The following is a 57,671-nucleotide window of genomic DNA, read 5'->3' on the forward strand; positions in this document are numbered from 1 at the left end:
CTTATTCAGTTTTTCGACATTTCGAATCCTTCATTAAGGAAAAACGTAACCAATTTGAAAGTTATAGGCGAAGGAGGTCAGGCTGAAGGAGTGGTTTTTAATCCGTCTGGAGTTGATGAAGCTAAGTATCTGACTAGTACGGACAGTATATTGCTCCCATTAAATACAGATGCCGATATCGTAAAATACAAATTTATTCTAAATTCTGGCAACAAAAATCCGCTCTTGGTAAATACAGACAACCTAGAATTTAAATATACTAGGGAAAGCATTTATGTATCCAGAGCTTGTGGTTTTAAAACCATCTTTAATTTAGACCCAACAAACCCTTTCACGCTATCGGATGCAACACCTGCCGACGAAATGTGGATTCAATATGTAATAGTCGCAAAAAATAACATAACATCCGAAAATGAAACAATTATTAAAATATTCTTTTAGTATTTGCTTTTTGTTGTCACTGTTATTTGTACAGGCACAAGAAAAAACGACTACCACAACAAGTACGGAGCAAGATCTAAAAATAACGGAAACTAAAAATACTCCACCAACAAAAAAAAATCCTGAAAAAAAACTGGGAGCTGCAGCAACAGACACCATAAAACCCAAAACAGATCGATATGGTTTGATTGTTGGTGCTGATATAAACAAAATTGCACGGTCCATTTATGATTCTAATTACAATGGAATTGCATTTACCGCAGATTATCGATTGACCAAAAAATACTATTTGTACGGAGAAATTGGTAGTGAAGAAGTCACCGTCGAAGATCCATTGTTGAGCACCACAACCAAAGGCTCTTATCTTAAAGTAGGTTTTGATTATAATGCTTACAATAATTGGCTGGATATGGAAAACCTTATCACGCTAGGCGTTCGTTATGGTTTTAGTACTTTTAGTGAACAATTAAACAACTATCTTATCTATAATCCACATCCTTATTTTGGACAATCGGGATTGATAGATTCCGGAAAAAAATACGATGGATTAACAGCTAGTTGGGCAGAAGTCGCTGCTGGAGTAAACGTAAAAGTCTTTAATAATATTTATGTTGGCTTTAGTTTACAATTGAAAGTATTGGTAACAAAATCTGAACCCACTAACTTTGAAAGTCTTTATATTCCAGGATTCAACAGAACTTATGATGGAAATTTTGGAGCAGGATTTAACTATACTGTTTCCTATTTTATCCCTATTTACAAAAAGAAAGTTATACCCGTAAAAACAGCACCTAAGAAGAAATAAAACTGAGATTTAATTTAATAAAAAAAGGAGTAAAACTGAGTTTATAGATTCGGTTTTACTCCTTTTTTTTAGTCTAAGCTGATCATCCTATTTCTTTAATTCCTTTTACAAACAACCAAGACATGAATAGTTTTTCACCGTCTTTGGTTTTGGCGGCCTGAAATTTTGGAGACAAAAGTGTTCCCGCAATAAAGGCAGTCATTGGAATCCAAAATCCAGAAAGATTGGTATACTGTTCTACCAAATAGCGAAATGATATAAACAATATGGCAAAGCAACCTAAATTGTATAGAAATGCTCTTACTTGTAATTTTGTCATTTTATTGTATTTAAATATATTTTTTCAAAATTAGATCAAAATCTAGATAATTCTAAGTAATCACCACTATTTATTTTGTGCCTTGGTTTTATCTCAAAAAAAACCGTTCAACAAATAAAACTTTAACAATAATTGACTTAGATCTTTTTCCTATTGTTTTTTTGTACTAAATTTATAGTCCAAAAAAATAAAAATCATAAACATCTAATTTACAAATACATACATGTTAATTTTCTTAAATTTCTAATTGCATTCCATTTTAATCATCAGTACATTAAAATTAGTTGTTTTTTAAAAAAAATTCATTAATAATTTTTAAAAAAATAATACTATGGCGATTGATTTTTCTATTACTAGCGCAGTAACATCAACTGGAAGAACAGCTTTCAATGCACAACGCATTAATTCAACTGAAACAAAATTCAATATTGGCAATAAAACCAGATATGAAGGGAATGTTGGATTATTTAATACTTCAATTACTACAGGACTGGCCTATAAACCGGAAGATTATAGTACAGAATATGGTTTTTGGGCTTATTTTATCTATCCAACAGCTATGGCGGAAAGTTCTGGTTCATTCAAATGTTTGAATACATATGATAGAGCGCAATTTACTTTTAGCTTTATGCAGTATGCCGCACATGTCCCCAATGGAGATTTTATAAAATTTTTCAGAAAGCTATTGCAATTACCTAATGCAACCGATTATTTCCCAAAATTAGTTTTATCCAACAACAGAATTCTTTATAAATCTTCGAGCGGAGTACTTTCCCCTTTAGAAAGCGATTCCAGCTCACAAGCTTTGATGGATTATCTAAATCCAACACTAAATGAAATAGAAAATCAAGAATTAATATGCGCTGCACGATTTGTCCATTGGGCCACAAACGACGCCAATCATCGAAAAATTCAAGTTGAAACAGCAATTGATATGTATAAAGAAAATATGAAATCGTACCATAATCGTTACGGATTAAATAATGTACCAGCAAATGTCTGTCAAATGATTTGCGATATTCGACATCAGGGGAGAGCAAAAAGTGATCGTATTGCACTAGCTATTAACACCAATGGTAACTACGACAAAGCCTTTTCTAACTTATGCACGATAGGCAACACCAACTATCAAACCAGAATAAATACAGTACGAAATACAATAAAAAAACTAACAGATATAGGCAAGTTCTCAATGAAATATGATGGAAATAGCAATGAATTTGTAACTATTTAGGAATAGATAAAACTTCGTAAGTCAAGAAGAGAATTATGCATTAGACAAAAAAAACAGATATAATCTTGTAGACAGTCCAATAAGAAATCGCAAATTAACGCTATTATAGTTGAAAGAAATTTTGATAAAATTCAAATGTATTATGACCAACTGTGTTCTGTTTTTCCCAATAGTGCTAATTTATCGGCATACATAAATCACGCATTATAAAGGAACATCTTCACTCAAAAATAAATTCAATTTAATATTAAAGCTACAGAGTTCCGGAGAATCTTTAACTTCGATTAATATAAAACATTTGGGATATCTCCTAAAAACAACCTTTTAACTAAAAAAAATGAAAAAAACTTTAGTATTTATACATGGCTGGAGTGTCACAAATCTAAACACCTATGGTGAATTGCCTGAAAGATTACAACTGGAAGCAGCTGCCAACGGTGTAGAAATTGATATACAACATATTTTTTTAAGTCGATACATTAGCTTTCACGATGAGGTAGGACTGGATGACATTGCCAAGGGACTCGATTCAGCAATTAAGGAACAACTCAGAGAAATTCAAAATTTTGTCTGTATAACTCATTCTACTGGCGGACCAGTAGTGCGTCATTGGTGGAATTATTTTTACGATAATAGTCCAACTAAAATAAGTCATTTAATTATGCTTGCTCCTGCCAATTTTGGATCAGCGCTAGCCCAACTGGGCAAAGCAAGACTGAGCCGAATTAAATCATTCTTTGAAGGAGTTGAACCAGGACAGAGAGTATTGAACTGGCTTGAATTAGGCAGCAAATCATCTTGGGAATTAAATAAAAAATGGATTCTATCAGATGCAAATCAAATTGAAGAACAGGGACTTTTTCCCTTCGTATTGACCGGACAATCTATTGACAGAAAGCTGTACGACCACTTAAACTCCTATACAGGCGAAATAGGATCGGACGGAGTTGTAAGAACTGCGGCAGCAAATTTGAATTCGAGATACATACAGTTAAAACAAAACGCAATAAAAACCAAAAATAATGAAGTCAAAATTTCCTCAACACTTGATATCGTAGAATATAAGGAATCTCCTGAAGTGCCTTTAAGAATTATAACCGGAAAATCACATTCCGGATTAGAAAAAGGAATCATGAATAGCGTACGCAAATCAAGGGATCAAAAAAGTAAAGAAACCATAACTTCTATTCTCAAATGCATAAACGTTGACTCTATTGAAAAATATAATGAGTTAAAAGAACAATTTAAACTAGAAACTAGTATAGTTCAAAAAAATGAATTAATAGAAACAGCACCAGAATTTATATTTTTTCATACCCATTTTATTCACGATAGATTTTCGCAAGTAATTTTTAGAATTACCGATTCTGAGGGTTACCCCATTACTGATTTTGACCTACTGCTTACAGCGGGTCAAAACAACAATCCCAACAATTTCCCTCCTGGCTTTGTCGCCGATCGCCAACAAAACTCAATAAACAAGGAAATAATTACTTATTATTTTAACTATGATTTAATTGTTGGTGCACCCAAAAATGAATTTAGAAAAAAGACAGAGGGAATTACTCAAATTGGGTTAAAAATTATTCCTAGACCACAAGAAGGTTTTGTCAGATTTGTAACATGTGAAATTAAAGCCAACGAAGATTTGCTGCAAAAAACAATTCAACCCAACAGTACAACCCTAATTGATATTGTTCTTCAAAGAGTCGTTAGTAAAGGAGTTTTTCAAATAAACAACATCACTCAATTCCCCAAAGATTTCGATTTTAGTAAAACTAAATGGGAAGACAAAGGAATAATTGAGTAGTTTCCTTTTTATACCAAATAATGTCAATAAAAATAGCATCAATCGGTAAACAAAACAAATACAAAATCAAAAATCCCGATAATGACTAAATTTATATAGCAATTATCGGGATTAAATTTTTAGATATTTAGAACTAATTATTCAGCACCACCGTCAGGAACAGTCTGAAACTTCGTTCTCTTACTTCCTTCATACATCTCGTATTTCACCAAACGCGCTTCAAGACTGGCATTAAAAAGTTTAATTTTACGAGAAGGTTTCAATCCTACATATTTCAAAGCTTCAAGATTTGCCGTAATGAACCAAGCATTTGTTCCTGGATAATTCTTTTTCAATGTGTCTCCAATATTTTTATAAAATTCTTCCATATGAATATCCAATCGCTCATCATAAGGAGGATTGAAAACGATATGCAATTTCCCTTCAGAAGTTTTCTCGGTATCAAAAAAGTTCTTTTCTTCTATCTTAATATATTCATCCAGATTGGCATTCTTCACATTATCCTTTGCTTTTTGAACTGCAGATGGTGCTTTATCATACCCTTTTATAGTGTAATGAAATTCGCGAACACGTTTCAATAAACTATCTTGAATGCTGTCAAACAAGTTATTATCCCAATCGTTCCATTTTTCAAAAGCAAATTCTTTTCGGTTGATATTCGCAGGAATATTACAAGCAATCATTGCTGCTTCTGCCAAAAATGTTCCAGAACCACACATCGGATCCAAGAAATCAGTTTGTCCGTCCCAACCCGAAAGCAACAAAATACCAGCTGCCAAAACTTCATTTATAGGAGCAATGTTTGTAGCGGTTCTGTACCCACGTTGGTGCAAAGAATTCCCAGAGGTATCTAATGCCACCGAAACTTGGTCTTTATCAATATGAATATTTATCCTTAAATCAGGGAAAGCTTTATCAATACTAGGACGTTGTCCCGTTCTTTCACGAAACTGATCCACAATTGCATCCTTACATTTTTGAGAAACAAACTCTGAGTGATTGAAATACTCCGAATGTACCGTTGCATCAATCACAAAAGTCTGATTGGCGTTGATGTATTTAGACCAATTTGTTCCTCTTATTCCTTTATATAAAGATTGCTCGTCTCTCGCTTTAAAAAAATAAATAGGTTTCAAAATCTTCAAGGCCGTACGCAAAGACAAATTTGCTTTGTACATAAATCCTTTATCACCCTTAAAACTTACCATTCTTACGCCTTGCTCCACATCCTGTGCACCCAGCATTGTTAATTCTTTTGCAAGTATTTCTTCAAAACCAAAAAAGGTTTTGGCAATCATCTTAAAATTCTCCATCTCTCTTTATAAATTCCAATATTAAAATTGCGTATCCCAAACATCCTAAACGGTTTGAAATAGTATATTTTCTGCAAAAATACACTAAATTTGCGGGACTTAAATTAATTGAAAAAGAATAAATGTCCGATTCTACAAATAACAAAACACAAATTAGCAATTCCAATCCAGAAAATTGGTTTGCCTCTTGGTTCGACAGTCCTTATTATCACATACTTTACAAAGAAAGAAACTACAGAGAAGCCCAACTGTTTATGGACAATCTGACCCATTATCTCAATCTTCCTGAGAGAGCCAAAGTGCTTGACTTAGCTTGTGGTAAAGGCCGTCACGCTATCTATTTAAACCAATTAGGCTTTGATGTTATAGGTGCCGATTTATCCGAAAACAGCATATTAGAAGCACAAAAAAACAGCAACGAAACCTTGCATTTTCAAGTACACGATATGCGAGAAACATTTGAAGATAAATTTGACGCTATCTTCAATCTGTTCACCAGTTTTGGCTATTTCGAGAACGACGAGGATAACCTCACCACCCTAAAAGCTATCAAAGAAAGTTTAACCGAATATGGTTTTGCAGTAATCGATTTCATGAATGTCACCAATGTGCTCAACAATCTGGTTCCAGATGAAGTAAAACACGTTGACGGAATTAATTTCCACATCAAACGCTACCTGAAAGACGGACATATTTTCAAAGAAATTGATTTTGAAGACCAAGGTCACAACTATCATTTTACCGAAAAAGTAAAAGCACTTACGCTCAAAGATTTTGAAGAAATGATGGAAGAAGCCGGCATTTTTTTATTGGATATTTTTGGCGATTACAAACTAAAAAAATTCCACAAAACAGAAAGCGAAAGATTAATTATGATTTTTAAGTAATTGTGAAATTGTGAAATTGTTTAAACGATTAAACGATTTCACAATTAAACGGTTAAACCTCTAAACAAACGATTAAACAGAAAACATGAATTACCTATTACCATTACTGTCCGTACTTCTTGGTTATTTCATAGCTTTATTTCTAAAGCCAAAAAGCAAAACCAACCTCAAATTATTGTTGGCGTTTAGTGGTTCGTTCTTACTTTCGCTTACCGTAATGCATCTACTGCCAGAAGTGTATGAAAGTAAAAACCATAACATCGGAATTTTTATAATGATAGGTATTTTGTTCCAAATCATATTGGAATTTTTCTCGAAAGGAGCCGAACACGGTCACGTACATGGCCATGCCAAAATGTACCAAATCCCTTGGTTATTGTTCATCAGCCTTTGCATTCACGCGTTTTTGGAAGGATTTCCAGTGAGTCATCATAATGATTTAGCACTAGGGATAGCTATTCACCATTTACCTATTGCCATTATATTGACTTCCTTTTTCGTCAGTTCCAGTCTTAATAGAAAAGCCATCTTTTTATTCATGGTCACTTTTGCAATCATGACACCATTAGGTACCATTTTTTCTGACTTTGTACCCCAATTGAACAGCTATTACAATGAGATTACAGCCATCGTCATAGGGATCCTATTTCATATTTCATCGACTATTATTTTTGAAAGCAGCGAAGGACATAAATTCAATATTGCCAAAGTATCCATGATTGTAATTGGAATTTTACTGGCATATTTGATATAGAAAAAAAACAATTCCCTAAAAAACAATTTTTAATTATTTTTCAGTTGTCTGCGTTTATAAAAAAGCGATTAGACTATCTCCTTTTATTGCTTAAACTTTTATTTAGAGCAATGCTGTTCTCGAGGATATATTTTATGAATAATCAAGCATTTAGGCTATATCACTTAAATTAACTTCTATATAATTCAAATAATTTGCATTATTGAAAATATTACCATTAATTTGTCAAAAATACATTCTTGCGAAGTTTCTGTCTTTATAAGATTGATACCCAATTATTAATAAATTTATAGAAGAAACAATGAGAAAAAATTATCTAAAAACCTTAATATACATTTGTTTACATGTTTAATTTTTTTAGAAGAAGGCCTAAAGAATATACCAAAATTGAAAATCATATTTTTGGTATAATTACTGAGTTATTAAAAATAAGTGCAACCGATATCAATTGTGATGAATTAGGTGGAAAATATTATTTGAGTAACGAAGAGCAACATTTTAGAGTTACAATATTCAGTAATGATTCTGTGATAAGAATGACTAACACACGTGATTCTGTTGCCGAAAAATATGATAAAGTTTTTGTTGAAAATGTTTTAAGGGCTGTCAAAGAAGAAAAACATCGCAGAATGGAATTGGTTTGCGATTCGATTACAAATAGTATAGAAAAAATGGCAGAACGCTTACATCACACCCTTATTGAATCAAATGAGGAGGAGGAAGAAGCAAAAGAAGGAGAAGATGACACTTTTCTTAAAAGCGTCTAAAAATACAAATTAGGGTTTAACTTTTTAATTAAAGTTGAAGCTTTCTTTCAAATATAACCAACCATTATACAATATTCCACATATAACATTAACTCCTTTACTAAAAGGTTACCTCAAGTAAAATGAACATTTCTATTACGATTTTTTTCATTTTACAGAGAATAGTAAGTTTTAAAATTCCCTAACTTTACCAAGTATAAAAGTTGTCAATTTTAAAACAAAATAATGAACTTCACAAAAACCACTGAGCAATCTTCAAAATACGAGCATTTAGAAAAAATGTCCGTTCAAGAATTACTTACCAACATCAATAACGAAGATAAAACTGTGCCTCTAGCAGTAGAAAAAGCCTTGCCACAAATAGAAACATTGGTAACCGAGATTGTTGCCAAAATGAAATTGGGTGGACGGTTATTCTACATTGGAGCCGGAACTTCCGGACGTTTGGGAATCTTGGATGCCTCAGAATGTCCTCCAACTTTTGGAGTTCCTTTTGACTTGGTTGTTGGTATTATTGCCGGTGGAGATACCGCCATTCGCAAAGCGGTAGAAAATGCCGAAGACAATGCTACTCAAGCCTGGATTGACTTAGAAACTTTTAACGTAAACGAAAATGATGTTGTAGTAGGAATCGCCGCTTCTGGAACAACGCCTTATGTGATTGGAGGTTTACAAGCCTGCAATGACAAAAACATAAGTACTGGAAGTATTTCCTGCAATGCAGGAAGTCCGCTTTCGCAAACGGCAAAATTCCCAATTGAAGTTATTGTGGGACCTGAATTTGTAACCGGAAGCTCAAGAATGAAAGCTGGAACTGCACAAAAATTGGTTCTGAATATGATTACCACAGCCACCATGATTCAGCTTGGAAAAGTAAAAGGAAACAAAATGGTAGATATGCAATTAAGCAATAGCAAACTGGTAGATCGCGGTATAAAAATGATTATGGGAGAAATTCCGGTAACTTACGAAGAAGGTGCTGAATTATTAAAAACTCACGGAAATGTTAGAAAAGCAGTTGATTTTTATAACGGCCAGTAAAAGAAATACAGATTGCAGATTGCACATGTAAAGATTCAAAAAATAACAGATTAAACTAGCAAAAATGGCTAACAAAGAATTATTGGCAAAAGGAATTAAATATCTGACAGGTGCTTTACCGCTTATGTTTATTGGGCCAACCGTTATATATAATGCATTTATGAACCAGCATACCGATTGGCATTACTTAGTTTTGGCAATTGGAATCATTTCCTGTCTCGCATCAATGTATTTAATGTTTGTGGGTTTAAAAATAATAATGAAAGGCATATTTAACGACTAATGGAAGATCTGATACACATTCAAAAAACATTTGAAAAAATCACCTATATCGGCAAGAAGATTAATAATCGCGAATTTGAAGATTGCATTTTTAAAAACTGCGATTTTTCTAATAGTGATTTTTCGAGCAATAGTTTTATGGATTGTGAATTCATAGAATGCAATTTATCGATGACGCAACTGGGAGGTTCCAGCCTAAAGACAGTTAGCTTTAAGAACTGTAAACTAATGGGAATTCAATTTCAATCGTGTCAAGATTTTTTATTCAATGTGCAATTTCAAGATTGCATTTTGGACTATAGTTCTTTTGCGAACAAAAAAATGCCAAAAACCAAATTCAATTCGTGCTCGATGAAGGAAGTCACTTTTATCGGTACCAATTTAACTCAATCGGTTTTTGGGAATTGTAATTTGGACAACGCCATTTTTAACGACACTATTTTAGCTGGTTCTGATTTTACCACAGCTTATAATTATAAAATAGATCCAGAATTCAATCCGATGAAAAAAGCTAAATTTTCCAGCCAGGGAATCGCCGGTCTTTTGGATAAGTATGACATAAAAATTGAATAATCATGAATGCAACAACTTCCTATCTTGAAAGCGTAAAAAAGCAATTTCTCTACTATAAAATGTTGGGGGAAAAAGCAATGGAACAACTGGAACCGGAACAGCTTTTTGTGTCCGTAAACGAAGATACGAACAGTATTGCCGTGATTGTAAAACACCTTTCTGGAAATATGCTGTCTCGATGGACCGATTTCCTGACCTCCGATGGAGAAAAGGAAACTAGAAATCGGGATGGCGAATTTGAAAATGACTTGGAGACAAAAGACCAGGTAATGGCTATGTGGAATGCCGGTTGGGACTGCTTTTTGGAAACATTGGACAGTTTACAGACTGAACAGCTTTCTGAGATAATTTATATTCGAAACGAAGGACACACGGTAATTGAAGCCATCAATCGACAATTGGCGCATTATCCATATCATGTTGGACAAATTGTTTTTTATGCCAAACAACTAAAAAAAAGTGACTGGAATAGTTTATCGATCCCTAAGAATAAATCGAATAGCTACAACGCAGATAAATTTGCACAGGAGAAAATGATCAAAAATTTTACGGAAGAAGAATTCAGACGATTGAAATAAAGGCAAAATTCAATGGCAATTACAATGACAAAATCCAACATCAATATTAATGACTAACACTTGCCCCAGATGGAAGTAAAAACCCCGCAGTCTCGTTGACTTAAATTTTTCATGTTTGCAAAGCGACTGAAAGAAGCTCTTGCAAACACTTAAAAATTTTGTCAACGAGACGAGGAGTTGTAACGGACAGCTGGATTAGGCCTAAATAAAAAAATAAACACGAAGAAATGAAAAAAACAATACTACTTTCCCCTCTCTTAATATTAATGTCCTGCTACAATGTTGATCGTAACTGTGCTGATTTTAAAACCGGGAAATTTAAATTTGAATACGAAATTGACGGCGTTAAAAAAACAACGGTTTTTGAACGTAATGACAGTATTGAAATTGAGACTTTTGAGGGAAAAACGGATACTTCTACAATTCGCTGGGTAAATGAATGTGAATATGTATTACAGAAAAAACACCCAAAAAACAAGGCCGAAGAGAAAGCGATAGATATGAAAATTTTGACAACTTCAAAAAATTCCTATACCTTTGAATTTGGAATGGTTGGTGTCGATTCTAAACAAAGAGGAACGGTTATTAAGATTTCAGAATAGAGAATTCAGATTACAAAAGACTCATAATTTAAACCCATAAATTAAAAAATGGAAGTATTTTTAAACCCAGATGCTTGGATTGCCTTGCTAACATTGACTTTTCTTGAAATAGTTCTAGGTATTGACAACATTATTTTTATCTCTATCGCTACCGGAAAATTAGCAGTAAATGACCGTAAGAAAGCGACCAAAATAGGAATGTTTCTTGCCATGTTTATGCGAATCGCGCTTTTGTTTGGAATTAATTTCCTAACTCAAATGAAAAAACCTTGGTTTACGATTGACTGGAGTTGGTTACACGCTGGGATTACGGGACAAAGCATCATTTTATTGTTGGGAGGTTTATTCTTGATTTATAAAAGTACCAATGAAATTCGTGAGAAAGTAGATGAAAAAGGTCATGAAGAAAAAGAATTGGGACGAGCTGCAGCAAAATCTTTTCAGAGTGTTATTCTTCAAATTATAATGATAGACTTGGTTTTCTCCTTTGACAGTATTCTAACCGCTGTCGGAATGACAAACGGGGTTGAAGGAGCTTTGGTTATTATGATTACGGCTGTTGTTATTTCAGTTTTAATTATGATGCAATTTGCAGTTCCTGTTGGGAATTTTGTCAACAAACACCCATCGATACAAATTTTAGGATTATCCTTTTTGATTTTAATTGGGTTTATGCTGTTGACTGAAAGCGCTCATTTGGCCAATGCCCTTGTTTTTGGAAGCCATGTGACTCCTGTGCCAAAAGGTTATTTGTACTTTGCTATTTCGTTCTCTTTATTTGTTGAAATATTAAATATGAAAATGACCAAAACAAAAAAATAAATCAACAACACAGCTACCCAAAAGTAGCTGTGTTTTTTTTTATATAAATATAGTTTCAAAATAATTCCAATGAAAAATACTATTTCGCATAGAGTTGCCGATTTCTTAAAAAACTTCCCTCCCTTTACCTTTTTAAATCAAAAAGACATTGAAATTTTATCGGAGCAAATATCAATTATATATAAGGAAAAAGACAGTGTCATCTTCGCCGAAAATGAAGAAACTCATAGCTGTTTTTATGTGGTCCACAAAGGAGCAGTCGCCCTAAGAAAAGGTCAAAAAAATGATATTTTGGATATGTGTGACGAAGGAGATATTTTTGGATTAAGACCTCTTATCGCCAATGAAAACTACAAAATGGAAGCCAGAACGTATGAAGAAAGCATTCTTTATGCCATTCCGATTGCTATTTTTAGACCTTATGCACTAGAGAACAAAGATGTTGGCAATTTTTTAATTCAAAGTTTTGCTTCAAATACCCGGAATCCGTATTCTAAAAGTCATAGAGGCAAACTGTATGGAGAAACTTTGGCAGGAGAAATTCTGGATACTGACACCAAATTATTAGACATTCAGCCCGTAAAATATTCTAAAAAAATAGTCACTTGTTCGTCTATAACCACTGCAAAAGCCATAGCTGAAATTATGACCAAAAAAAATGTAGGAGCTGTACTTGTTGTAGAAGATAAACTGCCTATTGGTATTATCACCGATAAAGATTTAAGAAACAAAATTGTAACTGGTGAATATCCTATCACAACATCGGCATCTTTGATAATGACAAGTCCGGTCATCACCTATCCTAAAAAGCTGACTACCACTCAAGCACAGATGGCTATGATGAAAAGCAACATCAGCCATATATGTCTAACTAAAGATGGTACGCCAAATACAAAAGCAGTAGGTATCTTATCTAAACACGACGTAATGGTCTCTTTGGGGAATAATCCAGCAGTTCTAATAAAGGCAGTCAAAAGAGCTAAAAAATATAAGGAAATCAAACCCATACGCGCCAGTATCATGCAATTGCTACAAGGCTATTTGGACCAAAATATTCCTATTTCACTGACATCAAAGATTATTACCGAATTGAATGATGTGTGCATCCAACAGGTTATTGAAATAGCATTAAAAAAAATGAGTACCCCACCACCCGCTAAATTTGCTTGGCTGGCAATGGGAAGTCAAGGGCGTAGTGAACAGTTATTGCAAACCGACCAAGATAATGCTTTAGTCTATGAAGATGTATCGGAAGAATTGAAAGAGAAAACAAAAAAGTATTTCTTGGAATTGGCCACTCATGTCAACAAAGGATTATTTGAAATTGGATATGATTATTGTCCCGCCGAAATGATGGCTTCCAATCCAAAATGGTGTTTAAGTCTTGACGAATGGAAAAAACTAGTTCATCATTGGATTACAAATACCGGAAAAGACGAAGTATTATTATCGTTTATATTTTTTGACTACAGCCTCACTTATGGCGACAACGAAATCGTAAATAACTTATCAGACTATATTTTGGAAGATATAAAAGCAAACCCTGTGTTTTATCTTCATTTAGTGAGTGGTGCTTTACAAAGCCCCTCTCCGACAGGATTCTTCAGAGAATTTTTACTAGAACAGGACGGTGCCAATAAAGATTTCTTTGACATAAAAAGAAGGGCATTGATGCCTTTGAGCGATGCAGCGAGAGTTTTGATACTTTCACATGCCGTAAAATCCATCAGTAACACCCCAGAACGTTTTGAAAAATTAGCAGAATTGGAACCACAAAATAAAGAATTGTATCTGGCTTGTTCCTACTCCTATAGAGCCTTACTGAAATTCAGAACCAAACAAGGGCTTTTGCATAATGATTCCGGTCAATATATCGCCCTGGGAGACCTAACAAAATTAGAAAAAATAAAGCTCAAGAGTACCTTTAAAACTATTAAAGAGATACAGGAAATCATATCAATCCGTTTTAATCCATCAAATATATTGTAATGAAAGACTTTTTAAAAAAAAGCAAAGCAAGTCTATTTGATTTTTTAAAGATTAAAGAAAAAACAATTGACGAAACACTTTCCCATTCAGTAGATAGTACTCGATTTGTAGTTCTAGATACTGAAACAACGGGTTTTGATTATGACAATGACCGAATACTTTGCATTGGTGCTATTACATTGCAGAACGGCGTAATAGCTATTCCTGACAGCTTTGAGATTTACATACATCAGGATCATTACGACAAAAGCAGTGCCCAAATTCACGGAATTTTAAAAGATTGGATTATGAATAAACCTTCCGAATTAGAAGCGCTGCAAAAATTTTTGGCTTTTTTGGGAGATACTATAATCATTGCTCATCATACAATCTTTGATGTTACAATGATCAATAAAGCGCTAGAGCGAAATGGCCTTCCTCAATTAACAAATAAAGCATTGGATACTGCATATCTTTATAAAAAATCGCTCATTATGTCTAATTTATTGGAACGCAAAGAACACTATGCCTTGGATGATCTCGCCGATAAATTTGACATTTCAAAAAAAGACCGCCATACCGCAATGGGTGATGCTTATATAACTGCTATTGCTTTCTTAAAAATTGTAAAAAAACTTAAAGATTTAAAAGGCAAAACAGAATTCACCTTAAGAGATTTGTTTAAATAAAAAAGCTCCTTTTGGAGCTTTTTTTATTCTAGAACAAGACAACCTGTCCGTCATCATCCAATTGGATATCCGCATCATCCGCATTGGTTTCGCCTTGTATTTCTATTTCTTCAGGAACAATTTCCTCAGGAGCTTCATACGGCAAAGGCTCCAAGAGGTTTACTTGTTTTAATTTATCTGTTGTCAATTGATTACCGAGTGCTTTAAATCCTTTTACGGCAATAAAAGACTCTATATCCACGGTCATATTCTCTTTTTGAACACCTTTTACCTTTGTAAAAACTAATTCAGCTACAGGACGATAATCAGTTGCAACAATTTCCAATCTAGAATTGGGATGTTCTGTAATAAATGATTCTTCTTTATTTTCGGTTTCTACTAAGAAACGTTTGATGTAATAACGCTCTTTTTCACCATCATAATAAATTGCCGAAATTGGTTTTTTAGGGATCCATTTTTCCAAAACTATCATATCCTCATCAAAGTGGGTGGATAACTCTGGTGTAATCACTTTTATTTTTCCAGCTTGCGAAATCACCAAAATTTTATCGTTCGGTCTAAATTCGCCCAACAGTTCTCCTCTCGCATCAACATTCAATCGCTGAACAGTATCATCAAACCAAATTTTTCTTGGCAATAAAGTTGAAATACCTTTCTCCTTCAATTCAATTTTTTTGATAGGATATTTGGTTACCAAATTCCCTTTGGAAGCACGTCCTTTGATGGCCAAAGAAGCAAAGTCGATATCGAATTTCAACTTCTTAATACTCCCCACCTGACGCAGTAAAATTGTAATCACCTCAGCTTCCCCATTCGGATTACAAGAGAAATACAAAGTTTGCGAACCAGCGGTTTCATTTGTCAAATCATATGGTTTATCGCGGGTGACTCCAGAAACATTGAATCGTTTTATGTATGATGGTCCTGATTTTCCGTCACGATAAATCATATTATAAATGGTACGTTTATCACTTTTGTCAAAAATGGCCACGTGGATGATATCTTTACCAACGAATGTTTTGGCATCGACTTTGGTTATCATCATTTTTCCATTTCGTAAAAACACAATTACATCATCAATATCCGAACAATCGGTAACATATTCGTCTTTTTTTAAACTTGTTCCAACGAAACCTTCTTCCCTGTTTACGTACAATTTGGTATTTCTTAAAACTACTTTTGTAGCTTCAATATCATCAAAAATACGCAACTCGGTTTGGCGTTCTCTGCCTTTTCCGTATTTCTCTTTTAATCTTGTAAAATAAGCAATCGCAAAATCGATGATGTGCTCCAAATCGTATTTTACCTGCTCAATATTTCCTTCAAGAGCCTCAATTTTATCTTGTGCTTTATTGCTGTCGAATTTCGAGATACGCATGATTCGGATATCCAATAATCTCAAAATATCTTCTTCAGTCACCGCACGTTTCAGATGTTGAATAAAAGGTTTTAAACCATCATCAACCGCTTGTATTACATCTTCCCGAGTTGTTTTATCCTCAATATCTCGATAGATTTTATTTTCGATAAAAATACGTTCCAAAGACAAGAAATGCCATTGCTCTTCGAGCTCGCTCAATTGAATTTCCAACTCTCTTCTCAAGAGATCAACCGTTCGATTAGTCGAAATTTTCAGCATGTCCGAAACCCCGATAAACAATGGTTTGTTATCCTCAATTACACAGCCCAATGGCGCTACCGAGGTTTCGCAAGCGGTGAATGCAAACAAGGCATCAATGGTTTTATCTGGAGAAACCCCTGGAAAAAGATGAATTAATATCTCTACCTCAGCGGCTGTATTATCTTCAATTTTCTTGATTTTGATTTTGCCTTTATCATTGGCTTTCAAAATACTGTCTATTAAAGTCGTTGTATTGGTCGAAAATGGAATTTGGGTAATTACCAAGGTGTTTTTGTCGAGCTGACCGATTTTGGCACGAACCCGAACACGTCCACCACGCATTCCGTCATTATAATTGGACACATCAGCTATACCTTGTGTCAAAAAATCGGGATATAATGTAAATGGTTTTCCTTTCAGAATTTTAATCGAAGCATCTATCAACTCATTAAAGTTATGAGGCAATACTTTGGTCGAAAGACCTACAGCAATTCCCTCAGCACCTGAAGCCAGTAATAAAGGGAATTTTACCGGTAAGTTATTTGGTTCCGCACGACGTCCGTCATAGGAAACCCCCCAATCGGTAATTTTTGGAGAATACAAAACTTCCAAAGCGAATTTTGACAAACGCGCCTCAATATAACGTGAAGCTGCAGCTCCATCTCCAGTTAGAATATTACCCCAGTTTCCTTGGCAATCAATCAATAATTCTTTCTGGCCAATTTGCACCATCGCATCACCAATACTCTGATCCCCGTGTGGGTGGTACTGCATCGTGTGACCTACGACATTGGCAACTTTATTGTAACGACCATCATCCAACTCTTTCAAAGAGTGCATAATTCTTCGTTGTACCGGTTTGAAACCGTCCTCAATAGCAGGAACAGCACGCTCTAAAATTACATAGGAAGCATAATCCAAAAACCAATCTTTGTACATTCCTGTAACTTTGGTGATGGTATCATTTTCATCCTCTGTATTTTCATAAAAATGCTGCCCCTCAAAATGTTTGGCTTCTACTTCGAGAATATCATCCGAATCATTATCATCTTGATTGTCATCAATAGAATGATTTTCCGAATTATTTTCTTCGCTATCTGGAATTATGTTATCGTCTTCTTCGTCTTTCATTTATTTATTATAAAAATATAGGAATAACTACTTTTCCTTTTAAACTTACTTCACTTCTTCCAAAACATCCAACTCCACCTTCAAATTCTTGATGATAAAATCTTGTCGGTCTGGAGTATTTTTACCCATATAAAAAGACAACAATTGTTCAATAGAAGTGTTCTTATCCATCATAATAGGATCCAAACGAATCGTTTCTCCGATGAAATTCTTGAACTCATCTGGCGAAATCTCTCCCAATCCCTTAAATCGGGTAATTTCCGGTTTTGGCTTTAATTTTTCTATAGCGTCTTTTCGTTCTTCTTCCGAATAGCAATAAATGGTTTCTTTCTTGTTTCGAACTCTAAAAAGTGGTGTTTGCAAAATATACAAATGCCCTTCTTTTATTAATTCCGGAAAAAACTGTAGGAAAAAAGTAATCAGCAACAAACGAATGTGCATTCCATCGACATCGGCATCGGTTGCAATTACAATGTTGTTGTAACGCAATTTTTCCAATCCATCTTCAATATCCAAAGCTGCCTGCAATAAATTGAATTCCTCATTTTCATACACAATCTTTTTACTCATTCCATACGAATTCAAAGGCTTACCTCGTAAACTAAACACCGCCTGAGTATTTACATCACGAGATTTGGTAATCGACCCGGAAGCCGAATCTCCCTCGGTAATAAACAAAGTACTTTCTAAACTCTTTGGGTTTTTTGTGTCTGGAAGATGCGCACGACAATCTCTTAATTTCTTATTGTGCAGATTCGCTTTCTTGGCACGATCTGTAGCTAATTTTCGAATTCCTGATAATTCTTTACGCTCGCGTTCGGCCTGAAGAATTTTTCGCAACAGGGCATCTGCAGTGGCTGGATTCTTGTGCAAATAATTATCTAATTTTGTTTTCACAAAATCATTTACAAACGTACGAACCGAAGGCATACCTGGTTCGGAACCAATATCTGTCGAACCTAATTTGGTTTTGGTTTGTGACTCAAAAACAGGTTCCATCACTTTGATGCTAATGGCACTCACCACCGATTTACGTACATCCGATGCTTCGAAGCTTTTATTGTAAAACTCTCTTATAGTTTTGACAATCGCTTCACGATAGGCTGCGAGATGCGTTCCTCCCTGTGTAGTGTTTTGCCCGTTTACAAACGAGTGGTATTCTTCGCTATATTGGGTTTTACTATGCGTCAGAGCCATCTCAATATCATCTCCTTTGAGATGAATGATAGGATATTCTAAATCATCAGCGTGAATGGTTTCTTCTAATAAATCTTTTAATCCGTTTTCGGAATAATATTTTTCTCCATTAAAAATTATCGTCAATCCATTGTTCAAATAACAATAGTTTTTGAGCATTTTGATTACATACTCAAATCTGAATTTATAATTTTTAAAAATGGTTTCATCAGGCGTAAAAGTAACTTTAGTCCCTTTTCTCTTGGTAGTTTCAACGACATCTTCTTCAAGAACCAAATTACCGCCTGAAAACTCGGCAGCTTTTTGTTTGTCCTCACGAACGGACTCCACACGGAAATAATTGGACAAGGCATTTACGGCTTTTGTCCCGACTCCATTCAAACCAACGGATTTTTTGAAGGCCAAGGAATCGTATTTACCACCGGTATTCATTTTGGAAACAACATCAATTACCTTCCCTAATGGAATTCCGCGTCCATAATCACGAACGCTGACTGTCTTATCCTTAATGGTTACTTCAATGGTCTTACCAGCACCCATTACAAATTCATCGATACAATTATCGAGAACCTCTTTTAATAAAATATAAATACCATCATCTGGCGAAGATCCGTCACCTAGTTTCCCAATGTACATCCCGGGACGCATACGGATATGTTCTTTCCAGTCGAGAGAACGGATATTATCTTCGGTGTATTGATTTTGATCTGACATTTTGGAATTTTATCGAATTTAACTGCGTTCTGTTCGGTCTTTTGCTTTTCGCAAAAACAGCGAGTGTGCTAATGTAGTGTAATTCGATAAAATTTAAAAGAGGAATACCGCAAAGTTATCAAGAATGATATTGACAGGAGATTTTAGGTTCTAGCCCCAGTTCTATATAAAAAATTACTCTTTAAACAAAAATCCCAAACCCATTCCTTTGAGCATTTTTTTTTCGAAAGCCCAAAAGAATCTAAATTGGCCAAAAAGAAAACCTATTACTACCAATAAAACTTGATAAATAGGAAAAATTAACAGTAAGCGGATTGGAGTAAACCAATGCCCCAATTCATCTTTGGCAATTCCCAACCACACACAAAAGGGTTTGGATAAATAAGCCGAAGCTGATCCTGTAATGGCAAAAACAACAAATACAACGGCCAATTGCCAATTGGAAGTGAGTCCCCAACGTTGTTTCAATCCTTTCATTTTTAGTTTATTCCTTTTTGCAAATATAACAGGTTTTAATGGTTGAATTAATTCTTATTTTCTTTTTTGTTTCTATATTTTAACTATTAAATATTATAATCTAGCACTAAGAAACTTTCTTTTTTAGACTTGCATCTATTATTTCAAACAATCGTTCTCTATTAATTGGTTTTGTTATGTAATCAGTAAATCCCGCCTTGAAAATTCGATCTTTATCTTCGTTGGATGAAAATGCGGTTTGTGCAATTATGGGGAGATTGGGTCTTATTGGCGCAATTTTTTCAAGAGCTTCGAATCCATCCATAATAGGCATTTTGATATCCATTAACACCAAATCTATGTTTGGGTTATTAAAGCAGATATCAACTGCTTGTTGACCATTTTCGGCACGAACTATCCTGAAATTTTTTCCTTTCATTAGTTTCTGAAACAACAAGAAATTAATATTATCATCCTCAGCAATTAATATAGTTCCTATCTCTTCACCTTTAGAAATAGTAAGTTCATTAACAGATTGAACCGTTATTTTTTGTGATTTTACATACTCCAAAGGAATGATGAAATAAAATTCGGTGCCCTTTCCCAGTTTCGATTCTAATGTAATGGTCCCTCCCAGCATTTCGGCATAGGCTTTTGAAATCGCAAGTCCTAAACCAAGTCCGCCAATTTTGCTTGTATGGTCTCCTCCCACTCTTCTAAAACGATCAAAGATGTATTGCTGATTATTTTCATCAATTCCAAAACCAGTATCTTTTACCTTGAATACAATTCTATTATTTGCTTCGTCAATCTCATAACCAAATTCAACAGAACCCTGTTCTGTAAACTTTAGCGCATTAGTAACTAAATTTGTAATAATTTGTTTCAGTTTAACCTCATCCGTTTTTATTGGATATGGGGCTGGTTTTTTGCTTTCAATTAGTTTGAAATCAATTTTCTGAGCTTTTTTATTTGTTATTTTAATACTGTCATACAAATCTTTTATACAAGATTCCATATTTACAGCGGTATAATTAGGTTTTGCTTGATGGGATTCAATTTTTGACATTTCGATAAGATCATCAATAATAGCAATCAAGTTCTTTCCACTTTTGTCAATAACTGATAAATATTCCAGCTTCTCTTCGTCTTCTAGATTTGTATTCATCAGTAATTCCGTAAAACCGACTATGGCATTAAGGGGAGTTCTTATCTCATGTGACAAATTGGATAAAAAAGAAGATTTTAGTTTATCACTTTCTTCAGCTTTTAATTTTGCTTTTACCAATTTACTTTTTTGCTTGGCGTTTTCTTCAAAAAGAGTTCCGATGTTTTTAAAATCTCCTTCCGTATTTTTTAAAATTTCGATGGATTCTTTATTCCCTGTTTCCAATGCTTTGGTGATAGCATTTAAAGGGATAGAAATCCATTTTTCGGTATAAATAAAGCTCACCAATAGCAATAATAAAGAGATAAATAATATAAAATAAAGACTTTTTAAAATGGTAGCAATAAATTTTTCAAAAGGTCTTTCAAAATAAACACGTGCCACAAATTCATTTTTGTAATCTTTCAAATCAACTTTATATTGAAGAATGTAATTTTTTGCTGCTCTGTTTTTTTGATTGCCAATTACCGATATTGTAGAATTGGTTATTTTTTCAATTCTTTGTTTAAAAGGCAAATCAATTTTTCTGGCTAATATAAAATAACCTTCGGCTTTTGGATTTATTGTGTCATTTGATTTTTTGATGATGATACCAAATACTTGAATTATTCCATCGGATGTTTTTAAATAAAAACGGGATTTACCAGACTTATTTAAAGCCAGTAAAGCTTCTTTTGGAACAAAATCAACTTCTTTTATTTTAGCTGAATTAGTATGATTTATAATTTTATTGTCCAAACCATAAACACCTATATAATCAGATTTAAAGAGACTAGAGTCAGCATACATTTCGTTATTTAAACCCGAATTTTTAGTTTTAAGATAATCTATCAAATCATTCCTCTCCATTGAAGCAACAGTTTGGTTAAAGCCAAGTTGTGTTATTCTAGTGATTTCATCCTGAAATTGATTATTGTAATTATCTAAAATACTTTTCTTTATATTGGTTATATACAACAGTATGGTCAAAACCAATAGTATTGAAAAAACATTCATGCCTACAACAAGTAAAATTATTTTGGGTTTCGATTTTTTAACTTCTATTTTTTTCATAGGAAGAAAGTATATATGCTTTTTTGAAAAAAAACGTCTAGACAAATAGTTTTAAATAAAATAGCATATTTTTTTAGCTCTTTAAATCAATTATCATGCCGCAATTTTTACAGCAATGCATAAGATTATTAAGTTGCTTTGAAATTCAAAAAAAGAAGTTTCAATAGGATTTGGGATGTACTTTAATGTTATCTTATCCAAAATATTTTTTTAAGTATTTAAGCAAAGGAAAACCAAGAAATAAATTTATCCAAAACAAACGCTCACTAATAAGACATTTACTAAAAAAAGGCATTCACAAACTTGTAAACACCTCTCTAAAGATTTAAATTAAATTCATTTATCAATACTATTTTGCAGATTGCATTTCCTATCTCGGTGGGACTCGTCCATACAATCTTTGATTATATTTATTTTGAAAATAAATCATATAATTATAGATAAGATAGTTTACTTCATAACCATAATTAATAGTTGGATTGTAATCGATAGTCATTTCATATAAATTAGGAGAATAGATTTGTGGCTGACGAACACGGTTATTCCATTCCATTACATAAAATTTATTTTTGTTTTCTAAATAGGATTGTGAATAATATCCCCTTGGAAGGGCCGTTGATTGTAACCAAAAATCAAAACCCGGTTCAATGATGATAACTTCGTATTCGAGTTCTTTATTTTCAATTTTTATGGTGTCATTGCTTCCAGTTTTTGTTTTTTCTGCACTTGCAACATTAGATTTAGAAGCACTACATCCTATAATCGTTAAAAGAACAATCAATGTGCAAATTAAATTTTTCATAATAATAGTTGTTTATCGATGTCATATAAAAAACAATTCTAAGAATAAATTATTAATTGATTTATCAATTAAAAACCAAACTATAAAACAACTCAAAGTTAAGGATTTTTATGCTGATTTTCTGCATTTTACAACTTAATCTAACAGAAATAGATTGTATTTATAATGAACTTTTACATAAGTTCGTTTCTAATATCATCTATTCTGATGCAAAAAAAAACATTTACAAGTTTGTAAATGTCTTTATTAGTATTAATCAAGATTTTATTTATTTCCCAAAAAGCTTTCCTAAAAAGCCACCAATACCGCCACTGCTTTTGGTCACCGCAATAGCATCATCCATATCCAGTTTTCCATCGGCATTTTGGTCTAAACCAAATTGAGTTCCATATTTTGAAATGGTATCCATTATTCCGGATGTTTGGGTGCCATCTCCTGAAATGGCCCCAATTAAATCCGTTATTTGAAAACTGTCATTCGGGTCATTGGCTTTTTTAACTAATCCGCCTAGTATTTGAGGAATCATACTACCGGCAACTCCAGCTGCATCACTATTATTTAAACCAAATTTTTCTCCCAAGCTTCCAGTAAGTTGTTGCGTAATTTGTTGTACAGTTGGATTTGATGGATCTTGAGCATTATTCCCTTGCAGTAACCCGGCAAGTTTTTCGATTCCTCCTTCGGAAGCCATTTTTTGCAAGCTTGAAAATATTGAATTTCCCGCCTCACTCAGTACCGCTTCATTATGTTCATTTGGAACGGCATTATTATTGACAACTGCTTCCTGTCCAAATTGTTGCACTAATTGTGTTAATTGCTCAAACATAGGTTTTTGATTAAAATTAGATATCAAATTTAATCAAAAAAAAGTGGTAATTTATTAATTGAAGTTAACAAATTACCACTATATAATTCAGCACCAATTGATTGTTTTAGATAACTAACGATTTGCTTAACAAACTAATAATTTGATGTGCGAGTTCTGTACCAATTCTATCCTGTGCTTCTTCGGTAGCCGCTCCTATATGAGGTGTTAAAGAAATTTTTGGATTCATTAAAATAGTAATTTCGGGATTTGGTTCACTTTCATAAACATCCAATCCTGCGAATAACACTTTACCGCTATCCAATGCTTTTACGAGTGCCACCTCATCAATAGCACCACCTCTTGCACAGTTTACAATTCCAACACCGTCTTTCATCATTTCCAATTCTTTTTCACCAATAACATGTGTATCCTGAGCAGGTACATGCAATGAAATAAAATCAGATTCTTGAAATAAAGATTCCTGAGTTTGTGAAACAAGTGATATAGAAATAGACTGCCCATCAAAAAAAGACACTTTTATATCTTTTTTTGGAATATGTGTATCGCTATAAATTACTTTCATTCCAAGTCCAATAGCCATTTTTGCTGTAGCTTGACCGATACGTCCCATACCTATGAGTCCAAGTGTTTTTCCTCTTAACTCAAGACCATTTGCATAAGCTTTTTTCAGACCATCAAAATTGGTATCTCCTTCCAAAGGCATATTTCTATTCGAGTCGTGTAAAAATCGCACACCGGTAAATAAATGGGCAAAAACCAATTCAGCAACAGACTCTGATGAAGAAGCTGGGGTATTTATAACATGAATTCCTTTGCTTTTGGCATATTCAACGTCAATATTATCCATCCCTACACCACCACGACCAACGATTTTAAGACCCGGACAAGCGTCGATAATATCCTTGCGAACCTTTGTGGCACTGCGAACCAATATGACGCTTATATTGTTTTTGTTCACAAAATTAGCCACTTGCTCCTGAGCTACTTTTGTAGTGATAACTTCAAATCCAGCCTTTTCTAAAGCGACAATACCGCTTTTTGAAATTCCGTCGTTTGCTAATATTTTCATTTGTCTTTTTTCTATTTTCCGCTATTTCTTTTTCTTTTTTGTCTGAAAACTGCAATCTGTTTACTAAATACTTTTTTCAAGCTCTTTCATCACATCAACAAGAACTTGTACACTTTCCAAAGGTAGTGCATTGTACATTGATGCTCTGTAACCTCCAACTGAACGGTGACCAGGCAATCCAGAAATTCCAGCTGCTTTCCACATCTCATCAAATTTGGCAGCATGTGATTCATCGTTCAACAAAAAGGTGGCGTTCATATTAGAACGGTCTTCAACAGCTGCCGTTCCTCTGAACAATGGATTTCTGTCAATTTCTGCATAAAGTAATGCTGCTTTAGCATCATTTATTTTTTCGATAGCTTCAATTCCACCTAAATTTTTCAACCATTGTAATGTCAACAAAGATGCGTATACTGGAAAAACAGGTGGCGTATTGTACATACTGTCTGCTTTTATATGTTTAGCATAATCAAGCATACTTGGGATTTCGCGTCCAGTTTTACCAAGAACTTCTTCTTTGATAACAACCAAAGTTGTTCCTGCTGGTCCCATATTTTTTTGTGCACCAGCATAAATGATATCAAATTTTGAAAAATCTAATTTTCTTGAAAAAATATCAGAACTCATGTCACATACAACAGGTATGTTTGTTGATGGAAATTCCTTCATTTGAGTTCCAAAAATAGTGTTGTTACTCGTGCAGTGAAAATAATCTGCATCAGCAGGTATAGTGTATCCTTTTGGAATATGATTGTAATTTTGTTCTTTTGAAGATCCCACAACGATTGTTTCTCCAAAAAAATTAGCTTCTTTTATAGCAGCCGAAGCCCAAGTTCCAGTGTCCAAATAAGCGGCTTTCCCATTTATTTTCATTAAATTATAAGGAACCATAAGGAATTCAAGACTTGCTCCTCCTCCAAGGAAAATAGCCTGATATCCCTTCCCTTTTAAATCCAAAAGTTCCAAAACTAAAGCTCTTGCCTCTTCCATTACGGAAACAAAATCTTTACTACGATGTGAAATTTCCAAAAGTGACAAACCAGAATTATTAAAATTTAAGATTGCCTGAGCTGATTTTTCAAAAACTTCTTGTGGTAAAATACAAGGTCCTGCGCTGTAGTTGTGTTTTTTCATGATATAGTTTGTAGTTACTGTTTGTTTTTATTTCTTCCTATCAGCTATTGTAAAAATCGTCAATATCAATACCATTTCTTGATTGACGATCATAAGAATTTCAAGCTGTAGTTTGTGTTTGAATTTTCAAAACGCAAATTTCGGAAATATGGGCTGAAAAATCGTTAAATTATTTGCAATAATATAAAAACAATCATCTATATTGTTGACAAAAACGATATAGTATCAACATTGTCGGCATAATCCCAAAGATTTGGTTTTTGTGTGTATCCAAACTGAACACTGTTTTTTACAAGATTATTGCTTACAATACATTGAATTTGATCGCTTTCTTTCTCCAAACGTTTTCCCAAATCATCCAGATTTTCATAGTTCTCATAAAAGATGCTCGAAATGGGCGAACCATAACTCGAATCTTCTTTTAAGGTTAGGAATCCATTGTCCAACAATTTAAAATTACTCATCAGGAAAACCGCTTTATTGTAGTCGTAGTTATTGGCATATTTCTCGTAATGGATCACATCTTGGTATTCGAAAATAGCTTCAAAAAAGGAATCAAAAGAATAACCTTTTGGAACAAAAAGTTTAGAAACATTTCGACATCCTAAACCAAAATATCTAAAAATATCCTCACCAAGTGCTGTTAATTCCTCTTTGGTTTCTTTGCCATTCAAAACCGCAATTGAGTTTCTATTTTTTCTTATGATGGAAGGCTTATCTTTAAAATAATATTCAAAATAACGAGCTGTATTATTACTTCCTGTAGCAATTACTGCATCAAAACCTTCAAGTTTTCCTTCTACAAATGTGATTTTGTTTTTAAATCCAGATTCAAAAGCAATAAGATAATTAGCCAGAAAAGGCAAAAGGTGCTGATCATTCGAAGAAGTTTTTACCAAAACATCATGCCCAGTAATCAAAACTGATAAGAAATCATGAAATCCAACCAAGGGAATATTACCTGCCAATATCAAGGCTACTTTTTTTGGCGCTACCTTGCTAAAATCGTAGGTAGAAAGCCATTTATCCAAATTATCTTCGGTTAATGCCTCTGCCCAAGATTGTATTGAAAAATATACTTGTTCTGGGGTGTACCAACCATTATGAGATTGTGAAAGTTGAATTAAATCGATGAATTTTTCAAAAAATAAAACATTACCAAATACAGTTTTGTCTTTTGTGCAATTGCCTTCTTTGAATTGTGCCAAAAATTCACCTAATTTAACAAATGCGTTTTTTTTTGTATCTAATGTCATAATGTTTGTTTATGAAAAGTTTTGATTGTAATTTTGCACAAAAATAAGCTTTTTATAAGCTTTAGGCAAAAGTTGTGTTCAGTATTCGTATTTCGTTTTATAGAACATCAAGCTTTTGAACTTTCAACCTTAAAACTAAACATAAAATGGCAATTATAATAACCGATGAATGCATAAATTGTGGGGCTTGTGAACCAGAGTGCCCAAATACAGCTATATATGAGGGAGCAGATGATTGGAGATATAAAGATGGAACAAAACTGAGAGGTAAAGTGATTTTGCCAGATGGAACAGAAGTAGATTCAGATGAAGCACAAACACCAATCTCTGATGAAATATATTATATTGTTCCGGGAAAATGTACTGAATGTAAAGGATTTCACGACGAGCCACAATGTGCCGCCGTATGTCCAGTAGACTGTTGTATCCCAGATGACAATCACGTTGAATCTGAAGAAACTTTATTAAACCGACAAGCTTTCTTACACAACGAATAAAGCATATCCTTTTAAAATTTCATACAACCTGTGTTTTTCACAGGTTTTTTTTTATGCAATACTTTTTCCTTTTAAAAAATGACAATTGATTGATTTTTTTCCTATTTTTAAGAAGAATATTTTTTACTAAATTTTTTATTTGCATTTAAAAAATATGAAAAAATGTCTTGTTTTACTTCAATTCTTTTTATCCTTCACTGTTTTTTCACAAACCAATGAAAGAACATTAATACTATTGGATATTGATTCAAATCTACCAATAGAGGATGCCGTTATTTTAGTTTTAAAAACAAAACAAGTTTTAATGTCAAATAATGAAGGAAAACTTGTTTTTGAACTAAAAGGAGGATCTAATTTAAAAATAACCCATTCATCTTATTTACCACTTACCATAAAATGGGCTTCTTTAAATCAGTCTGAAAATATTATCTATTTAAAAAGTAAATCAAACACTCTTGATGACATAGTCGTAACAAAACAGCACCCTCAAGAAATAATCAAAGAATTAGTAAATAATTCAATTAAAAAACTGAATGTACCCGCTAGATTGAAAGCCTACTCAAGAGAGTTTTTTAAATTAAATGGTAATTATGCATATTTCAATGATGGCCTCATAAATTTTCAACTATATAAAGACCAGAAAAAAGTAAAATCTATTTTATTGGTAGAACAAAATCGCTCTTTTGGTTTAGTTGATGATGAAATCAGTTCTGATCTCTTAGGATATAATTTAAATGTAACGATGGAAAAATATTATATTTTCACGGTATTAAGACCATTATTAGATGAAAAAATAAGAAAAAAATATAACTTTATTATAAAGGTATATACTTTTAATCAGGAGTATAACGAAATAACTGCAATTCCACTGGAGGGAACAACTGAATTATTGGATGATTTTAAAATTGTTTATGATGTTAAAAGAAAATTAATAATTGAGATAAATGCTGAAGTCTCTTCTATTACTTTGGCAGGGCTTAAAGAAGACAACTCAAAAGGATTCAAAAATATAATTAGGTCTGTATTTAAAACTAATTATAGAGTTGATGCAGAAAATTATTATCTAATTAGCTCAAAAGAAGAAATTAATTACGAGATCAATACTGGTAATGAAACCAAAAACATAGAAGTACTTAATAACTTAGTAACAACAAATTTTAATATTCAAAATTACACTTATAAAGAAAGTGATGTTTTTAAAGACAAAACTCTTTTCAACATAAAGAATTCTATATTAACAGATTACTGGAATGTTTCTGGATTAACTCCTACTACCAAAGAATTGGAGATAATTAATAAAATTATAAAATCTTTTTAGCCATAATCACATAAGTATCATAAGCATATGTTTTTCGGTCTATTATTTTGATAATTTCAAAATTGTTGAGATATAAGAATAGCTGCATTTCGTTTAACGTAAAAACCCGAACGGTAGAGAAATCATCCAGTAGAATTTCTTTTTCACTATCTACAATCTTGTAATATTGTGCGCTCCAATCCAACATAAAATTTTCCATCGGTGTGGTTTCCCAATGACTCTCACGAATGTAATTTATCCCTTCATAAGTAGCTTCATGAAGTATGGTAAGGTTTTCTTTTATAAAAGGAATAAAACGATTGGCATCGATAAAATCAAAAATAAAAATACCATTTGGATTCAAATTTTTATAAACTGACTCAAAGGTATCTATTACATCTTCATTGTTGGTCAAATAACTTGTGGATCGTCCGGTTATGATAATGGCATCTACTGGGTTTTCAAGCACAAAATTACGCATGTCCCCATGTATAAAAGTGCTGTTTCTATTTCTTTCCTGTGCAATATCAATCATACTTTGGCTATAATCAAGGCCTAAATAATTATGATTATTTTCCTCAAATCGCTTGGCTAAATTTCCTGTACCGCTACCAATTTCAAGTACAGAATCGCATTTTTTTTCTTGGATTAAGGTATTATAAAACTCATATTCTTCGTCATAATCGATAAAGGTTTGGTACATGGCATCAAAAATAGCAGCCATTTTACCAGTATATAAATTATTTGCCATGATAGTAATATTGTTTTGTATAAATTTAAGGAATTCAATGAAATAAAAAAAGAGCTACCCGAAGATAGCCCTTTTGTAAAATGTGGGTCAAAATTAGAATTTATAGTTTAATGATAAATTCAACATTGTCCCTAATTGACTGAAATGAGATCCATCATAAGTAACTTGAGAGTAACGACCGTTGAAAGTAATTAGGTTATATTGTGTTTTTACTTGTGCTGGATCTGCTAAAATAGCGCTTCCTGCAGCATTTTCAGCTACAAATTTCCATTCAGGTAATACATTGAAAATATTATTTACATTAAAAGCTAAAGTTAACTTTTCAGTTGCGGAGAAAGTAATTCCTAAATCTGTCACGATTTTAGGAATAAACTCTGTTTTTAGATCAGCATTTAAACCATCTTGATTAAAAGTTGTTTTACCAAAATAAGTGTTATTAAGAGAAAAACCAAATTTCCCAATTTCATAATTAGCACCCAAGATCCATTTTGTCTCTGGTCTTGAAGTAAACATTAATGATTCTAGTGTTTGGCTAAAGCTGTCACCAGTTCTTACTGGAGAAATTCTTTCATTATCAAAAGTAATATTCCCAGATAAGTTAAATCCTAATTTTCCAGACCCTATTCCAATATTATTATAATTCATAACAACATCTAACCCTGAAGTCCTGCTGTCGAAAGAGTTGGAAAACCAAGCAACTGATCCAAATTGAGTGTCTTGTTTATCACCCAATACGATTCTGTCTTCCACTTTGATGTTGTAATAGTCAAGAGTAAAATTGAAATTTTTAAAAGGCTTAGAACCTATACCAATTGTAATATTAGTAGATTTTTCAGCGTCCAATTGAGGAATATTCAATTGACGTGCTTGTGGAGAAACATTATTGATAATTCCACTTACTTGAATTCCTGATCCAGGAACAAAAGAATATTGTGATTTCTGAGTATAGATTTGGTGCAAAGTTGGCGCTCTAAATCCTGTTGATACCGAACCTCTTAAAGTAACTTTGTCATCTAGAAATTTATATCTTGAACTTAGTTTCCAAACCGTAGCATTTCCAAAATCGCTATAATCTTCGTAACGAGCAGTACCATTAATTAAGAAATCTTTGGTCACATCATAAGCCACATCTAGGTAAGCTCCAAAGTTGTAACGGTTCCATTTTCCGGAATTTTCCGGACGGTTACCTGCAAATGAATCGGCACCCATTCCTTCCCATGAAGCTTCATCACCTGCTTGAACTGCAAAAGTCTCAGTTCTGAACTCGGATCCAAAACCAATACTAATATGGTCCGAAAGCGTTTTTGAAATATCTATATTACCAACGATATGATTAAAAGAAGTACCTCCTGGCTTGAAAGATATTGGTGAATTTTCTTGGTATTTACTAGTATAAATAACCTCTCCTGTGATTGGATCTACAGCTGGCAGCCCTGTATCAGGATCTATACTTGATTGTTTTATATTTGATCTGTTTACAGAATTATTCACAGAGTAAGTTTGACTATTTCCTCCAGTAGTTATACTCATATCTGTATTCCAACCATTTTTAGTTGTTTTAAAACCTAATGTAGCATTGTAGTCATTTAAGTCACCTTCAAATGTTGGCACATAACCATCGTATGAAGGATTGGCATCATCTCCATTTCCAAAGAAATCGTTTAAATATGGATTGGCTGGATCTAATGTTCTCCAATATGGAGTTCTATAATTGGCAAATGAATTTACTTTTTTATAAACATAAGCAGCATTATAATATATTTGGGTGATATCGTTTAAATCATTCCCACCGTTAATTAAGAATTTTGCTGCAGCAGTTTCAGGAGATCCATTGATATTTCCTGCATCTGGACGTCTTGCAAGGAATGACTGCACATCTGCTAAAGGAGCGCCAAAATCACCTGCATCACCTTCTGCATCAACAGTTCCTGGTCTATTAGCTTGATTTACTTTAGAAAAATCTATAGTGTAATTTAGAAATCCATTACCTCCAACAGTAGTTCCATTGTTCAAAGTTACTCCTAACATTTCACCATCTCCTTCTCCTGTAATACCCGATCTAATTGTAAGTGAGCCATCAGAATGATTCTTTTTTAAGATAATATTCATTACACCTGCAATCGCATCAGATCCGTATTGAGCAGAAGCACCATCTCTTAAAATCTCAACTCTTTCGATAGCATCTGTAGGAATTGCTGATATATCAGCTCCTGTTTCTCCTCGTCCTGGAGAAGTTTGCACATATAATAATGAACTTAAATTTTTACGTTTACCGTTTATTAAAATTAATGTTCTACTAGGCCCCATATTTCTTATTTCATATGGATCCAGTAATGAAGTAGCATCATTAACTGGTGTATTTACAGTATTAAAGGACGGAATTCTGTATTGCAATGCTTTGTCAAAAGTCGCTTGTCCCGTAGCAGTCAAATCTTTCGAGGACAATACATCAATTGGTAATGCACTTGTAGTATTACTTCGAGGAGCAGTACGTGTCCCTGTAACTACAACTTCCTCTAGTTTTTGTCCTCCGCTTTCTTCCTCTAAATCAACATTGATGATGGCTGTTGTAGCTGGTTTTGTAACTGTTGTAAATCCTATATAGCTAAAAACTAATGTAGCTCCTTCATTAACATTTAGCTTGTAACTACCATTCATATCTGTTGATATTCCATTTTTCGTCCCTTTTTCCTGAACATTAACTCCAGGAAGCGGAGTACCCGTTTTGTCTTTTACGATTCCTGAAACTTCTCTTTGAGCCATCATAAACGTGACATTTAACAAAAAGAATAATAGCGCGATTTTTCTCATAATCAATTAAGTTTGGTTGGTTATTGGTTAATTATTTAGGCTAATATAACAAAATATTAACATAAAAAATGTAAAATGTTATATTTTATCTAAAAGTTAGATAATAATTATCAATACGGTAATTCCGACAACTGATAACTATTAGAAAAAAAGCAATTGATGATTTTACGAGTTTATTTTATGTTTTTCTTTTTTTTGACATTATCATTTACGAGAGCAATTTTTAAATAATCAAACAATATTTTTTTTTTGAATTGGCATTTCAATCATCAATATTGATGTGAAAAGCAAAAGTAATTTTTAAACAAAAGAAAAATCCAGTCTATCTTGCATAAAAATATTTAGTGGTGTCAAATTGATTCTTTCAGTTAAGACTCGATGAAAATTTGAGCACTTCAAGGCTTTATATAAGCTAAAGAATGAAAAGGAAGGTCGAATATTTGTGGAGTAATGTCTTTATACCTTATATTTGCAAACTTTAAAAAAGGAATTACTAAAGACAAGTAATAGACAACTGTTATTTGTAAACAAACATAATATGAAAGCAGGAATTGTAGGGTTACCAAATGTTGGAAAATCAACATTATTCAATTGTTTATCGAATGCAAAAGCGCAAAGTGCCAACTTTCCATTTTGTACAATCGAGCCTAATATTGGAGTAGTGAATGTACCAGACCCAAGAATCGAAAAATTAGAATTACTGGTAAAACCGGAGCGTGTTCAAATGGCAACAGTAGATATCGTGGATATTGCTGGATTGGTAAAAGGAGCCAGTAAAGGGGAAGGTTTAGGAAATCAATTTTTAGGAAACATTAGAGAGTGTAATGCTATTATTCACGTTTTGCGTTGTTTTGACAATGACAATATTGTTCACGTTGACGGGAATGTAAATCCTATCCGTGACAAAGAAACCATTGATATCGAGTTGCAATTAAAAGACCTTGAAACCGTAGAAAAACGTTTAGAAAAGGTAAATCGCGCTGCCAAAACCGGAAACAAAGAAGCACAAACTGAAAAAGCACTTTTGGACAGAATCAGAGAAACACTTTTGCAGGCAAAATCGGCAAGAACTGTAACTCCACAAAGTAACGACGAGGAAGTGTTGATGGAAAGTTTTCAATTGATTACTGCAAAACCAGTATTGTACGTTTGTAATGTGGATGAGAATTCAGCAGTTTCGGGAAATAAATACGTGGATCAAGTTCGCGAATTGGTAAAAGATGAAGATGCAGAAGTAATTGTGCTTTCTGTAGGTGCAGAAGCTGACATCACTGAATTAGAAAGCTACGAAGAGCGTCAAGTGTTCTTGGAAGATATGGGATTAAGTGAGCCAGGAGCATCGGTTTTGATTCGCGCCGCTTATAAATTATTAAAGCAACAAACGTATTTCACTGCAGGTGTCAAAGAAGTTCGTGCCTGGACAATCAATATTGGAGCCACAGCGCCACAAGCTGCAGGAGTTATCCATACCGATTTTGAAAAAGGATTCATCCGTGCCGAAGTAATTGCTTATGAAGATTTCGTTCAATACGGATCAGAAGCCAAATGTAAAGAAGCCGGAAAATTCAAAGTCGAAGGAAAAGAATATATCGTAAAAGATGGAGACGTAATGCACTTCAGATTCAACGTATAGTTTATAGATAAATAGAAAGAAAGCCTGCAAGAGTCATTTTTGCAGGCTTTTTTTATGACCAATTTTGAATATATAATTTATTTATAAAGAAATGTCTATTATTATATAAAAACTAAAGCGAATCATATAAAACTTTAAGGAGGGAATGGTCTAATTTAGTTGTAATTTTAACAAACAAATTATGCTATTTAAAGACCTATTATCTAAGTCTTGGTTTTTACTCAAAAATGCAACTTTGGAATTTGTAGATGATAACGCGATAAAACTTAGTGCCGCTTTGGCCTATTATACCATTTTTGCACTTCCGCCCTTATTAATTATAATAATTACAATTTGTGGTTTTTTCTTTGGAGATGAAGCAGTAACTGGCCAGCTTTATGGACAAATTAATTCTTTGGTTGGTAACGAAGCAGCGATACAGATTCAAGGTGCTATAAAGAACGTTGAGCTTTCTGGAAGTAATGTTTTTGTAACTATATTTGGAATAGGAATGTTACTAATTGGAGCTTCTGGCGTCTTTGCGGAGATCCAAAGTTCTATTAATTATATTTGGGGTTTGCGTGCTAAGCCAAATAAAGGGTTTAAAAAATTTATTCAAAACCGGATAATGTCTTTTTCGATGATTGTTTCATTAGGATTTTTGATGATAGTTAGTTTATCCGTAAATACCATATTGGACATAGTGAATACAAGGTTGAAACTATATTTTCCAGAAAGCACGATTTACTTATTTTATGTTGTTAATTCAGTAATTATCTTTACTATAATCACTTTGCTCTTTGCAATTATCTTTAGGACATTGCCAGATGGTATTATAAAGTGGAGAGATGCTTGCCTTGGAGCTTCTTGCACAGCTGTACTATTTATGATTGGAAAATTTGCTATTGGTTTTTATTTGGGAAATTCTACTATTGCATCTATATATGGAGCTGCAGGCTCTGTAATAATTATTTTAATATGGGTATATTATTCGTCTATTATTCTTTACTTTGGAGCAGAATTTACCAAAGTGTATGCAAGAACATATGGGGGGAAAATTTCTCCAAATGAATATTCAGTAGAAATTAAAAAAGAAATTTTGGAAATTGAGAAATCCTAAAAAATAAATATATGAAAATCATAGCCTTTGCAGGAAGTCCAAGTAAAAAATCAATCAACAAAAAATTAGCCACTTATGCAGCAGGTTTGTTCGAAAATGCCCAAGTTGAGATATTGGATTTAAACGATTATGAAATGCCCCTTTTTAGTGTTGACAAGGAAATTATAATCGGACAGCATCTTTTGGCAAAAGCCTTTTTGGAAAAAATAGCATCAGCTGATCTTTTGGTAATTTCACTTGCCGAAAATAATGGAAATTACAGCGCTGCTTTCAAAAATACCGTGGATTGGTGCTCCAGAATAAACGGAAAAATATTTCAGGAAAAACCAATGTTACTGATGGCCACTTCGCCGGGCGCAAGAGGGGGAGCAAGCGTTCTCGAAATAGCCAAAAATAATTTTCCCCGTTTCAGCGCCAATATAAAAGCTGTATTCTCATTACCTAGTTTCGACGCTAATTTTGATATTGAGGCGAATGTTATTTCAAATCCTGAATTTGATAATCAATTAAAAGAAATTGTTAGAGATTTTCAAATTTAAAATTTATTAATACAGACTAAATCTTTCCCTCATTATTACCGCTTTTTATCCAATAGGTATATATCCATGTCAGAGTAAAAGAAGGAACTACATCTGTAAATGGTAATATTTCTTCAATGAAAGTTAAAACACCAGCAACCTTACCTACTCGTCCTTCATACATTCTGGTCATCAAAAAACCAGCAAGAGGAGCCCAGACGACATCACCAAATTCCCCTATGCCTGGAATGGTAAAAGACAGCATACCAATTGCATCAAATAGAATCCCTAAAACTAATTTTTTACTTTTTAGGTTATTTTTTACCGCAACAACATTTTTACTTTCCATTTTTTTGATATTAAATTGATATAAATATACAAATCTAATCGCTATTTTTCAGAATATATACTGTAGAAAAATCGCTTTAATACGAGGATTAATTACCAAATACTTTGTTTCTTTGTAAAAACTGTTTGAAATGATACACGCAAAAAACATACATAAATATTACGATCAACTGGAAGTATTAAAAGGAGTAGATTTACATATTAAAAAAGGCGAAATTGTTTCTATAGTTGGTGCTTCGGGTGCAGGAAAAACAACACTTTTACAAATTCTGGGAACATTGGACAAACCAAGTCCGATAAAAAAAGAATCTGAAAATTTAACTCCCGAAAATGACTCTTCACTTTTCATAAACAATGAGGATATTTTGAAAATGAATGACAAATCATTATCCAAATTCAGAAACTTGAATTTGGGTTTTATTTTTCAATTTCATCAATTATTACCCGAATTCACGGCTTTGGAAAATGTGTGTATTCCTGCTTTTATTGCCAATAAATCAAAATCTGAAACTGAAAAAGAGGCCAAAAGATTATTAGAATATTTGGGTTTATCCCACCGAATAGACCACAAACCCAACGAACTATCAGGTGGAGAACAACAGCGTGTTGCCGTCGCACGAGCGCTAATCAACAAACCTGATGTTATCTTTGCCGATGAACCCTCAGGAAATCTGGACACACATTCTGCCGAAAATTTGCACAAGTTGTTTTTTCAACTACGAGATGAATTTGGACAAACTTTTGTGATTGTAACCCACAATGAAGAACTTGCCAATATGGCTGACAGAAAATTAATAATGGTCGATGGCCAAATAATGCTGTAAGATGGTTTTGATTCTTTTGAGTTGGATTTATATATTTTTTTCGGCCATCAACCTTGGTTTTGTAACCAACGGAATCCTGCGATTAAAGAACCGAAACTTTGTTATCCATGCAGTTCTAGGCCTATTCACAACCACCATTTTCACCAGCATTTGGGCTATTTTTGGGAGAGTGAATTTTGAATTTCATGTAGCTCTCCTCTTCGTTAACCTTGTCATTTTTTTAAAGTTTCAAAAAAAAATTATACTTCTGTATAAATCATTTTTTGAGGAATTAATTTCACTTACGCTTTCTTTAAAAATAGCATTAACCATTATTACTATCTTTATTCTTGCCCAATGCGCTTCCATTCCTTATATTTTAGATAATGAATCTTATTATATTCAGACAATAAAATGGATCAATGAATATGGTTTTGTAAAAGGTTTGGCCAATTTGCATTTTTTCTTGGCCCAAACAAGTGGTTGGCACATTCTTCAGAGTGCGTACAGTTTTTCATTTTTATATGATAAATTCAATGACATCAGTGGTTTTTGCCTTTTGCTCGGAAATATATTCGCAATTACGAAATTGAATGATTATTTCAAAAACAAAGATCAAAATTATCTAATTGTAGGTTTGCTCCCATTGGCAAACGTATTTTTCTTCCAATTTATAAGTTCACCTTCACCAGATATTCCAATCTATATTTTTTCATTCCTAATCTTCTTTTATTTTCTACAAAATTTTAAAAAACTGGATATTGAAAATTTTAACCTGATAGTGATTCTGGTTCTTTTTTCCTTATTTATTAAAACAACTTCCTTTGCATTAATTTTCATTCCTATTGTTTTATTAGCCAAAAATTTTAAAAAAATATTACCTAAACTTTTTAAATCTATCCTGCTTTCGATAGTTATATTGGTTCTATTTATAATTAAGAACACAATCGTTAGTGGCTTTCCATTTTTCCCGGTAATCAATTTCCATTTCTTCGAAACTGACTATAGAATACCTGAAACAATAGCAAAACTATATTATAAAGAAACTAAATTATATGGTTATTTTTTGACAGATGAGCAATACGATAAAATGACTATTTATGAATTATTTATGAGATGGTTAACTCTACCAAAATTACATGGTTTGTTCAATAAATTAAGCATAACCCTAATTATTGTCATTCCAACATTCATAAGCAAATATTTCCACAGAAAAGAAATTTGGGTTCTCTACTTTATAATGTGCCTACAGCTCGTATTACTATTTTGTACCTCTCCACAATATCGATTCTTCATGAATTTTTTATTATTTTTTTTATTTTTCTTGATGGTTTTATTCCTGAATCAAAAAAAAATCATCCTTTTATCTCTTTACTTTTCAATTTTCATAACTGGCTTTGTTTTGTTTATTCCAATTAATTTAAATTATTTCACCAAAAATAAATTCGTCCTGTCAACCAGTAATTTTTCGACAAAAAACATTGTTTTCCCATATAAAAACACAAAATCCAATACTACTTTTGAATACCTTCAAAACGGTAACCTTCATTTTTATTCTCCTATCGAAAATGTTTTTTTTTGGAGTTCAGGAGATGGGAAACTTCCTTGTGTGAACAAAAATCAAATCGAATATTTCAATTACTATTACAAAGTAAAACCTCAAATGCGGACTACCGATTTGAAAGATGGTTTTTACTCCAAAAGCACTTCGAAAGAATAATAAAATGAATAAAACTGAACTTAAATCTTTTCTGGACGAAAAAGTAATATTATACAATAATCAGGATTTCATCGAAAGTGATCCGGTACAAATTCCGCATTTATTTACTCAAAAGGAAGATATCGAAATTGCTGGATTCTTGAGCGCCACCATTTCCTGGGGAAACCGAAAAATGATTGTCAAGAATGCACACAAAATGATGGATTTGATGGGGAATGCACCTTACGATTTTGTTATGTCGCACCGGGAAATCGACTTGGAACGATTGGAAACTTTTGTGCATCGTACTTTTAACGGACAAGATTTTATCGGTTTTATTAAAGGGTTACAACATATTTACCAAAATCATATTGGATTGGAAACAATCTTTAGTCAAAACATAGAAGGAAACGATTTGCAAAATAGCATTCATCAGTTCAAACAACATTTCTTTGAAATCCCACATCTTAGTCGAACACAAAAACACATCTCCGACCCAATGAATGGTTCGGCTGCAAAACGAATCAATATGTACCTTAGATGGATGTGTCGTCAGGACAACAAAGGGGTTGATTTAGGGATTTGGAAAAGTATTCCGCCTTCTATCCTTTCCTGTCCATTAGACGTACATTCTGGAAATGTGGCCCGAAAACTGGGCTTGTTGACCCGAAAACAAAACGACGGAAAAGCTTTGGCTGAATTGGATTTAAATCTTAGAGAACTTGACCCAATAGATCCCGTAAAATATGATTTTGCCTTATTTGGATTGGGTGTTTTTGAAGGTTTTTAGACAAAATCTATAAATTAACACTTCCTCTTATTTGTCTAAAATTCAAATTAAATTTTTCAATATTTTTTTTATTCAACACCTTGTCACCTCATTATTAACAGATAACAATCAGTTTTAGTCTGTTTTATTAAAAAGCTTTTAGAATAATCATTATCTTTATTTAGATTTTTTTAATAAAAAAAAATACAACCCGGCATTTGCAAAATTTTTGCATCACAATTCAAAACACAGCATTTATTAATGGATGTATTAGTTTATTATTTAATTCTAATTGTTCTTCCCATAATGACTTGTGGGCTTTTCTTATTAATAGCCATCATAATCATCAATAGATTCCGATATGATTTATTAAGGCCAAAACTGAAAGCCGCAAAAAATGAAATCGACAATTTTTTAACCAATATAATTTTTACTCCTTTTGAAGAAACACATTTCAAAGCAGAAATTGAACAATTTAAAAAAGTGATTCCTTTTGAAAAAAAATGGTGCAAAAAATTAATTCTGAACGAAATTATTTTTTTGAAATCGAACCTAAAAGGTGATGTTACACAAACTTTCCAATTTTTATACGAACAATTTGGTTTGTTTGATTACACCAAAAAGCTAATAAAAAGCCGAAGATTCTATTTGAAGTGTTTGGGAATGTTCCAACTTCAATCCTTAGAATACAAAAAAGGCATTTCCTATATTACCCCTTTATTATATCATAAAAACAGAAGCGTTAAATCAAGTGCATTTTTGTCATTAATTTCTCTAAACCCCAACAAATTAGAAACTCTAATTGATTTTTCACCTCAAATTGGCATTGCAGATGAAATCAATATCATGGACATTTTGCATCAGAAAAAAACAAAAATCCCTGATAATTTAAAAGAATGGATAAAGTCAGACAATCTTTCAGTCGTCAAATTGGGAATTAAATTGATGGTATTTTACAATTATACAAATGACAATGAAACGATCTTAAAACTATTAAGGCACAGTGACCATTCAGTTCGTCGCGAAGCAATCATAGCCACAAATTTTCTTTATATTTATGAAGCAGAGCCAGAATTGATAGAACAATTTAAGCAGGAAGACACCCAAAACAAGTTAGAAATCTTCAATACCCTTTCTGGAATTGGAATGAAAGATTCCGAACATTTCATTGCCCAATTATTTAAAAAAAAAACAGATGAAAACATTAAACTCGAAGCAGCATATTGCCTCTACAAAATAAACCCTAATTATTTTGATAAACATTTTCTAGATAATGAAGATGTTCAAAAAATGGTCAAACATATTAAAACACCGTATCTCTAATGTTAGAAACTATACTAAACATATATGCTTATTTCGTAGGAATATTTTCCTTGACCTATATCATTAGCTATATCATTTTGGCAATGTTATCCTATTATGCCATAAAAAAATACCTGAATAGCAAAAACTCTGTCCCAAACAATGTCATCCTAAAATCCAATTATATTCCGGGAGTTTCTGTGGTGGCTCCTGCATTCAATGAAGGGGCAACTGTTGTTTATAACGTAAAATCATTACTCTCGCTAACCTATCCCAAATATGAAGTTGTACTAATAAATGATGGCAGTACAGATGATACTCTTGAAAAACTCATTAAAGAGTTTGAATTAGTAAAAGTCGATTTTTATTATCAGGAAAAAATCAAAGCAAGCAAGGTAAGAGGCCATTATAAATCCACCAATCCAATTTATTCGAAACTATTGGTCGTTGACAAAGAGAATGCTAAAAGCAAAGCCGATGCAGTCAATGCTGGAATAAACTCCTCAAAGTACCCTCTCTTTTTATGCACCGATGTGGATTGCATATTGAAAAATGACACCATCATAAAATTGGCCAAGCCTTTTATTGAAGGAAAGAAAAGAGTTATCGCAACGGGAGCGGGCATTCGGATTTCCAATTCATGTGAAATAAAAGAAGGTTTTTTGGTCAAAATTCATTTCCCAAAAGGATGGTATCCCCGCTTTCAGGAATTGGAATATGTACGCGCCTTTCTTTTTGGCAGAATGGCCTGGAGCCAAATCAATGGGTTGTTACTGGTTTCGGGTGGATTAGGAATGTTTGACAAAGAAATAGCAGTTGAGGCAGGTGGATATTTTCATAAATCATTGGGGGAAGATATGGAACTTATCACCCGAATGAGAAAATACATGTATAACAAGAAATTGCCTTTCTCTATTCAGTATATTCCGGAGTCGCTTTGTTGGACAGAGGTACCCTCAACCAAAGAAGTCCTTATTCGCCAACGCGTTCGATGGGCGAGAGGACTAATTCAAACCTTAAATTTTCACAAAGATGTTTTTTTCAATCCAAAATACGGAAAAACGGGATTTCTCATATTCCCCTATTTCTTTCTTTTTGAATTTCTCATTCCCATTTTAGAACTTATCGGCATAATTGTTTTAATCTTAAGTTTCTTCTTTTTAAATATGGATTATCACAATTTCCTATATTTATCCTCGGCTGTCTATCTATTTTATCTGATTATTACGTTTATCTCAATATTGCTGGACGAGATTATTTATAAAAATTATGCCAACACAAAAGAAATTATAGTCCTCGTACTCATGGCTATAATTGAACCTTTTTGCTATCACCCCGTCAATGTGTATGCTTCATTAAAAGGATATTACCATTTCTTTAGACAAAAAGAAATGCAATGGGGAAATATGCAGCGACAAGGATTTAATACTACCCCAAAACAAAATTAGGTTACATACTTTAAATTTTAAAAAGGCATGAAAGATAAAAAATACATAAAAATTCTCTTTATTGTTTTTCTTGTAATGGGAATGATGAACAGCAATGTTGTTTGGAGCCAAAAAATAGACGTTGACAGCCTTTTGAATGTTGCCATAAAAGAAGTAAACAAAGATAAAAACTATGAATCCGCATTAAAGAAAACCAGGTTAGGAATTAAATTGGCACCCGATTATCTGGATTTTCATTTATTGACAGGAAGAATTTACCAGTTGACAAACGAAAAAGACAGCGCCCGATACTATTACAATCATGTGATTGACAAAAATCCAGTTTATGAAGACGCTTTCACTTACCTCATCAATATGGACATCGAAGAAAAAAAATATGCCGATGCGGAGATTGTAGTCAATAAAGCAATCGAGGCACATCCCGGAAAAAAAGATTTTCGGTACAAGAAACTTACCATCTATGAATTAAAGGGAGAAAATGAAAAAAGTCAAACCTATCTAAAAGAAATGCAGGAAATGTATCCGGAAGATTCCGAATTCAAACTGCATCATTTTATTGATGAAACCCGATTCAAATCAGACCGAATTGGAATGATTTACAACTTCACCACATTCAACCGATCGGGTTATGGGCCCTGGCACTATGGAAGTTTACAATACATTGCACAGCGAAATTGGGGATCTCTCATTACACGAATTAATTATTCCGACCGATATGCCAACGAACAAAGTGTAGCCAACGGTTTTCAATATGAAGTCGAAAGTTATTTTTTCACTGGTAAAAACAGCTATTCCTTTGCTAGTGCCGGTTATAGTAGTGACCCTGTATTCCCAAAATTAAGACTCGGATATTCTTTTTTTCATAACTTCAAAAAAGGATGGGAAGGCGATTTGGGCATTCGATACATTGATACCGAAGACAGTAATTTAACCTCTGCTGTTGTTGGTATCGGGAAATATTTGGGCTCCTATTGGCTCAATCTAAGATCTTACTTCTTTTTTGACAACAGTACCGTTTACCCCGTTTTTACGCTTACAAGTCGTTATTATTTTAACACTCGCTTCGATTATCTGTCATTAATTGCCGGTTATGGGACTTCACCAGACGAGCGTACTACCCTTGGCCAAATCGAGCAGCGTTTATCTCTTGATTCCTTTAGAATTAGTGGCGGATACAATCGATTATTTGGAAAACATTACATAACAGGGTTACAGATATCCGTAAACAATCAAGAATACACACCCGGTTCGAAACAAATCGAAACCGAAATAGCGCTGATATTCCAATATCAATTTTAAAAAAAGATACATTTTTTGTAAACTTATTGCGATTTAGTTAGCCAATTAAATAAAATTAATTTGGGCGTGCCCATACGGGTCGGGTTTTTCGTTCCCGCTTTTTTTATCCCTAAAAAAGGGACAAAAAAGAGCTCCACTTCACCCCCTCACGCGGGCGAGTGCCTATAAACAAAACAGTGTAGACTAAATGTTTTATTCCTAAATAATTAAAATGGACTAAACGATAAATAAATTGCAAACAAAACATTTTTATCTCGCAATTACTTTTATATTATTCCTTTTCAACTGCAAAATTATGGCTCAAAACCCCTTAATTTAGCGAATACAAAAGGGCAGGAAGTTGCTATACTTGCCTCTAGCCAAGATGCCAAAAACGCTGCCACGCTCTTAAAAAGTTATTTAGACCAAGCCTTTGAAAATCCTTTTATTATTGAATTTGACAATAAAAAAACCGATACAAAAGCCAAAATAATTCTTCAAATTGCAAACGATTATAATGCAATTAAGGAAAATGTCTTTATTATCAAAAGCGATGAAAAAAGCATCTATTTGATTGGTTCCAATGAAAAAAAGTTGCGATATGCTGTTTATACCTCACTGGAAATTTGGGGATTTAGAAAATACACCGCAAAAGACACGTTCTAAAAATTGAAATCGAAAATCTAAAAGAATTACCCATTTGGAGAAAACGAAAAAACAAAAAACCAATGGTAATGATTGATGAAATTGAGTTGTATAATAAAGAATACTAACCTGAGTTCGATTATACTATTTTTCGTTTTTTTAGTTGATGGCAAAAAAGCAAAATGCTAACTCTTAGCCCCGATTGAAGTGAAAATCCTTTTGTCCAGTCCTCAAACGAGACAAAAGATTGCAACGGAAAGCGGGACGATATTAACAAAAAAGTAAAATGTTTCTGCTCTAAATTAGCATTCTACAATTCTTCTTAATTTATAAATACTTATTTAAATCTAATGATGCTTTTTCAATCATTCAACTATTTCCTTACCCTAACTCAATCATTACTAGATAAATAAAATTGGGGACAATTTAAGACTCTTTATCAAAACTTTAAGAGGTTTAAAAACAGTAAATAAATGTTTGGCATAGTTGTTGTGCTTATGGAGCAAATGTATTTCAACGGATTTATTTGCATTTTATGGATAAATTACTAAAGAAATATTTAAAAGATAAAAGATGGACAATTCAAATTATAAAATATTAATTGCTGAAGATGATGTTTTAATGATAAAAATCCTTGAGTTTATACTAAAAAAAGAAGGTTATCAGGTAACCTCATGCAAAGATGGTTTGAGCGCGATAGAAAAAATTCCGATACTTATACCAGACATGATCATCACCGATATTATGCTTCCTTTTCATTCCGGGCTAGAAATAATAAATTTTACGAAAGGCGCATATGAAAATATTCATGTTATTGTAGTTTCTGCATTGGGAGAAGAAGAAGGAACAGTTATTGAAGCTTTTAATCTTGGAGCTGATGATTTCGTATCTAAGCCTTTTAATCCAAATGAATTATTGCTTAGAGTAAAACGTTTATTTGCAAAAAAAAATTACAGCATGAAACCAAAAGAATTGGAAGTGAGTATTAGTGTTTAAAATAGTATCAAATAATTCAAGAACATAAAAAAACCTCTATATACTATGTGAAAAATAGTGTATAGAGGTTTCGTTTTTTACATTTTAACTGCTTTATAATAAATTTTTAATGATTCAATTAATATAAATCATAAAGACCTTATGAATCAATCAATTGCCAAATAAAGCCAAAGTTAGCTTGACCTTTCTTTCCTTAGTTTCAAAAAACCTATCTTTGCACAAAATTAAAACAATAATGAGCACTTTCGAACAATTCAATCTCCCTAAATCAGTACAAAAAGCGATAACCGATTTAGGTTTTACATCCCCAACTCCTATTCAGGAAAAAACTTTTTCTGTAATAATGTCCGGGCGTGATATGATGGGAATTGCACAAACAGGTACTGGTAAAACATTTGCCTATTTATTACCTTTATTGAAATTATACAAATTTACTCCAGGTCATACTCCAAAAATAGTAATCCTTGTCCCAACCCGCGAACTAGTCGTTCAGGTCGTGGAAGAAGTTGAAAAATTGACAAAATACATGTCGGTTCGAACGATAGGTATTTTTGGTGGTGTCAACATCAATACTCAAAAAACCTTAGTTTATCAAGGATGTGATATACTTGTGGGAACTCCTGGAAGAATCATGGATTTAACATTGGATAATGTGATTCGTTTTGAAGAAATGCAAAAACTGGTTATCGATGAATTTGACGAAATGCTGAATTTAGGATTCCGTACTCAGTTGACAGCGATTTTGGCTATGATGCCAAAAAAACGTCAAAACATATTATTCTCGGCAACAATGACCGATGAAGTAGATGCCATTTTGAATGACTATTTTGATTATCCGGAAGAAGTTACGCTTTCTGCATCTGGAACACCGCTTGAAAACATTACACAAATTACATATCAAGTTCCAAATTTCAATACCAAAATTAATCTTTTAAAACACTTATTAGAAACTAACGAAGACATGAGTCGAGTATTGGTTTTTGTGAATAACAAAAAGATTTCCGATATGGTTCATCAACGTATAGAGGAAGATTTTGAAGGTCAGTTTGGTGTAATCCACTCCAATAAATCTCAAAATTATCGTTTGAGCACGATGGCTGAATTCCAAGAAGGAAATCTTCGTGGATTGATCACTACCGACATTATGGCGAGAGGTTTGGATATTTCGAATATTACGCATGTAATCAACTTTGAAATGCCTGAATTACCAGAATTGTACATGCACCGTATTGGTAGAACGGGTCGTGCTGACGCTACAGGTACGGCTATCAGTTTAATTACGCCTCGTGAAGAAGAATCAAAAGTGGCCATTGAAATTTTGATGAATACGGAACTAGCGGTTGAAACTTTCCCAGAAGAAGTTGAAGTTTCATCCAAATTAATCGAACCCGAAAAAGACAGACAACCTATCAAGTTTTTGATGAAAAAACAAAAACTGGAAGGTGATGGCGCTTTTCAAGAAAAAAGTAAAAAGAATAAAAAAGTCAATTTGGGTGGACCTGGTGTAACCAAGAAAAAAACACATGGTTCCGTAAATAGAAACATGTTGAAAACAAGAGATAAAAAGAGAAAAGATAAGAAATAAGTAGAAGGTAGATTTCAGAAGGCAGAATAGAGAATAAGAAAATAGAAAAGATTTCAGACAAGACTGTTGACCAGCTTATTCTGAAATCTTTTTTTTATCTGTTTACTATAGACTGAAATCTGCCTTCTGCGACCTGCTTTTATCACTTTGCAAAAACCAAACAAACAGGAGAGCACAAATCAAATCTTTTCTTTGTATCTGTTAACGTTCCTTTTCTTTTATTTATTTTAAAAATCACAATGTCATTGGTATATTGATGTGCCACCAAAAGAAACTTCCCTGTTGGGTCAATTGCAAAATTTCTCGGTCCTTTGCCTAAAGTACTTACTTGTCCTTTTGATTTTAATTTCCCTTTTCCTGAAATTTTAAAAATCGAAATTGTATTGGCGTCACCTCTATTCGAAGCATACAGAAATTTTCCGTTTGGAGAAACGTGAATATCGGCTGAGCTAAAAGTTCCCTTGTAATCGTTCGCCAAAATAGTCGTTTCATAGATCTGGGTTAATTTACCATCTTTGTAACTAAAAGTAGTCAATGAACCATCCAATTCTTGCAGTAAATAAACATATTTCCCTTTCTTGCTAAACGTCAAATGCCTTGGTCCACTTCCCGCTTTTACCGAAACACTGTCTTTTAAAGTTAAAACATCAGTGGTTGCAGCTGGGTTATAATTATACACATACACTTTATCGTTTCCTAAATCATTGCTTAAAACATATTTTTTATCCGGTGAAAAATAAACCATGTGCACATGTGGTTTCTCTTGTCTTTGTTCGTTTGGTCCTTTACCATAATGTTGAATAACCTGCTTGGCTTCCGTTAAACTACCATCTTCCTTTTTACCAAAAACGGAAATATTACCCCCTGAATAATTGGCAACTATCACATTTTTATCGTCATTGATGAGATAACAAGGATCGGCTCCTTTGGAACTTACTTTATTTATTGAGCTAGGTTTCCCGCTTACTTTATCAAATGCAAAAGAACTTACGGTACTTGCTGCCCCATTTTCATTTACTGCATAAATAAATTTTTCATCATTGGAAAGCGATAAATAACTAGGATTAACAATACTGTCCGAAGATTTTTTTAATCGTATTTGAGCATTGTTAGTATCAAATTCATATACATAAATACCTCTGCTATAACATGAATTGGTATAAGTCCCTACAAGAAGATTTACTTTGTTTTTTTGGGCCAATAATGGGCCCACAGAAGAAATTATTAAAAGAATTAGGTAAACTTTTTTCATATTTTATAGTTTTCAGAATAGCTAAAATACTTATTTTCTTTCAGAATAACCCTATTTGCTTCCTATTTTGAAAAATAATAACAACATCATGAGAAACTGTCAACAAATTTGTATTTTTGAAACACAAAATCTTACGAACTTCATTGTCATAAAATCCTCTGAAGCAAACAAAAACTTAGAATGCATTTTAAACAACCTGAAATTCTATACTTTCTATTCCTGTTGATTGTTCCAGTTTTGGTGCATTTATTTCAATTAAGACGTTTCAAAAAAGAATATTTCACTAATGTTCGGTTCCTAAAAGCACTTTCGATTCAAACCCGAAAAAGTTCCAAAATAAAAAAATGGTTGCTTTTGGCCTGCAGAATGCTTTTACTCACCTGCATTATTATTGCCTTTGCCCAACCTTTTTTTGAATCCAAAGACAGCAAAAATGCGAGTAATGAAATGTATATAATCTTGGATAATTCCTTCAGTATGGAAGCCAAAGGAAAAAAAGGGGAATTACTTAAACGTGCCATTCAGGAACTGCTGGAAGAAACTCCCGAAAATGCCAATTTTTCTTTGTTGACCAATACTGATAATTACTGGAATACCGATATTAAAACCATTCGAGGTGAATTGCAAAACTTGAAATACAGTGCCACTCCTTTTCAATTGGATAATATTATAGCCAAAATAAAAGCACATAAATCCGCTTTTAAAAAAGACATTATAATCATTACTGATGCGGTGGGACTAAATCAAAATCAATTAAAAAATATTGACACCGATAACGTTCCGTATTTTATTGTTCCCAAAGCGGAGCAAAAAAACAATGTCGCTATTGACAGTGTTTTTATTCGTCAAACTCTGGATGATTTTTACGAGTTAAGCATCAATACGACAAATTACAGTTCCGATTTCAAACCCGTTCCCGTTGCTTTGTACAATCAAAACAAACTGATTGCAAAAACCATCATCAATTTCAAGAACAAAAATGAAACCGTTACTTTCACCATTCCAAAACAGGCTTTTCATGGCTACGTTTCAATAGAAGACAATGATTTGACATACGACAATAAATTATTTTTTAGCATTTCAAAAATCAAAAAGACAAATATCATCAGTATAGGAGCACCCGAAAAAAACAATTTCCTGAGCCGAATTTACACCGATGACGAATTCAATTACAGTTCTTTTACGTTGAGCTCTTTAGATTATAACATTATTGATAAGCAAGATGCTATTGTTTTGAATGAACTGGATGAAATTCCACAAGCCTTACAAACCACTTTAAAAGTGTTTGTGAACAAAGGCGGAAACCTAATTGTAATTCCATCAGAAACGGCTTCAATTCCCAATTTAAATGCGTTATTAAATCAGTTTGGCTCCTCTCAATTCCAACCATTGGAATCGAATGAAAAACTGATTACCAAAATCAACTTCAGTCATCCTTTATTTGCTGGCGTTTTTGAAAACAAAATCAATAATTTTCAATATCCTAAAACGAAAAAAGAATTTACAATTTCCAGCACAAGTCCTGCGGTTTTGACTTTTGAAGATCAATCACCATTTTTAATAGGACTGAAAAATGCTGTTTCATCGGTTTATGTTTTTTCGGCACCGATAAACACTTCAAATTCCAATTTCCAACAATCGCCTTTGATTGTTCCCGTCTTTTACAAAATGGCTTTAAACAAACTAAATAACGGTATTAACGCCAACACTATTGGCAAGAATGACTCGTATATTGTTTCTGCTCTTTTATCCAAAGATGAAATTCTTACAGTAAAAAATTCTGAGGAACAATTTATTCCTGTACAACAACTACTGAATAATAAAGTGCAATTATTCTTCAATGATTATCCAGAAAAAGCAGGTAATTACACGATTTATGATTCCAAAAAACCGATAGAAAACATCAGTTTTAATTATCCAAGAACCGAAAGCAATCTGGATCAGGTTAACGAAAGCATATTATCGAATTATAAAACAAGTGATTCCATTTCAACCATTTTTGACACCCTACAAACCAGCCGAAGTGACAATCAAGTTTGGAAATGGTTTATTATCTTTGCACTGCTCTTTCTAGCATTGGAAATGGCAATTATTAAATTTGTGAAATAGTTTTTTATACCATTAAGAAATTTAAGAATATTAAGTTTTTCCTTTACTAACTTAATTACTTAATGGTTCAAGAAAATTAAGTTTTAATATTCTAAACATAAGTTTTATTGTTTCAATTAAAGTAAATTATCTACATATGAAAATAATCATCCGAAGTGCCAAAATTATCGATCCTAAAAGTCCCTTTCACAATCAGACTGTAGATCTTTTAATTGTAGATGGTTTTATAAAAAAAATAGGAACGGCACTTCCAAATACAGATAGTATCGAAGAACTGAAGCTAGACAACCTCCACATTTCTCAAGGATGGTTTGACAGCAGTGTTTCACTTGGTGAGCCTGGATTTGAAGACAGAGAAACTATCGGAAACGGACTAGATGTTGCATCCAAAAGTGGTTTTACTGCCATTGCATTGCAACCTAACTCCTTCCCTGTTATAGACAATCAAGCGCAAGTGAATTTTGTAAAAAACAAAGCCAATGGTTTTGCTACACAACTCTTTCCAATTGGAGCTTTAACCAAAGAAAGTGAAGGCAAAGACATGGCCGAATTGTATGATATGAAAAATTCTGGGGCAATTGCTTTTGGCGATTACACCAAAAGTTTGGACAATGCCAATTTGCTAAAAATAGCTTTGCAATACGTACAGGATTTTGATGGACTGGTTATCGCTTTTGCACAGGACGACAAAATAAAAGGAAATGGAGTTGCCAATGAAGGAGTTGTTTCCACCCGATTGGGATTGAAAGGCATTCCGGATTTGGCAGAAGAATTGCAGATAGCCCGAAACCTATTTTTATTGGAATACACCGGCGGAAAAATGCATATCCCAACCATTTCTTCATCAAAATCGATTCAATTAATTAAAGATGCCAAAGCAAAAGGACTAAATGTTACTTGTAGTGTAAGCGTTCATCATTTGGTTTTAACAGATGAAAAACTCGAAGGCTTTGACACCCGTTTCAAAGTTACTCCGCCATTAAAAACTGAAAAAGACAGACAAGCATTGATCAATGGAATTCTGGACGGAACTATCGATATAATTACATCCGACCACAATCCAATCGACATCGAACACAAAAAAATGGAGTTTGATTTGGCCAAAAACGGAACTATTGGTTTAGAAAGTGCTTTTGGAGCTTTGATGACTGTACTTCCATTAGAAGTTATAATTGAAAAATTTACCACTGGAAAAGCGATTTTTAGTATTCCAAACAACAGCATTAGTGAAGGTGAAATCGCTAATATCACTTTATTTAATCCGGAAGGTATTAGCGTATTCGCAAAAGAAAACATACTTTCAAAATCCAAAAATTCAGCATTTCTAGGTACCACTCTAAAAGGAAAAGCTTATGGAATTTTGAACCAAGCAAAATTAATCTTAGGATAACCAAACAATATGAATAATACTATTGAAGCTGGAAAAACAGCAGCCATTACCAGTTATATTTTAGGAATTGGCGTATTTATAGCCATGTCAATGAATAGCGGTGAAGACAAAAATGAATTTGCTTCCTTTCATATTCGCCAAGGACTTGGACTTACACTTACTTTTATATCTTTGGGATTAATCATTAGCAATTTTGACAGTCTGATGATTTCTGCCCCTATGTGGATTTTCGTTTCTGTTTTGTGGACTTACGGTATTTTCAGCGCCATAAAAGGCGAAACAAAACCAGTTCCGTTACTTGGAGAGTTCTTTCAGAAATGGCTTAAAAGTATATCATAATTAAATTACAAAATATAAAAAATGAATCTATCCTTAGAATATAAAATAAGAGAACCGAAAATAATTCTCGACAAAAATCCATTACTATTGTTACTTCACGGTTATGGCAGTAACGAAGCTGATTTGTTTTCCTTTGCGCCCGAATTACCAGACGAGTATTACATTATCTCAGCCCGAGCTCCCTATAATCTTCAATACGGAAGTTACGCTTGGTACGCCATTAATTTTGATGCAGCTCAAAATAAATTTTCAGATAACGATCAAGCCCGTACTTCAAGAGATGTAATTGCCAATTTTATTGATGAATTGGTTGCCAATTATCCTATTGATGCGAATAATGTAAATCTAATTGGTTTCAGCCAGGGTTCCATTTTGAGCTATGCTGTGGCACTTTCGTACCCAGAAAAAGTGAATAAAGTGGTTGCGATGAGCGGTTATGTCAATTTAGATATCGTAACCGAAGATTATTTAAAAAACAACTTAAGCAAACTAAAAATATTTGCTTCACACGGAACTGTGGATCAAGTAATACCAGTAGAGTGGGCTAGAAAAACTCCCTCCATTTTACAAAAACTTGGCGTTGCAATCACCTACAAAGAATATCCTGTAGGTCATGGAGTAGCACCACAAAATTTTTATGATTTCAAGAATTGGCTAGTTGAGAATTAGTGATCAGTCATCAGTCTTTTAGTATTTAGTTCTCTAAAAATCTATAAAAAAGTGGTCAGTTTTTAACCGTCAGTTACTAACTAAATACTAAAAAACTGACCACTGAATACTAAATTTATTTTTGATATAAAAACGACTGGTTCACTTCAAAAGAAACACTTTCATCTTCATTAATGAAATATTTCAACAATACTTCACCCCAATATTCTCCATCGCTGTAATCAGCAATTATCCAACGGTGATTGAGTACTTTCACTTTATTGATCGAAAACTTAGTGGTTCCCAATTGTACTTGTCCAGTATAAGGATTACCTTTTGGATTGGCATTCAAATCCAATAGCTGTCCCGTCACATAAGGAATTAAGACCTCAAAATTTCGTATTTTATCCGACTTGGCCCCTTCAAAATAATTCTGGGCATTTTCATTTTTTTCCAATGAAAAATAATTCGCATCGGATAATTTATTGGAAATAGACTGCAAACTATCTTTTAACTTGGTGGTCGTTTTTTTATATTTATCCTGCTCAAAAGTTACCTCTTTACTTAAATACATATAGGTATAAATATTAAAAACTAAAGACAAAATTAAAGCGTAAAGGAATAATGATTTTTTCATGTGTATATAATATTTGTATTTTAACAGAACATAGTGTCTCCACTCTTCATGATTGTTTGTGTTTTTAAATTATGGCGATTTCAGCAGTAAACAGAATTAAATAGTAATTTCTAAATTATCATAAGCCAAAAAAACATTATCTGGCAATCTTTTTTGAACGACTTCATGAAAACCCAGCATATGACTGATATGTGTAAGATATGCTTTTTCAGGTTTCAGCAAAGCTATAAAATCGAGAGCTTCTCGCAAATTAAAATGTGTATTATGAGGTTCCTCACGCAAAGCATTTACCACCAACACCTTAAGACCTCTTAACTTATCTATTTCTGCTTCTTCAATGGTTTTCACATCCGTTAAATAGGCAAAATCATCAATTCGAAATCCAAAAACCTGTAGACTCCCATGCATTACAGTTATTGGAATCGCCATCTTGTTACCTAGAGGAAAAGGAATATTATTAAATATTTCAATTCTTTTTACCGAAGGAGATCCGGGATATTTATTTTCTGTTTCAAATATGTAATCAAATCGTTTTTCGATATTAACGAGGACTCTTTTATGGGCGTAAATTGGAATCTCTCCTTGCTTATAATTAAAGGGGCGAATATCATCCAAACCTGCCGTATGATCGGCATGCTCATGCGTAAAAAGAATGCCATCTATTTTTCGGCAATTTGAAGCCAACATTTGTTGTCTAAAATCGGGCCCGCAATCGATAACGTACGAATGGCCTTCCCACGAAATCCAAGCTGAAACCCGAAGCCTTTTATCCTTAAAATCAGAGCTTTTACAAACTTCATGGTCACTCCCAATAATCGGAATTCCTTGAGACGTACCTGTACCTAAAAAATATACCTTCAATTGAGTTGTTTTTTTTACAAAAATAGGATTAATTTCTCTTTCATTAGAAGCCGAATTAGTTAACTTTGTAACATAATTGCCCAAATTAAACAAAAAAAAATGGAAGCCAAAATAAAACTAAAAGGAGACAAAGTTATTGAACAAATTCCTTCGTTAAAGGACAAAGCACTTCGTATCAATTTGAATGAAAACATATACGGAACTTTTGCTGAAATTGGAGCTGGTCAAGAAACAGTGAGACATTTTTTTAGATCAGGTGGATCATCAGGAACAATAGCAAAAGCAATGTCTGCATATGATAAAGACTTTAGTGATGCGGTTTATGGGGTTGAGGAAGACGGTCGTTATGTAACCGAAAGCAGACTTAAAAAAATGCTTACTTTTGAAAGTGAATTGATTGAAGAACGTTTGAGCAGAACCAAACATCCTAATAAAATGTTTTTCAGTTATGCTAATACGGTTGCCACAATAGATTTTGCAAAACAATTTAAAGGCCATGGTTGGGTAGGAATTCGATACCAACTGGATCCAACCGAAGACTACAACGAAATTATCATCCACATCCGTTTCAAAGAAACCGATTCCAGATTGCAACAAGAAACATTAGGTGTATTGGGAGTAAATCTAATTTATGGTGCCTTCTATAAATACAATGACCCAAAAAAATTATTAAGATACCTATACGATCACTTGGACAAAGACCAGCTGGAAATTGATACCATCAACTTCTCAGGTCCCCGTTTTGCTGATGTGGATAATCGATTAATGAGCTTACAATTAGTAAAAAACGGTATGACCGATGCGGTAATGTTCAATCCTGAAGGCATAAACGTTTTGCCGGCCGCTATACTGTACAAGAAAAACATTCTCGCCTTTAGGGGAAGTTTCCGTCCGGTTACCAAGGTAAATATGGATATGTACAAAGAGTCTTTAAAAATGTTTTTGGAAGAAAACAAAGTTGAGAAAGAAAACACCTTGGTGATATTCGAAATTACTTTGTCAAATTTACGTTCTGATGGTGAAATTGACGAAAGAGACTTTATGGATCGTGCCGAATTACTTTGCTCTTTGGGACAAACCGTAATGATATCCAATTTCCAGGAATATTATAAAGTTGTTGAATATTTTTCCAATTATACCAAAGCCAGAATGGGACTTGCAATGGGAGTCAACAACTTAGTGGATATTTTTGACGAGAAATATTACCGCCATTTGAGCGGAGGAATACTGGAAGCCTTTGGAAAATTATTCTATCGCGATATGAAAGTATTTCTATATCCTATGTTAGGTGAAGAAGGTGAAATCATAACTTCCAAAAACCTAAAAGTTCATCCTAGAATGAAAGAATTATACAAATTTTTCAAATTCAATGGAAAAGTGGTTGATATCGAAGGTTACAATCCTGAAATATTGGAAGTATTTTCTCGTGAAGTATTGAAAATGATCGGTGCAGGAAAACCAGGCTGGGAAGAAATGTTACCTACGGGAGTACCTGAAATCATTAAAGAAAAACGTCTTTTCGGATATCATCCCAATTCGCTTTTAGAAGCCAGGAATTAAGATTTCATTATTCAAAAGAGAAATAACTTTATTAAAAAATCCAAGAAAGACTAACTGTTTTTCTTGGATTTTTTTGGGCCAAAAAAGAAATTTCAACTCCTTTAATCTATCATTTTGGCGTGCCACCATTAGGAAAAGGAGGCAACCCATAGAATCGCTCATTCGCCCCCTTTTCCTAATACTGTCGTGCTGTCCGCGTTACAAGGTAACTTGCTTCCATCACTCACGCAGTCACAAGAAATTTTGACAAAACGACAACTTTTAATATTTTAAAAAATTACTATTGCCCCAATATCTGATTAGCATGAGCTTTGGTTTTCACTTCCGAAATTACTTCGTCGATGATTCCGTTTTCGTCAATTACAAAGGTGGTTCTGTGAATACCATCATATTCTCTTCCCATAAACTTTTTTGGGCCCCAAACTCTAAAAGCATTAATAACCGACTTATCTTCATCAGCCAATAACGGAAAAGGAAGTTCATATTTATCCCTGAATTTGGCTTGAGCTTTGGCACTATCCGCGCTTACACCCAAAAGTGCATAATTATTGGCCCGAAAACGCTCGAAATTATCTCTTAAATCACAAGCCTCAGTCGTGCAGCCTGGCGTAGAAGCTTTTGGATAAAAGAAAACCACTAACTTTTTACCTGCATAATCAGCAAGCTGATGTGATTTACCATCTTGGTCTACTCCTGAGAATTGAGGCGCTTGGTCTCCTTTTTTTAATGTAGTCATATTTTATAATTTAAAATTGAAAAAATTAGATTTAAGAATGTAGTAAAAGACATCTCATTGTCATTGAATTTTGCTATTGTCATTGCAATTGAAATTTCTTTTCTTTACAATTCAAATCTAATCAAAATGACCAAACAGGAACGCGTAACATTTGTTATAAATACGTTAAATGAACTATATCCTACTATTCCGATTCCTCTGGACCACAAAGACCCATATACTTTACTGATTGCAGTTTTGCTATCCGCCCAATGTACGGATGTGCGCGTGAATCAAATTACACCTTTACTTTTTGCCAAAGCAGACAATCCGTATGATATGGTTAAGATGTCGGTTGAAGAAATTAAGGAAATCATTCGCCCTTGCGGCTTATCACCTATGAAATCGAAAGGAATTCATGGTTTATCTCAAATTTTGATTGAGAAACACAATGGACAAGTACCGCAAAGTTTTGAATATCTGGAAGAATTGCCAGCTGTAGGACATAAAACCGCCAGTGTGGTAATGTCTCAGGCTTTTGGAGTACCTGCTTTTCCGGTTGATACACATATTCATAGATTGATGTACCGATGGAATTTGACAAATGGAAAAAATGTAGTTCAAACCGAAAAGGATGCCAAACGCATTTTTCCGGAAGAATTATGGAATGATTTACATCTTCAGATTATTTGGTATGGAAGAGAGTATTCTCCCGCCAGAGGCTGGAATTTGGAGAAAGATATTATTACTAAAACAATTGGTCGAAAATCAGTTTTAAGTGAATTTATAAAAAAATAGTAGGGGTAATAAATAATAAATTTCACTAATCTCATAAAAAGAAATTAGTGAAATTTGTTATTCAAGCCAGCATTTTAAAACTTGAATTATCTTCTTATCAAGAAGCTGATTAATTGACTATAATTTCAAAAACCTTATCCTCTATCTTCACTATTTTTAATGCTTTAGAGTAATTTAATAATAGAGAGACCACCTCTTTATCCGGTTTCATTTTTTTAGTAATTTTTAATGCTTTAGAGTAATTCTTTTCCATACGAAATATAAATTTTATTTTATACTACAACGGGAGAATTATCTATTTATTGTCAATTTGTCAAAACAATTTGATGTTTATCTATAATTTTTCTCAAATTCATTATGGCGTACCGCATTCTACCCAAGGCTGTATTAATACTCACTCCAGTAGTTTCAGAAATTTCTTTGAAACTCATGTCTTGATACATGCGCATCATCAAAACTTCTTTTTGATCTAGAGGAAGCTCTTCAACTAATCGACGAATATCAACTTCAACTTGATCGGCAATAATTTGGTTTTCAACGGTAAGGGAATCATCAGACATTATTGAGA

Annotated in this window: 53 protein-coding genes (2 of these 53 cut by a window edge); 34 read left to right on the forward strand and 19 right to left on the reverse strand. The window is 33.3% G+C overall.

Going from position 1 to position 57,671, the window contains the following annotated elements; genetic code table 11:
• Both DOS84_RS05850 and DOS84_RS05855 read left to right on the forward strand, forming a co-directional pair.
• Window positions 1-441 carry the 3' portion of a DUF6452 family protein gene (locus tag DOS84_RS05850; RefSeq protein ID WP_111409184.1) on the forward strand. 102 nt of this gene lie to the left of the window's left edge, so the window shows 441 of its 543 coding nt (coding positions 103-543); its start codon lies beyond the left edge, outside the window; the stop codon is at window positions 439-441.
• A complete protein-coding gene (locus DOS84_RS05855; RefSeq protein WP_111409185.1) occupies window positions 413-1,246 on the forward strand; it encodes a DUF6048 family protein in 834 nt (277 codons plus the stop codon). The genes DOS84_RS05850 and DOS84_RS05855 overlap by 29 nt, the downstream gene beginning before the upstream one ends.
• Window positions 1,247-1,328: 82 nt before the next feature.
• Here the strand turns inward: DOS84_RS05855 and DOS84_RS05860 are convergent, their stop codons facing one another.
• On the reverse strand, window positions 1,329-1,565 hold the full coding sequence (locus DOS84_RS05860; RefSeq protein WP_111409186.1) for a hypothetical protein: 237 nt from the start codon (window positions 1,563-1,565) through the stop codon (window positions 1,329-1,331).
• Between the two features lie 331 nt (window positions 1,566-1,896).
• Here DOS84_RS05860 and DOS84_RS05865 point away from each other — a divergent pair, with 331 nt between their 5' ends.
• Both DOS84_RS05865 and DOS84_RS05870 read left to right on the forward strand, forming a co-directional pair.
• Window positions 1,897-2,799 carry a hypothetical protein gene (locus DOS84_RS05865; protein WP_111409187.1) on the forward strand — a complete coding sequence of 301 codons (903 nt, stop codon included), beginning with the start codon at window positions 1,897-1,899 and terminating at the stop codon, window positions 2,797-2,799.
• A gap of 337 nt (window positions 2,800-3,136) precedes the next feature.
• Window positions 3,137-4,609, forward strand: a complete 1,473-nt coding sequence (locus DOS84_RS05870; RefSeq protein ID WP_111409188.1) for an esterase/lipase family protein — start codon at window positions 3,137-3,139, stop codon at window positions 4,607-4,609.
• A 137-nt stretch (window positions 4,610-4,746) separates the two neighbouring features.
• Here the strand turns inward: DOS84_RS05870 and DOS84_RS05875 are convergent, their stop codons facing one another.
• A complete protein-coding gene (locus tag DOS84_RS05875; protein ID WP_111409189.1) occupies window positions 4,747-5,922 on the reverse strand; it encodes a THUMP domain-containing class I SAM-dependent RNA methyltransferase in 1,176 nt (391 codons plus the stop codon).
• A gap of 122 nt (window positions 5,923-6,044) precedes the next feature.
• Here DOS84_RS05875 and DOS84_RS05880 point away from each other — a divergent pair, with 122 nt between their 5' ends.
• The 11 genes from DOS84_RS05880 (at window position 6,045) to DOS84_RS05930 (ending at window position 14,885) form a co-directional block, all read left to right on the forward strand.
• Window positions 6,045-6,809: a class I SAM-dependent methyltransferase gene (locus tag DOS84_RS05880; RefSeq protein ID WP_111409190.1), complete on the forward strand. Its 765-nt coding sequence runs from the start codon at window positions 6,045-6,047 to the stop codon at window positions 6,807-6,809.
• Window positions 6,810-6,894: 85 nt separating this feature from the next.
• Entirely contained in the window at window positions 6,895-7,563 is a 669-nt protein-coding gene (locus DOS84_RS05885; RefSeq protein WP_111409191.1) for a ZIP family metal transporter, read from the forward strand.
• A gap of 344 nt (window positions 7,564-7,907) precedes the next feature.
• Window positions 7,908-8,330: a hypothetical protein gene (locus tag DOS84_RS05890; protein WP_111409192.1), complete on the forward strand. Its 423-nt coding sequence runs from the start codon at window positions 7,908-7,910 to the stop codon at window positions 8,328-8,330.
• Window positions 8,331-8,555: 225 nt separating this feature from the next.
• A complete protein-coding gene (murQ, locus tag DOS84_RS05895) occupies window positions 8,556-9,371 on the forward strand; it encodes an N-acetylmuramic acid 6-phosphate etherase (protein ID WP_111409193.1) in 816 nt (271 codons plus the stop codon).
• A 64-nt stretch (window positions 9,372-9,435) separates the two neighbouring features.
• Window positions 9,436-9,654: a DUF6095 family protein gene (locus DOS84_RS05900; RefSeq protein WP_111409194.1), complete on the forward strand. Its 219-nt coding sequence runs from the start codon at window positions 9,436-9,438 to the stop codon at window positions 9,652-9,654.
• Window positions 9,654-10,226, forward strand: a complete 573-nt coding sequence (locus DOS84_RS05905) for a pentapeptide repeat-containing protein (protein ID WP_111409195.1) — start codon at window positions 9,654-9,656, stop codon at window positions 10,224-10,226. The genes DOS84_RS05900 and DOS84_RS05905 overlap by 1 nt, the downstream gene beginning before the upstream one ends.
• Window positions 10,227-10,228: 2 nt before the next feature.
• Window positions 10,229-10,804, forward strand: coding sequence for a DUF1572 family protein (locus DOS84_RS05910; protein ID WP_111409196.1), 576 nt, complete (start codon window positions 10,229-10,231; stop codon window positions 10,802-10,804).
• A gap of 227 nt (window positions 10,805-11,031) precedes the next feature.
• Window positions 11,032-11,406, forward strand: a complete 375-nt coding sequence (locus DOS84_RS05915; RefSeq protein WP_111409197.1) for a DNA topoisomerase IV — start codon at window positions 11,032-11,034, stop codon at window positions 11,404-11,406.
• 48 nt (window positions 11,407-11,454) lie between these two features.
• Complete coding sequence (locus tag DOS84_RS05920) at window positions 11,455-12,228, forward strand: TerC family protein (protein ID WP_111409198.1); 774 nt, start codon at window positions 11,455-11,457, stop codon at window positions 12,226-12,228.
• 69 nt (window positions 12,229-12,297) lie between these two features.
• Window positions 12,298-14,217, forward strand: coding sequence for a DUF294 nucleotidyltransferase-like domain-containing protein (locus DOS84_RS05925; protein WP_111409199.1), 1,920 nt, complete (start codon window positions 12,298-12,300; stop codon window positions 14,215-14,217).
• Window positions 14,217-14,885 carry a 3'-5' exonuclease gene (locus DOS84_RS05930; protein WP_111409200.1) on the forward strand — a complete coding sequence of 223 codons (669 nt, stop codon included), beginning with the start codon at window positions 14,217-14,219 and terminating at the stop codon, window positions 14,883-14,885. Before DOS84_RS05925 ends, DOS84_RS05930 begins: the two co-directional genes overlap by 1 nt.
• A gap of 28 nt (window positions 14,886-14,913) precedes the next feature.
• Here DOS84_RS05930 and DOS84_RS05935 read toward each other — a convergent pair whose 3' ends face one another.
• From DOS84_RS05935 to DOS84_RS05975, 9 genes are all read right to left on the reverse strand, one after another.
• Complete coding sequence (locus DOS84_RS05935) at window positions 14,914-17,637, reverse strand: DNA gyrase/topoisomerase IV subunit A (protein ID WP_111409201.1); 2,724 nt, start codon at window positions 17,635-17,637, stop codon at window positions 14,914-14,916.
• 45 nt (window positions 17,638-17,682) lie between these two features.
• A complete protein-coding gene (locus tag DOS84_RS05940) occupies window positions 17,683-19,548 on the reverse strand; it encodes a DNA topoisomerase IV subunit B (protein WP_111409202.1) in 1,866 nt (621 codons plus the stop codon).
• A gap of 174 nt (window positions 19,549-19,722) precedes the next feature.
• Window positions 19,723-20,025, reverse strand: coding sequence for a DUF6787 family protein (locus DOS84_RS05945; RefSeq protein ID WP_111409203.1), 303 nt, complete (start codon window positions 20,023-20,025; stop codon window positions 19,723-19,725).
• 106 nt (window positions 20,026-20,131) lie between these two features.
• Window positions 20,132-22,225 carry a hybrid sensor histidine kinase/response regulator gene (locus DOS84_RS05950; protein ID WP_111409204.1) on the reverse strand — a complete coding sequence of 698 codons (2,094 nt, stop codon included), beginning with the start codon at window positions 22,223-22,225 and terminating at the stop codon, window positions 20,132-20,134.
• 370 nt (window positions 22,226-22,595) lie between these two features.
• Window positions 22,596-23,027 (reverse strand): DUF6146 family protein, encoded by a 432-nt coding sequence (locus tag DOS84_RS05955; RefSeq protein ID WP_111409205.1) that lies wholly within the window; start codon window positions 23,025-23,027, stop codon window positions 22,596-22,598.
• Window positions 23,028-23,295: 268 nt separating this feature from the next.
• Window positions 23,296-23,853 (reverse strand): DUF937 domain-containing protein, encoded by a 558-nt coding sequence (locus DOS84_RS05960; RefSeq protein WP_111409206.1) that lies wholly within the window; start codon window positions 23,851-23,853, stop codon window positions 23,296-23,298.
• Window positions 23,854-23,959: 106 nt separating this feature from the next.
• On the reverse strand, window positions 23,960-24,925 hold the full coding sequence (locus tag DOS84_RS05965; RefSeq protein ID WP_111409207.1) for a D-2-hydroxyacid dehydrogenase: 966 nt from the start codon (window positions 24,923-24,925) through the stop codon (window positions 23,960-23,962).
• Window positions 24,926-24,988: 63 nt separating this feature from the next.
• Entirely contained in the window at window positions 24,989-26,059 is a 1,071-nt protein-coding gene (serC, locus tag DOS84_RS05970; protein ID WP_111409208.1) for a 3-phosphoserine/phosphohydroxythreonine transaminase, read from the reverse strand.
• Between the two features lie 197 nt (window positions 26,060-26,256).
• The gene (locus tag DOS84_RS05975) at window positions 26,257-27,315 is read right to left on the reverse strand and encodes an acyl-CoA reductase (protein WP_111409209.1); all 1,059 of its coding nucleotides are present in this window, start codon (window positions 27,313-27,315) and stop codon (window positions 26,257-26,259) included.
• Window positions 27,316-27,461: 146 nt separating this feature from the next.
• Here DOS84_RS05975 and DOS84_RS05980 point away from each other — a divergent pair, with 146 nt between their 5' ends.
• Together DOS84_RS05980 and DOS84_RS05985 are read left to right on the forward strand one after the other, a co-directional pair.
• Complete coding sequence (locus tag DOS84_RS05980) at window positions 27,462-27,812, forward strand: 4Fe-4S dicluster domain-containing protein (protein ID WP_111409210.1); 351 nt, start codon at window positions 27,462-27,464, stop codon at window positions 27,810-27,812.
• Window positions 27,813-27,966: 154 nt separating this feature from the next.
• On the forward strand, window positions 27,967-29,130 hold the full coding sequence (locus tag DOS84_RS05985; protein WP_111409211.1) for a hypothetical protein: 1,164 nt from the start codon (window positions 27,967-27,969) through the stop codon (window positions 29,128-29,130).
• Here DOS84_RS05985 and DOS84_RS05990 read toward each other — a convergent pair.
• Together DOS84_RS05990 and DOS84_RS05995 are read right to left on the reverse strand one after the other, a co-directional pair.
• The gene (locus DOS84_RS05990; RefSeq protein ID WP_111409212.1) at window positions 29,114-29,860 is read right to left on the reverse strand and encodes a class I SAM-dependent DNA methyltransferase; all 747 of its coding nucleotides are present in this window, start codon (window positions 29,858-29,860) and stop codon (window positions 29,114-29,116) included. The genes DOS84_RS05985 and DOS84_RS05990 overlap by 17 nt on opposite strands.
• A gap of 93 nt (window positions 29,861-29,953) precedes the next feature.
• Window positions 29,954-32,671, reverse strand: coding sequence for a TonB-dependent receptor (locus tag DOS84_RS05995; protein ID WP_111409213.1), 2,718 nt, complete (start codon window positions 32,669-32,671; stop codon window positions 29,954-29,956).
• A gap of 538 nt (window positions 32,672-33,209) precedes the next feature.
• Here DOS84_RS05995 and ychF point away from each other — a divergent pair.
• The 3 genes from ychF to DOS84_RS06010 all read left to right on the forward strand — a co-directional run bounded on the left by ychF (window position 33,210) and on the right by DOS84_RS06010 (window position 35,942).
• Entirely contained in the window at window positions 33,210-34,304 is a 1,095-nt protein-coding gene (gene ychF, locus DOS84_RS06000) for a redox-regulated ATPase YchF (protein WP_111409214.1), read from the forward strand.
• Between the two features lie 181 nt (window positions 34,305-34,485).
• Window positions 34,486-35,403 (forward strand): YihY/virulence factor BrkB family protein, encoded by a 918-nt coding sequence (locus DOS84_RS06005; protein WP_111409215.1) that lies wholly within the window; start codon window positions 34,486-34,488, stop codon window positions 35,401-35,403.
• An 11-nt stretch (window positions 35,404-35,414) separates the two neighbouring features.
• Window positions 35,415-35,942 (forward strand): NADPH-dependent FMN reductase, encoded by a 528-nt coding sequence (locus DOS84_RS06010; protein ID WP_111409216.1) that lies wholly within the window; start codon window positions 35,415-35,417, stop codon window positions 35,940-35,942.
• A gap of 16 nt (window positions 35,943-35,958) precedes the next feature.
• On the opposite strand, the gene DOS84_RS06015 is transcribed toward DOS84_RS06010, so the two are convergent.
• Window positions 35,959-36,270 (reverse strand): hypothetical protein, encoded by a 312-nt coding sequence (locus tag DOS84_RS06015; protein WP_111409217.1) that lies wholly within the window; start codon window positions 36,268-36,270, stop codon window positions 35,959-35,961.
• Between the two features lie 130 nt (window positions 36,271-36,400).
• Between DOS84_RS06015 and DOS84_RS06020 the strand changes: the two genes are divergently transcribed.
• The 8 genes from DOS84_RS06020 (at window position 36,401) to DOS84_RS06055 (ending at window position 46,794) form a co-directional block, all read left to right on the forward strand.
• Window positions 36,401-37,093: an ABC transporter ATP-binding protein gene (locus tag DOS84_RS06020; RefSeq protein WP_111409218.1), complete on the forward strand. Its 693-nt coding sequence runs from the start codon at window positions 36,401-36,403 to the stop codon at window positions 37,091-37,093.
• 1 nt (window position 37,094) lies between these two features.
• Entirely contained in the window at window positions 37,095-38,792 is a 1,698-nt protein-coding gene (locus DOS84_RS06025; protein ID WP_111409219.1) for a DUF8201 family protein, read from the forward strand.
• A 4-nt stretch (window positions 38,793-38,796) separates the two neighbouring features.
• Window positions 38,797-39,561 carry a TIGR02757 family protein gene (locus DOS84_RS06030; protein WP_111409484.1) on the forward strand — a complete coding sequence of 255 codons (765 nt, stop codon included), beginning with the start codon at window positions 38,797-38,799 and terminating at the stop codon, window positions 39,559-39,561.
• A gap of 240 nt (window positions 39,562-39,801) precedes the next feature.
• The gene (locus tag DOS84_RS06035; protein ID WP_111409220.1) at window positions 39,802-40,863 is read left to right on the forward strand and encodes a HEAT repeat domain-containing protein; all 1,062 of its coding nucleotides are present in this window, start codon (window positions 39,802-39,804) and stop codon (window positions 40,861-40,863) included.
• On the forward strand, window positions 40,863-42,290 hold the full coding sequence (locus tag DOS84_RS06040) for a glycosyltransferase family 2 protein (RefSeq protein ID WP_111409221.1): 1,428 nt from the start codon (window positions 40,863-40,865) through the stop codon (window positions 42,288-42,290). Before DOS84_RS06035 ends, DOS84_RS06040 begins: the two co-directional genes overlap by 1 nt.
• A gap of 27 nt (window positions 42,291-42,317) precedes the next feature.
• Window positions 42,318-43,589, forward strand: a complete 1,272-nt coding sequence (locus DOS84_RS06045; RefSeq protein ID WP_111409222.1) for a YaiO family outer membrane beta-barrel protein — start codon at window positions 42,318-42,320, stop codon at window positions 43,587-43,589.
• 1,197 nt (window positions 43,590-44,786) lie between these two features.
• Window positions 44,787-45,209 (forward strand): response regulator transcription factor, encoded by a 423-nt coding sequence (locus DOS84_RS06050; RefSeq protein WP_111409223.1) that lies wholly within the window; start codon window positions 44,787-44,789, stop codon window positions 45,207-45,209.
• A gap of 235 nt (window positions 45,210-45,444) precedes the next feature.
• Entirely contained in the window at window positions 45,445-46,794 is a 1,350-nt protein-coding gene (locus tag DOS84_RS06055; RefSeq protein ID WP_111409224.1) for a DEAD/DEAH box helicase, read from the forward strand.
• 142 nt (window positions 46,795-46,936) lie between these two features.
• Here the strand turns inward: DOS84_RS06055 and DOS84_RS06060 are convergent, their stop codons facing one another.
• On the reverse strand, window positions 46,937-48,046 hold the full coding sequence (locus DOS84_RS06060; protein WP_111409225.1) for a lactonase family protein: 1,110 nt from the start codon (window positions 48,044-48,046) through the stop codon (window positions 46,937-46,939).
• Between the two features lie 180 nt (window positions 48,047-48,226).
• Between DOS84_RS06060 and DOS84_RS06065 the strand changes: the two genes are divergently transcribed.
• From DOS84_RS06065 to DOS84_RS06080, 4 genes are all read left to right on the forward strand, one after another.
• A complete protein-coding gene (locus DOS84_RS06065; RefSeq protein WP_111409226.1) occupies window positions 48,227-50,155 on the forward strand; it encodes a BatA domain-containing protein in 1,929 nt (642 codons plus the stop codon).
• A 136-nt stretch (window positions 50,156-50,291) separates the two neighbouring features.
• Entirely contained in the window at window positions 50,292-51,545 is a 1,254-nt protein-coding gene (locus DOS84_RS06070) for a dihydroorotase (RefSeq protein ID WP_111409227.1), read from the forward strand.
• 9 nt (window positions 51,546-51,554) lie between these two features.
• Complete coding sequence (locus DOS84_RS06075; RefSeq protein WP_111409228.1) at window positions 51,555-51,884, forward strand: hypothetical protein; 330 nt, start codon at window positions 51,555-51,557, stop codon at window positions 51,882-51,884.
• Window positions 51,885-51,905: 21 nt separating this feature from the next.
• Window positions 51,906-52,553: an alpha/beta hydrolase gene (locus tag DOS84_RS06080; protein ID WP_111409229.1), complete on the forward strand. Its 648-nt coding sequence runs from the start codon at window positions 51,906-51,908 to the stop codon at window positions 52,551-52,553.
• 115 nt (window positions 52,554-52,668) lie between these two features.
• Here DOS84_RS06080 and DOS84_RS06085 read toward each other — a convergent pair whose 3' ends face one another.
• Both DOS84_RS06085 and DOS84_RS06090 read right to left on the reverse strand, forming a co-directional pair.
• Window positions 52,669-53,169 carry a hypothetical protein gene (locus DOS84_RS06085; protein ID WP_111409230.1) on the reverse strand — a complete coding sequence of 167 codons (501 nt, stop codon included), beginning with the start codon at window positions 53,167-53,169 and terminating at the stop codon, window positions 52,669-52,671.
• A 96-nt stretch (window positions 53,170-53,265) separates the two neighbouring features.
• Window positions 53,266-54,030: an MBL fold metallo-hydrolase gene (locus DOS84_RS06090; RefSeq protein WP_111409485.1), complete on the reverse strand. Its 765-nt coding sequence runs from the start codon at window positions 54,028-54,030 to the stop codon at window positions 53,266-53,268.
• A 99-nt stretch (window positions 54,031-54,129) separates the two neighbouring features.
• Here DOS84_RS06090 and DOS84_RS06095 point away from each other — a divergent pair, with 99 nt between their 5' ends.
• On the forward strand, window positions 54,130-55,590 hold the full coding sequence (locus tag DOS84_RS06095; protein ID WP_111409231.1) for a TonB-dependent receptor: 1,461 nt from the start codon (window positions 54,130-54,132) through the stop codon (window positions 55,588-55,590).
• 280 nt (window positions 55,591-55,870) lie between these two features.
• Here the strand turns inward: DOS84_RS06095 and bcp are convergent, their stop codons facing one another.
• Window positions 55,871-56,326: a thioredoxin-dependent thiol peroxidase gene (gene bcp, locus DOS84_RS06100; protein ID WP_111409232.1), complete on the reverse strand. Its 456-nt coding sequence runs from the start codon at window positions 56,324-56,326 to the stop codon at window positions 55,871-55,873.
• 126 nt (window positions 56,327-56,452) lie between these two features.
• On the opposite strand from bcp, the gene DOS84_RS06105 reads away from it, so the two are divergent.
• Window positions 56,453-57,103 (forward strand): endonuclease III domain-containing protein, encoded by a 651-nt coding sequence (locus tag DOS84_RS06105; protein ID WP_111409486.1) that lies wholly within the window; start codon window positions 56,453-56,455, stop codon window positions 57,101-57,103.
• Between the two features lie 305 nt (window positions 57,104-57,408).
• Here the strand turns inward: DOS84_RS06105 and DOS84_RS06110 are convergent, their stop codons facing one another.
• On the reverse strand, window positions 57,409-57,671 hold the 3' portion of the coding sequence (locus DOS84_RS06110; RefSeq protein WP_111409233.1) for an RNA polymerase sigma factor. It continues 322 nt past the right edge of the window; 263 of the gene's 585 nt are visible here — the last part of the coding sequence; its start codon lies beyond the right edge, outside the window — the gene reads right to left on this strand; it ends in the stop codon at window positions 57,409-57,411.

It is taken from the genome of Flavobacterium aquariorum (assembly GCF_003254745.1).
GTDB lineage: Bacteria > Bacteroidota > Bacteroidia > Flavobacteriales > Flavobacteriaceae > Flavobacterium > Flavobacterium aquariorum.

What these genes read in the sequence shown, in the direction of transcription:
- DOS84_RS05860 (WP_111409186.1), bottom strand. Translation starts at nt 1,565, where the DNA reads ATGACAAAATTACAAGTAAGAGCATTTCTATACAATTTAGGTTGCTTT.
- DOS84_RS05905 (WP_111409195.1), top strand. Translation starts at nt 9,654, where the DNA reads ATGGAAGATCTGATACACATTCAAAAAACATTTGAAAAAATCACCTAT.
- DOS84_RS06080 (WP_111409229.1), top strand. Translation starts at nt 51,906, where the DNA reads ATGAATCTATCCTTAGAATATAAAATAAGAGAACCGAAAATAATTCTC.
- DOS84_RS05930 (WP_111409200.1), top strand. Translation starts at nt 14,217, where the DNA reads ATGAAAGACTTTTTAAAAAAAAGCAAAGCAAGTCTATTTGATTTTTTA.
- DOS84_RS05875 (WP_111409189.1), bottom strand. Translation starts at nt 5,922, where the DNA reads ATGGAGAATTTTAAGATGATTGCCAAAACCTTTTTTGGTTTTGAAGAA.
- DOS84_RS05855 (WP_111409185.1), top strand. Translation starts at nt 413, where the DNA reads ATGAAACAATTATTAAAATATTCTTTTAGTATTTGCTTTTTGTTGTCA.
- DOS84_RS05980 (WP_111409210.1), top strand. Translation starts at nt 27,462, where the DNA reads ATGGCAATTATAATAACCGATGAATGCATAAATTGTGGGGCTTGTGAA.
- DOS84_RS05955 (WP_111409205.1), bottom strand. Translation starts at nt 23,027, where the DNA reads ATGAAAAATTTAATTTGCACATTGATTGTTCTTTTAACGATTATAGGA.
- murQ (WP_111409193.1), top strand. Translation starts at nt 8,556, where the DNA reads ATGAACTTCACAAAAACCACTGAGCAATCTTCAAAATACGAGCATTTA.
- serC (WP_111409208.1), bottom strand. Translation starts at nt 26,059, where the DNA reads ATGAAAAAACACAACTACAGCGCAGGACCTTGTATTTTACCACAAGAA.
- DOS84_RS05935 (WP_111409201.1), bottom strand. Translation starts at nt 17,637, where the DNA reads ATGAAAGACGAAGAAGACGATAACATAATTCCAGATAGCGAAGAAAAT.
- DOS84_RS06025 (WP_111409219.1), top strand. Translation starts at nt 37,095, where the DNA reads ATGGTTTTGATTCTTTTGAGTTGGATTTATATATTTTTTTCGGCCATC.
- DOS84_RS05885 (WP_111409191.1), top strand. Translation starts at nt 6,895, where the DNA reads ATGAATTACCTATTACCATTACTGTCCGTACTTCTTGGTTATTTCATA.
- DOS84_RS06060 (WP_111409225.1), bottom strand. Translation starts at nt 48,046, where the DNA reads ATGAAAAAAGTTTACCTAATTCTTTTAATAATTTCTTCTGTGGGCCCA.
- DOS84_RS05925 (WP_111409199.1), top strand. Translation starts at nt 12,298, where the DNA reads ATGAAAAATACTATTTCGCATAGAGTTGCCGATTTCTTAAAAAACTTC.
- DOS84_RS05960 (WP_111409206.1), bottom strand. Translation starts at nt 23,853, where the DNA reads ATGTTTGAGCAATTAACACAATTAGTGCAACAATTTGGACAGGAAGCA.
- DOS84_RS05945 (WP_111409203.1), bottom strand. Translation starts at nt 20,025, where the DNA reads ATGAAAGGATTGAAACAACGTTGGGGACTCACTTCCAATTGGCAATTG.
- DOS84_RS05920 (WP_111409198.1), top strand. Translation starts at nt 11,455, where the DNA reads ATGGAAGTATTTTTAAACCCAGATGCTTGGATTGCCTTGCTAACATTG.
- DOS84_RS06085 (WP_111409230.1), bottom strand. Translation starts at nt 53,169, where the DNA reads ATGAAAAAATCATTATTCCTTTACGCTTTAATTTTGTCTTTAGTTTTT.
- DOS84_RS05940 (WP_111409202.1), bottom strand. Translation starts at nt 19,548, where the DNA reads ATGTCAGATCAAAATCAATACACCGAAGATAATATCCGTTCTCTCGAC.
- DOS84_RS05865 (WP_111409187.1), top strand. Translation starts at nt 1,897, where the DNA reads ATGGCGATTGATTTTTCTATTACTAGCGCAGTAACATCAACTGGAAGA.
- DOS84_RS05950 (WP_111409204.1), bottom strand. Translation starts at nt 22,225, where the DNA reads ATGAAAAAAATAGAAGTTAAAAAATCGAAACCCAAAATAATTTTACTT.
- bcp (WP_111409232.1), bottom strand. Translation starts at nt 56,326, where the DNA reads ATGACTACATTAAAAAAAGGAGACCAAGCGCCTCAATTCTCAGGAGTA.
- ychF (WP_111409214.1), top strand. Translation starts at nt 33,210, where the DNA reads ATGAAAGCAGGAATTGTAGGGTTACCAAATGTTGGAAAATCAACATTA.
- DOS84_RS05910 (WP_111409196.1), top strand. Translation starts at nt 10,229, where the DNA reads ATGAATGCAACAACTTCCTATCTTGAAAGCGTAAAAAAGCAATTTCTC.
- DOS84_RS06030 (WP_111409484.1), top strand. Translation starts at nt 38,797, where the DNA reads ATGAATAAAACTGAACTTAAATCTTTTCTGGACGAAAAAGTAATATTA.
- DOS84_RS06105 (WP_111409486.1), top strand. Translation starts at nt 56,453, where the DNA reads ATGACCAAACAGGAACGCGTAACATTTGTTATAAATACGTTAAATGAA.
- DOS84_RS06020 (WP_111409218.1), top strand. Translation starts at nt 36,401, where the DNA reads ATGATACACGCAAAAAACATACATAAATATTACGATCAACTGGAAGTA.
- DOS84_RS05990 (WP_111409212.1), bottom strand. Translation starts at nt 29,860, where the DNA reads ATGGCAAATAATTTATATACTGGTAAAATGGCTGCTATTTTTGATGCC.
- DOS84_RS05900 (WP_111409194.1), top strand. Translation starts at nt 9,436, where the DNA reads ATGGCTAACAAAGAATTATTGGCAAAAGGAATTAAATATCTGACAGGT.
- DOS84_RS06065 (WP_111409226.1), top strand. Translation starts at nt 48,227, where the DNA reads ATGCATTTTAAACAACCTGAAATTCTATACTTTCTATTCCTGTTGATT.
- DOS84_RS05985 (WP_111409211.1), top strand. Translation starts at nt 27,967, where the DNA reads ATGAAAAAATGTCTTGTTTTACTTCAATTCTTTTTATCCTTCACTGTT.
- DOS84_RS05965 (WP_111409207.1), bottom strand. Translation starts at nt 24,925, where the DNA reads ATGAAAATATTAGCAAACGACGGAATTTCAAAAAGCGGTATTGTCGCT.
- DOS84_RS06010 (WP_111409216.1), top strand. Translation starts at nt 35,415, where the DNA reads ATGAAAATCATAGCCTTTGCAGGAAGTCCAAGTAAAAAATCAATCAAC.
- DOS84_RS05870 (WP_111409188.1), top strand. Translation starts at nt 3,137, where the DNA reads ATGAAAAAAACTTTAGTATTTATACATGGCTGGAGTGTCACAAATCTA.
- DOS84_RS05890 (WP_111409192.1), top strand. Translation starts at nt 7,908, where the DNA reads ATGTTTAATTTTTTTAGAAGAAGGCCTAAAGAATATACCAAAATTGAA.
- DOS84_RS06035 (WP_111409220.1), top strand. Translation starts at nt 39,802, where the DNA reads ATGGATGTATTAGTTTATTATTTAATTCTAATTGTTCTTCCCATAATG.
- DOS84_RS06050 (WP_111409223.1), top strand. Translation starts at nt 44,787, where the DNA reads ATGGACAATTCAAATTATAAAATATTAATTGCTGAAGATGATGTTTTA.
- DOS84_RS05880 (WP_111409190.1), top strand. Translation starts at nt 6,045, where the DNA reads ATGTCCGATTCTACAAATAACAAAACACAAATTAGCAATTCCAATCCA.
- DOS84_RS06005 (WP_111409215.1), top strand. Translation starts at nt 34,486, where the DNA reads ATGCTATTTAAAGACCTATTATCTAAGTCTTGGTTTTTACTCAAAAAT.
- DOS84_RS06075 (WP_111409228.1), top strand. Translation starts at nt 51,555, where the DNA reads ATGAATAATACTATTGAAGCTGGAAAAACAGCAGCCATTACCAGTTAT.
- DOS84_RS06015 (WP_111409217.1), bottom strand. Translation starts at nt 36,270, where the DNA reads ATGGAAAGTAAAAATGTTGTTGCGGTAAAAAATAACCTAAAAAGTAAA.
- DOS84_RS05995 (WP_111409213.1), bottom strand. Translation starts at nt 32,671, where the DNA reads ATGAGAAAAATCGCGCTATTATTCTTTTTGTTAAATGTCACGTTTATG.
- DOS84_RS05915 (WP_111409197.1), top strand. Translation starts at nt 11,032, where the DNA reads ATGAAAAAAACAATACTACTTTCCCCTCTCTTAATATTAATGTCCTGC.
- DOS84_RS06095 (WP_111409231.1), top strand. Translation starts at nt 54,130, where the DNA reads ATGGAAGCCAAAATAAAACTAAAAGGAGACAAAGTTATTGAACAAATT.
- DOS84_RS06040 (WP_111409221.1), top strand. Translation starts at nt 40,863, where the DNA reads ATGTTAGAAACTATACTAAACATATATGCTTATTTCGTAGGAATATTT.
- DOS84_RS05975 (WP_111409209.1), bottom strand. Translation starts at nt 27,315, where the DNA reads ATGACATTAGATACAAAAAAAAACGCATTTGTTAAATTAGGTGAATTT.
- DOS84_RS06055 (WP_111409224.1), top strand. Translation starts at nt 45,445, where the DNA reads ATGAGCACTTTCGAACAATTCAATCTCCCTAAATCAGTACAAAAAGCG.
- DOS84_RS06045 (WP_111409222.1), top strand. Translation starts at nt 42,318, where the DNA reads ATGAAAGATAAAAAATACATAAAAATTCTCTTTATTGTTTTTCTTGTA.
- DOS84_RS06070 (WP_111409227.1), top strand. Translation starts at nt 50,292, where the DNA reads ATGAAAATAATCATCCGAAGTGCCAAAATTATCGATCCTAAAAGTCCC.